The organism is Singulisphaera sp. GP187, assembly GCF_900129635.1.
In the GTDB taxonomy this organism is placed as follows: domain Bacteria; phylum Planctomycetota; class Planctomycetia; order Isosphaerales; family Isosphaeraceae; genus Singulisphaera.
Genome location: NZ_FSRB01000001.1, coordinates 2,730,244 through 2,787,914, shown reverse-complemented (window position 1 = coordinate 2,787,914; position 57,671 = coordinate 2,730,244). Strand labels below are relative to the sequence as shown.

At 63.6% G+C, this 57,671-nt stretch carries 43 protein-coding genes (1 of these 43 running past the window's edge); 19 read left to right on the top strand and 24 right to left on the bottom strand.

From position 1 onward, the window contains the following. Positions 1 to 448 precede the first annotated feature (448 nt). The 4 genes from BUS42_RS10885 (at position 449) to BUS42_RS10870 (ending at position 5,778) form a co-directional block, all read left to right on the top strand. Positions 449 to 721: a WXG100 family type VII secretion target gene (locus BUS42_RS10885; protein WP_074306934.1), complete on the top strand. Its 273-nt coding sequence runs from the start codon at positions 449 to 451 to the stop codon at positions 719 to 721. Positions 722 to 743: 22 nt separating this feature from the next. Continuing rightward, positions 744 to 1,457 (top strand): hypothetical protein, encoded by a 714-nt coding sequence (locus tag BUS42_RS10880; RefSeq protein ID WP_074306933.1) that lies wholly within the window; start codon positions 744 to 746, stop codon positions 1,455 to 1,457. Positions 1,458 to 1,516: 59 nt separating this feature from the next. After that, a complete protein-coding gene (locus BUS42_RS10875; protein ID WP_074306932.1) occupies positions 1,517 to 1,723 on the top strand; it encodes a hypothetical protein in 207 nt (68 codons plus the stop codon). A gap of 80 nt (positions 1,724 to 1,803) precedes the next feature. Beyond that, the gene (locus BUS42_RS10870) at positions 1,804 to 5,778 is read left to right on the top strand and encodes an FtsK/SpoIIIE domain-containing protein (RefSeq protein ID WP_254053434.1); all 3,975 of its coding nucleotides are present in this window, start codon (positions 1,804 to 1,806) and stop codon (positions 5,776 to 5,778) included. Positions 5,779 to 5,906: 128 nt separating this feature from the next. Here the strand turns inward: BUS42_RS10870 and BUS42_RS10865 are convergent, their stop codons facing one another. The 6 genes from BUS42_RS10865 to BUS42_RS10840 all read right to left on the bottom strand — a co-directional run bounded on the left by BUS42_RS10865 (position 5,907) and on the right by BUS42_RS10840 (position 13,712). After that, a complete protein-coding gene (locus BUS42_RS10865) occupies positions 5,907 to 7,163 on the bottom strand; it encodes a DUF1501 domain-containing protein (RefSeq protein ID WP_083670137.1) in 1,257 nt (418 codons plus the stop codon). Between the two features lie 19 nt (positions 7,164 to 7,182). Then, entirely contained in the window at positions 7,183 to 8,565 is a 1,383-nt protein-coding gene (locus BUS42_RS10860) for a DUF1800 domain-containing protein (RefSeq protein WP_074306929.1), read from the bottom strand. 4 nt (positions 8,566 to 8,569) lie between these two features. After that, entirely contained in the window at positions 8,570 to 11,623 is a 3,054-nt protein-coding gene (locus BUS42_RS10855; protein WP_074306928.1) for a M56 family metallopeptidase, read from the bottom strand. Between the two features lie 511 nt (positions 11,624 to 12,134). Continuing rightward, positions 12,135 to 12,305 (bottom strand): hypothetical protein, encoded by a 171-nt coding sequence (locus BUS42_RS43585; RefSeq protein ID WP_159452198.1) that lies wholly within the window; start codon positions 12,303 to 12,305, stop codon positions 12,135 to 12,137. A gap of 2 nt (positions 12,306 to 12,307) precedes the next feature. Further along, positions 12,308 to 12,697 carry a BlaI/MecI/CopY family transcriptional regulator gene (locus tag BUS42_RS10850; protein WP_074306927.1) on the bottom strand — a complete coding sequence of 130 codons (390 nt, stop codon included), beginning with the start codon at positions 12,695 to 12,697 and terminating at the stop codon, positions 12,308 to 12,310. 703 nt (positions 12,698 to 13,400) lie between these two features. Further along, positions 13,401 to 13,712, bottom strand: a complete 312-nt coding sequence (locus BUS42_RS10840; protein ID WP_074306925.1) for an RNA-dependent RNA polymerase family protein — start codon at positions 13,710 to 13,712, stop codon at positions 13,401 to 13,403. A 448-nt stretch (positions 13,713 to 14,160) separates the two neighbouring features. Between BUS42_RS10840 and BUS42_RS10835 the strand changes: the two genes are divergently transcribed. Further along, entirely contained in the window at positions 14,161 to 14,424 is a 264-nt protein-coding gene (locus BUS42_RS10835; RefSeq protein ID WP_074306924.1) for a UPF0175 family protein, read from the top strand. A gap of 123 nt (positions 14,425 to 14,547) precedes the next feature. On the opposite strand, the gene BUS42_RS10830 is transcribed toward BUS42_RS10835, so the two are convergent. Then, entirely contained in the window at positions 14,548 to 15,762 is a 1,215-nt protein-coding gene (locus BUS42_RS10830; RefSeq protein WP_074306923.1) for a class I SAM-dependent methyltransferase, read from the bottom strand. A 152-nt stretch (positions 15,763 to 15,914) separates the two neighbouring features. Here BUS42_RS10830 and dusB point away from each other — a divergent pair, with 152 nt between their 5' ends. Both dusB and BUS42_RS10820 read left to right on the top strand, forming a co-directional pair. Continuing rightward, entirely contained in the window at positions 15,915 to 16,991 is a 1,077-nt protein-coding gene (gene dusB, locus BUS42_RS10825) for a tRNA dihydrouridine synthase DusB (protein ID WP_074306922.1), read from the top strand. Between the two features lie 122 nt (positions 16,992 to 17,113). Continuing rightward, positions 17,114 to 17,596, top strand: a complete 483-nt coding sequence (locus tag BUS42_RS10820) for a hypothetical protein (protein WP_074306921.1) — start codon at positions 17,114 to 17,116, stop codon at positions 17,594 to 17,596. On the opposite strand, the gene BUS42_RS10815 is transcribed toward BUS42_RS10820, so the two are convergent. After that, positions 17,578 to 18,027, bottom strand: a complete 450-nt coding sequence (locus BUS42_RS10815) for a hypothetical protein (protein ID WP_074306920.1) — start codon at positions 18,025 to 18,027, stop codon at positions 17,578 to 17,580. The genes BUS42_RS10820 and BUS42_RS10815 overlap by 19 nt on opposite strands. A gap of 292 nt (positions 18,028 to 18,319) precedes the next feature. Between BUS42_RS10815 and BUS42_RS10810 the strand changes: the two genes are divergently transcribed. Both BUS42_RS10810 and BUS42_RS10805 read left to right on the top strand, forming a co-directional pair. Continuing rightward, positions 18,320 to 18,709, top strand: coding sequence for an MmcQ/YjbR family DNA-binding protein (locus BUS42_RS10810; protein WP_074306919.1), 390 nt, complete (start codon positions 18,320 to 18,322; stop codon positions 18,707 to 18,709). Positions 18,710 to 18,899: 190 nt separating this feature from the next. Next, positions 18,900 to 20,375, top strand: a complete 1,476-nt coding sequence (locus BUS42_RS10805; RefSeq protein WP_074306918.1) for an aldehyde dehydrogenase family protein — start codon at positions 18,900 to 18,902, stop codon at positions 20,373 to 20,375. Between the two features lie 109 nt (positions 20,376 to 20,484). On the opposite strand, the gene serA is transcribed toward BUS42_RS10805, so the two are convergent. The 6 genes from serA to BUS42_RS10775 all read right to left on the bottom strand — a co-directional run bounded on the left by serA (position 20,485) and on the right by BUS42_RS10775 (position 29,174). Further along, positions 20,485 to 22,113, bottom strand: a complete 1,629-nt coding sequence (gene serA / locus BUS42_RS10800) for a phosphoglycerate dehydrogenase (protein WP_074306917.1) — start codon at positions 22,111 to 22,113, stop codon at positions 20,485 to 20,487. A 75-nt stretch (positions 22,114 to 22,188) separates the two neighbouring features. After that, positions 22,189 to 23,346, bottom strand: coding sequence for a pyridoxal-phosphate-dependent aminotransferase family protein (locus BUS42_RS10795; RefSeq protein WP_074306916.1), 1,158 nt, complete (start codon positions 23,344 to 23,346; stop codon positions 22,189 to 22,191). A 108-nt stretch (positions 23,347 to 23,454) separates the two neighbouring features. Further along, entirely contained in the window at positions 23,455 to 23,895 is a 441-nt protein-coding gene (hisI, locus tag BUS42_RS10790; protein ID WP_074306915.1) for a phosphoribosyl-AMP cyclohydrolase, read from the bottom strand. 81 nt (positions 23,896 to 23,976) lie between these two features. Further along, a complete protein-coding gene (locus BUS42_RS10785; RefSeq protein WP_254053433.1) occupies positions 23,977 to 25,764 on the bottom strand; it encodes a tetratricopeptide repeat protein in 1,788 nt (595 codons plus the stop codon). Positions 25,765 to 25,943: 179 nt separating this feature from the next. Continuing rightward, positions 25,944 to 28,181, bottom strand: coding sequence for an SEC-C domain-containing protein (locus BUS42_RS10780; protein WP_074306914.1), 2,238 nt, complete (start codon positions 28,179 to 28,181; stop codon positions 25,944 to 25,946). A gap of 192 nt (positions 28,182 to 28,373) precedes the next feature. Then, positions 28,374 to 29,174, bottom strand: coding sequence for a TerC family protein (locus tag BUS42_RS10775; RefSeq protein WP_074306913.1), 801 nt, complete (start codon positions 29,172 to 29,174; stop codon positions 28,374 to 28,376). A gap of 298 nt (positions 29,175 to 29,472) precedes the next feature. On the opposite strand from BUS42_RS10775, the gene BUS42_RS10770 reads away from it, so the two are divergent. After that, positions 29,473 to 30,210, top strand: a complete 738-nt coding sequence (locus tag BUS42_RS10770) for a vWA domain-containing protein (RefSeq protein WP_074306912.1) — start codon at positions 29,473 to 29,475, stop codon at positions 30,208 to 30,210. Between the two features lie 44 nt (positions 30,211 to 30,254). Here BUS42_RS10770 and BUS42_RS10765 read toward each other — a convergent pair whose 3' ends face one another. Together BUS42_RS10765 and BUS42_RS42660 are read right to left on the bottom strand one after the other, a co-directional pair. After that, positions 30,255 to 31,319: a DUF1559 domain-containing protein gene (locus BUS42_RS10765; RefSeq protein WP_074306911.1), complete on the bottom strand. Its 1,065-nt coding sequence runs from the start codon at positions 31,317 to 31,319 to the stop codon at positions 30,255 to 30,257. Between the two features lie 60 nt (positions 31,320 to 31,379). After that, positions 31,380 to 31,592 carry a hypothetical protein gene (locus BUS42_RS42660; protein WP_143206289.1) on the bottom strand — a complete coding sequence of 71 codons (213 nt, stop codon included), beginning with the start codon at positions 31,590 to 31,592 and terminating at the stop codon, positions 31,380 to 31,382. 1,070 nt (positions 31,593 to 32,662) lie between these two features. Between BUS42_RS42660 and BUS42_RS10760 the strand changes: the two genes are divergently transcribed. Both BUS42_RS10760 and BUS42_RS10755 read left to right on the top strand, forming a co-directional pair. Next, on the top strand, positions 32,663 to 34,027 hold the full coding sequence (locus BUS42_RS10760; RefSeq protein ID WP_074304624.1) for an IS701 family transposase: 1,365 nt from the start codon (positions 32,663 to 32,665) through the stop codon (positions 34,025 to 34,027). 168 nt (positions 34,028 to 34,195) lie between these two features. Next, positions 34,196 to 35,023 (top strand): IS5 family transposase, encoded by an 828-nt coding sequence (locus BUS42_RS10755; protein WP_074305915.1) that lies wholly within the window; start codon positions 34,196 to 34,198, stop codon positions 35,021 to 35,023. Positions 35,024 to 35,868: 845 nt separating this feature from the next. Here the strand turns inward: BUS42_RS10755 and BUS42_RS44325 are convergent. The 3 genes from BUS42_RS44325 to rfaE2 all read right to left on the bottom strand — a co-directional run bounded on the left by BUS42_RS44325 (position 35,869) and on the right by rfaE2 (position 41,098). After that, entirely contained in the window at positions 35,869 to 36,987 is a 1,119-nt protein-coding gene (locus BUS42_RS44325; RefSeq protein ID WP_074306910.1) for a hypothetical protein, read from the bottom strand. Next, positions 36,987 to 39,350, bottom strand: a complete 2,364-nt coding sequence (locus BUS42_RS42645; protein ID WP_143206287.1) for a hypothetical protein — start codon at positions 39,348 to 39,350, stop codon at positions 36,987 to 36,989. The genes BUS42_RS44325 and BUS42_RS42645 overlap by 1 nt, the downstream gene beginning before the upstream one ends. A gap of 191 nt (positions 39,351 to 39,541) precedes the next feature. Then, complete coding sequence (gene rfaE2 / locus BUS42_RS10735; protein ID WP_074310954.1) at positions 39,542 to 41,098, bottom strand: D-glycero-beta-D-manno-heptose 1-phosphate adenylyltransferase; 1,557 nt, start codon at positions 41,096 to 41,098, stop codon at positions 39,542 to 39,544. A gap of 279 nt (positions 41,099 to 41,377) precedes the next feature. Between rfaE2 and BUS42_RS10730 the strand changes: the two genes are divergently transcribed. Together BUS42_RS10730 and BUS42_RS10725 are read left to right on the top strand one after the other, a co-directional pair. Further along, the gene (locus tag BUS42_RS10730; protein WP_074306907.1) at positions 41,378 to 41,611 is read left to right on the top strand and encodes a hypothetical protein; all 234 of its coding nucleotides are present in this window, start codon (positions 41,378 to 41,380) and stop codon (positions 41,609 to 41,611) included. Between the two features lie 86 nt (positions 41,612 to 41,697). Continuing rightward, entirely contained in the window at positions 41,698 to 42,720 is a 1,023-nt protein-coding gene (locus BUS42_RS10725) for a Nal1-like putative serine protease (RefSeq protein WP_074306906.1), read from the top strand. Between the two features lie 702 nt (positions 42,721 to 43,422). Here the strand turns inward: BUS42_RS10725 and BUS42_RS46135 are convergent. The 3 genes from BUS42_RS46135 to BUS42_RS10710 form a co-directional block, all read right to left on the bottom strand. After that, positions 43,423 to 45,261: a tetratricopeptide repeat protein gene (locus BUS42_RS46135; protein ID WP_074306905.1), complete on the bottom strand. Its 1,839-nt coding sequence runs from the start codon at positions 45,259 to 45,261 to the stop codon at positions 43,423 to 43,425. A 68-nt stretch (positions 45,262 to 45,329) separates the two neighbouring features. Further along, on the bottom strand, positions 45,330 to 46,274 hold the full coding sequence (locus tag BUS42_RS10715; RefSeq protein WP_074306904.1) for a YybH family protein: 945 nt from the start codon (positions 46,272 to 46,274) through the stop codon (positions 45,330 to 45,332). A 183-nt stretch (positions 46,275 to 46,457) separates the two neighbouring features. After that, on the bottom strand, positions 46,458 to 47,357 hold the full coding sequence (locus tag BUS42_RS10710; RefSeq protein WP_074306903.1) for a polyphosphate kinase 2 family protein: 900 nt from the start codon (positions 47,355 to 47,357) through the stop codon (positions 46,458 to 46,460). An 893-nt stretch (positions 47,358 to 48,250) separates the two neighbouring features. Here BUS42_RS10710 and BUS42_RS10705 point away from each other — a divergent pair. The 5 genes from BUS42_RS10705 to BUS42_RS10685 all read left to right on the top strand — a co-directional run bounded on the left by BUS42_RS10705 (position 48,251) and on the right by BUS42_RS10685 (position 54,265). Beyond that, complete coding sequence (locus tag BUS42_RS10705) at positions 48,251 to 48,802, top strand: hypothetical protein (protein WP_074310952.1); 552 nt, start codon at positions 48,251 to 48,253, stop codon at positions 48,800 to 48,802. A 19-nt stretch (positions 48,803 to 48,821) separates the two neighbouring features. Continuing rightward, the gene (locus tag BUS42_RS10700; protein WP_074306902.1) at positions 48,822 to 50,159 is read left to right on the top strand and encodes a Dyp-type peroxidase; all 1,338 of its coding nucleotides are present in this window, start codon (positions 48,822 to 48,824) and stop codon (positions 50,157 to 50,159) included. A 27-nt stretch (positions 50,160 to 50,186) separates the two neighbouring features. After that, positions 50,187 to 51,206 carry a hypothetical protein gene (locus BUS42_RS10695; RefSeq protein ID WP_074306901.1) on the top strand — a complete coding sequence of 340 codons (1,020 nt, stop codon included), beginning with the start codon at positions 50,187 to 50,189 and terminating at the stop codon, positions 51,204 to 51,206. 922 nt (positions 51,207 to 52,128) lie between these two features. Continuing rightward, entirely contained in the window at positions 52,129 to 52,581 is a 453-nt protein-coding gene (locus tag BUS42_RS46130; protein ID WP_074306900.1) for a hypothetical protein, read from the top strand. Between the two features lie 571 nt (positions 52,582 to 53,152). Further along, a complete protein-coding gene (locus tag BUS42_RS10685) occupies positions 53,153 to 54,265 on the top strand; it encodes a hypothetical protein (RefSeq protein ID WP_074306899.1) in 1,113 nt (370 codons plus the stop codon). Positions 54,266 to 54,412: 147 nt separating this feature from the next. Here BUS42_RS10685 and BUS42_RS10680 read toward each other — a convergent pair whose 3' ends face one another. Next, the gene (locus BUS42_RS10680; protein ID WP_074306898.1) at positions 54,413 to 55,219 is read right to left on the bottom strand and encodes a hypothetical protein; all 807 of its coding nucleotides are present in this window, start codon (positions 55,217 to 55,219) and stop codon (positions 54,413 to 54,415) included. Positions 55,220 to 55,910: 691 nt separating this feature from the next. Beyond that, a protein-coding gene (locus tag BUS42_RS10675) for a patatin-like phospholipase family protein (RefSeq protein ID WP_159452197.1) crosses the window boundary here: on the bottom strand, positions 55,911 to 57,671 show its 3' portion. It continues 27 nt past the right edge of the window; only the last 1,761 of its 1,788 coding nucleotides appear in the window; its start codon lies beyond the right edge, outside the window; its stop codon occupies positions 55,911 to 55,913.

Here is a 57,671-nt window from a genome sequence, read left to right as displayed (position 1 = left end):
ATTGGGCGAGCGTCTCGCTCGAAAATGGGGGATCCATTGACTCCACTTGATTCTACACGGAAGTCCCAACGGGGTAACGGCCAACTCCTTTCCCGGAGAAACCCGACTCCGGTGGGGTGTGAGTTGAAGCCTCCGCCGAGCGTACCTACTCTCAAGGGGGCGATCACCGTTCCCTTGAGGTTCGGCGATCCCCTCGGCCTTCCTTCCGCTTGCGGCTCCCTGGGATCGGGGTCAATCGAGAACTCTCTCTCCGACATTCGTCTCATCAGGGGGGGCACAGTTGACCGCTGCGCGGGAACCTGGAGCGTGGTCAAGGATCTGAGTGGTTTACAGCATGGGTTGACCGGGCTACCATGAATTTGAACAACCAATTCTTTCACGTTCGCGGCGCGGGGCCGTCCCCAAGAGCGGCCCTCCCGGTTTCGTCCTGCTTACGAAAGGGCATTTCATGGGACAGGCGATCGTCAATCCGGACGAGCTCCGGCGGTTCGCGACGCAGTTGCGGCAGTTCAACAACGACCTGCTCGCACAGATGACCGTGCTCCATGGCCAGCTCGCCGGCCTCGGCCAGTCGTGGCGGGATCGCGAACATGACAAGTTCGTCGAGGAATTCGAACAGACGCTTCAAGTGGTCGCCCGCTTCGTCGATTCGACGAATCAACATGTCCCATTCCTGATGCGCAAGGCCGATCGCGTGGAAGAGTACTTGCAGCAGCGTTAACGCCGACGAGGGGCGATCCCAAATGAGCCAGGCCAACGTCCGCTCCACCGACGCGATCAAGCAATTCAAGGTCGCACTGCTCACGTATGCGGAGGACGCCCGCATCGCGCTCGGTTCGATGGAAATGGAGATTCGCCAGGTCCGCAACTGGCTCGAACGCGACCAGTACACCTACTGGACCGCCCAGATCAAGCGTGCCAAGGAGAAAATCTCCGAGGCGCGAACCGAGCTGAATCGCAAACGCCTTTCTCAGTCGAACAGCGATGCCGTCTCCGACAGCGACCAGAAGGAAGCCCTCCGGATCGCCAAGCTAAGGCTGGAAGAGGCTGAGGATAAGGTTGAACGGATCAAAAGATGGGGACCTATCTTCGAGCATGCCCTGTCCGAGTATCACAGCCAGTCGCAGCCCTTGAGCGATAAACTTTCCGGCGGCCTGGTCGGTTCACTGGCCTTGCTGGAGCGGATGATCGTGGCGCTCGAAGAGTACGCGGCCCTTCAAGCACCTGCGGCGCCCACGCTTCCGCCGACCTCTTCCGTGGACTCGATCGCACCCCCTTCCAGCGTGACGGAACCCGGGCCGAGTACTGTCGCGTCTGGGGACGATCGTCCCGCCGTCGCACCCGGGAGCGCAGGGCAACGGCCGGCAGAAACCGCCGACGGCGCAGGATCTGCAGAAGTGAATTCTCCAACGAGCGTGGAACCGTCTGGGGAAGAGACGACTCGTCCCCCGTCCTGAACCAATTCCGTTCGGCTCGCGTACAATCTAACGGGCCGACTGACGCGAGGGAATCGATCATGAGCGCAGGTTCCGCCAGGCTGGCCTTCACCCAGAAGGCGCTCCGCGAGCGCTGGGATGATGTGAAGCAACAGTGGAGCGACCAGGTCTCGCGAGATTTCGAGAAGAACCATCTCCTTCCGCTCGACCACCAAACGTCGTCGGCGATTCGGGCGATGGATAAGATCGCCGAGGTGCTTCACAAGATACGCCAGGACTGCTCTTGAATCGTCCGGATGTTGGTGATCCCCGCAACTCTTCTCTGACCGTCCCGATTCCGGACGCTCGAACCACAGGTTTGTCCATCATGCCTCATTCGTCCCTGGTCGAACGAGAAGTCGAAGCGCTGCGGACTCTGGAACGGATCGCGGCCGAGCGTGCCCGTAGGGAGCTGGAGACGGAGCAAGGGCATAAGAACCAGGTCGAGATTGAGGAGCATGCCTTCCAGAAGGCCTTGGAGAAAGTGACGAAGGCCGCCAAGTCGGAGATCGAAGCGACCGAGATTCGTTATCAATCGGTTCGCAACGAGCTCCGGACGCGGTTCGAGACGGAGCGGAAAGAGGTTGAGGCGGAGTTCGCCGCGGTCCGTAACAAGACCGCGGCCTGGTATCGCTCGGCCACGAAGGCGGCGAAACGGGAGTACGAAGAAACGCGCTGGCAGGTCCTCGCGGTGTTCGAGGCGGCCAAAGACTCGGCGGTCAAGCTCCACAAGGAACGCGCGGCGGAGCTGAACGCCGAGCTCGGTCTTTTGCAGACGATCAAGGACGAGGCGGAACATCCGCTCGAATCCTGCCGCTCATTCTTCCCACGCGCGGACGCGACGAGCGGCGAGGTCGTGGTGCCTCCCGCGGAAAACCCACTGCCCGAGTTGCAGGAGCGCTTGAAGCGGGCCGAGGAACAGCTCGTTCCACTGATGAAGCTGACGCTGCCCAAGTTTCTCAAGCTCCAGCAGTTCGTCTGGCCGTTTTTGATCCTTGGCTTCGCCGCCGCTTACCCGCTGGGGGTGACGCTCGGCTGGGCGACCGGGCTGGCCGTTGATGCCGGTGCAGTGATCGCGATTGCGGTCACGTTCTGGTTCTGGCTCGCCACCGTGGCCCGACGTCAGGTCGGTCGCTTCTACCCCCCGTTTCGCCAGACCCTGGACGAAGCGGAGGCTTTCGCCCTCCAGGCCCAGAGCTGGGTCAACGCGGCCTTTGAACGGCACAAGGCGGAGGTGGAAGCACGTCGCGAGCACGATACCGTCGCGGCCGACGAGAAATTCGCCAAGTTCACGGCCGAGAGCGAGCAGCGCCGCGAGCGGGAAACCCGTGAGGCTGAGGAGAAATATCCTCCCCTCCTCAAAGATATCGAAGCCCGCCACGCCGAGACGCGTCAGCAGGCTGACGAGCGTTATCCCCGCCGGCTCGCCGACCTCAAGGAACGGCTGGAACGCGATACCGCTCAGCTTCAAGAGAACCATCGCGTCGAGAAAGAGTCGACCCAAGCGGCCTATGTGAACGCCTGGAAGCAGCTTGTCGACCGTTGGAAAGCCGGGCTTGCCGAGGTGCAAGCGACCGTTGCCGAGGTCAATGAGGTCTGCAACCAGCTCTTCCTCGACTGGCACCAGGTTGACCCGACCGGATGGGAACCGCCCAAGGCCGTTCCCCCCGCGCTTCGGTTCGGGGAGTTCGAGTTCGACCTCGCCCAGATCCCCCAAGGGCTTTCCAGTGACCCGCGCCTGAAGCCCGACGGCCCCACCCGTTTCAGTCTGCCCGCCTTGCTCCCGTTCCCGGTGGAAGGGTCGATTCTGCTCAAGGTCCATGACTCCGGCAAGGCCGAGGCCGCGCGGGTGCTGCAGGCGATGATGCTGCGCTACCTGACTTCGCTTCCCGCCGGTAAGGTCCGCTTCACGATCATCGACCCCGTCGGACTCGGTGAAAACTATGCGGCCTTCATGCACCTGGGTGACTATCACGAACTGCTGGTCAATAGCCGGATCTGGACCGAAACGCCTCATATCGAACAGCGCCTGGCCGACCTCCAGGCGCACATGGAAAATGTAATTCAGAAGTACTTGCGCAACGAGTTCAAGACGATTGAGGAATACAACGTTCACGCCGGTGAAGTCGCCGAGCCGTTCCGGGTGCTGGTGGTGGCGAATTTCCCGGCGAACTTCAATGAGTCGGCCGCGCGTCGGCTCATGAGCATCGCCAGCAGCGGTGCGCGTTGCGGCGTCTATACGTTGATCTCGGTCGACATCAAACAGGCGCTCCCTTCCGGCTGCCAGTTGAAGGATCTCGAATCCCTCTGCATGAACCTGAACTGGCGGGAAGGGCGGTTGCAGTGGAAGGATCCCGAGTTCGCGAAGTTCCCGCTGAAGCTCGATGCGCCGCCCGATCCGGAGACGTTCACGAAGCTCTTGCACGTGGTCGGCGACCGCGCCCGCGACGCCAATCGCGTCGAGGTTCCGTTTGAGTTCATCGCTCCGTCCCCCGAAGAATATTGGACCAGCAGCAGCGCCAAGGGGATCGACGTGCCGCTCGGCCGGGCAGGGGCCACCAAGCTGCAACATCTCCGGCTCGGTCGGGGAACATCTCAACACGTTCTGATCGCGGGCAAGACGGGGTCGGGTAAATCCACCTTGCTCCATGCCTTGATCACAAACGCAGCGCTCCGCTACAGCCCCGACGAACTCGAGCTTTACCTGATCGACTTCAAGAAAGGCGTTGAGTTCAAGGTCTATGCCACGCTCCAGTTGCCCCACGCGCGTGTCATCGCCGTGGAGAGCGAGCGTGAATTCGGCCTGAGCGTGCTTCAGCGTCTCGACGGTGAGCTCAAACTGCGAGGCGACCAGTTCCGCGACCTCGGTGTTCAGGACCTCAACGGGTATCGCCAGGTGGCCGGTCAACCTCCGCTTCCGCGGATCTTGTTCATCGTCGACGAGTTCCAGGAATTCTTCGTCGAAGACGACAAGATCGCCCAGGACACGGCCCTCTTGCTCGATCGCCTGGTGCGCCAGGGTCGTGCGTTCGGGATTCACGTTCACCTGGGCTCGCAGACCTTGGGAGGCGCGTTCTCGCTGGCGCGGAGCACCCTGGGCCAGATGGCGGTCCGGATCGCGCTCCAGTGCAGCGAGTCGGACGCCCACCTGATCTTGAGCGACGACAACTCGGCCGCTCGTCTGCTGACCAGGCCGGGCGAGGCGATCTACAACGATGCCAACGGCATGGTGGAAGGGAACAACTTCTTTCAGGTCGTCTGGCTCCCCGACGAGCGCCGCGAGGAGTACCTCAAGACGATCAAGAAACTGGCGGACGATCAGAATCGGCCTCCCGCTGCGCAGATCGTCTTCGAGGGGAACTTACCCGCGGTCGCGGCCCAGAATCACCTGCTCGGCCGACTCTTGCAAGCGCCGGCGTGGCCCGAGCCTCCCAAGGCCGATTTCGCCTGGCTCGGCGACGCGATCGCCATCAAGGACCCGACGGCCGCGGTCTTCCGGCCCCAGAGCGGCAGCAACCTTCTGATCGTCGGGCAGAACGATGCCGCGGCCCTCGGGATGATTTCGACGGCCATGATCAGCCTCGCCGCGCAACATGCGCCGGCCGATGGTGACGGTGGTGGTGGTCAAGGGGTTCAGTTCTACCTCTTCGACGGCACCCCGGCCGACTCGAGGAATGCGGGTCTGCTCGGCCGGCTCGACGGCGTGTTCCCGCACGCCGTGCGCGACGTCGCCTGGCGCGACATGTCCGCCGTGATCGGCGAACTCGCGGCCGAGGTCGAGCGGCGTCAGAAGGAGGCTGGGGAGGCCCCGGGCCTCTACTTGATCGTCAACGACCTCCAGCGGTTTCGCGACCTGCGAAAGGGCGAGGATGATTTCGGCTTCTCACGCTACGGCGAGGAGAAAGCGACCCCGCCCTCGAAGCTCTTCGTCAACATCCTCCGCGACGGCCCCCCGGTCGGGGTCCACACGATCGTCTGGTGCGACAGCCTCAATAACCTCAACCGGACCTTCGACCGCCAGTCGTTGCGTGAGTTCGAGGTCCGCGTCCTCTTCCAGATGAGCGCCAACGATTCGAGCACCTTGATCGACTCTCCCGCGGCCGGAAAGCTCGGTGCCCACCGTGCGCTCTTCTTCAGCGAAGAAGAAGGCCGGCTCGAAAAGTTCCGCCCCTACGGCCTCCCCACCGACGACTGGCTGGCCACGATCCGGCGGCAATTGCACGGGAGACAACTCCCTGTGGAAACGAACTCCCATCCCACGCACGAATTCACATCCGAGAGCACCGAAACCGCTGAGGCCTGAGGCCACGGTGACGGCGCATCTTGACCTTCAGGTCCGTGGTTGTTTCGGCCTGGGATATGAAGTGCTGAACATTTTCCGGCGTTTGGGTGATCAGGGCGCGTTCTGATCATCCAAACGCCGGTCGATCCTCACGAACGGAACAGGGGGAGGGGCTCGAAGGCCTTTCCCAGCGCGGCCTTGGCCGGCAGGTTCAACCAACGCTCCAGCACGGTTGCGTAGACGCGACGGAAGTCGATCGCGTGTTCGGGGTCTCCCGCTTTCAGATGCGCGAGGTCGGGGTACGGTCCATGCAGGCCACCTTGTACGGGCTGGCCGAGGAGGAAGACCGGTGCCGCGGTGCCGTGGTCGGTGCCGGCGCTGGCGTTCTCGCGGAGGCGGCGGCCGAATTCGGAGAAGACGAGCACTGTGATCCGGTCACCGTCGCCGGAGCGGTCGAGGTCGGTCAGAAATGCCTGGACCGAGCCGCTCAGCTCGCGCAGTTGGCCGGAGTGCTGATTGAGCTGCTCGGCGTGGGTATCGAAGCCACCGAGCTGGGCGTAGTAGATCGGTGTCGACAGCCCGGCGCGGATCAGGCGGGCGATCAGGCGCAGACGCTGGGCCAGGCTGTAGGAGTCGGGGTAATTGGCCGCGTCGTCGTTGCGGACGACCTTCTCGAGCCGGGCGCTGCTGGCGTACGAGACCACGGTGCTGCGCGCCACGAACTGGAGCAGCGGGTTCTCCGCCCTCCCGGCCTGACCGGCAATGTGGTCGAGGGCCGCGCGCTGCTCGTCGGCTCCGTCGGTCTTGGATACCCCCAGGCGTCGGCGGAACTGCTCGACCGTCGCTAGGGAGGGAACGTACTGCTGTCCCCCGCTCAGCGCCCGAGGCAGTGCCGACGTAGCGATGTGCAGGGCCGGGGCGTCACCGCCCGAGGCCGCCGGGCCGGCGTCGATGGCCCGGGCGAGCCACCCTGGTTCCTCACGGCCCGGTTCGAGTCGTGCCGTCTGCCAGATGGCCATCGACTCGAAGTGCGACCGGTTCGGGTTGGGATAACCGACCGACTGCACGATCGCCAGCCGGCCGTCTTCATGGAGCTTCGCGAAACCGTCGAGCGACGGGTGCAGCCCGACCTGCGCGTCGATCGGCCTGAGATCCTTGGCCTTCAAGGCGAGCTTCGGCCGGCTCTTGTGGTAGATGTCGTCGCCGTGAGGGACGACTGTATTCAGGCCGTCGTTACCGCCGTCGAGTTGAATGACGACGAGGATCCGGCCGTCGGCGTCGTGCGCTGGGCCGTTGGCCAGCGCGTGCGCAGATCGGGCCAGAAAGGTCGGTACGGTCGTGCCGCAGGCCAGGAGCGTGGAACTTCCCAGGCCCAGGCGGAGCATTTCGCGTCGGGTCGTTGTCACGGTCGAATTCTCCTTGCCGTCAGGCGAGCTGGAATTCCGGGCAATGGAGCAGTCGCTGCAGACACTTTCGCAGGCCGGCGGTGTCACCATCGCGGCCGGCGGCCAGGATCAGGTCCCTGGCATCATGGACGAGGTCTCCCTGAAGCAGCAGGTTGACGAACCGACCGGCCGCCTCACCCGGTTTCACGCGGTGGGCGTCGGCCCAGGCGACCGGGTCGAAAGCGGGCATGCCGTAATCGGGGTTGCCCCAGATGACGTCGGTCGCCCAGTTGAGACGCTCGAGCAGTGTGCTGCTGTTGATCCAGGTCTTTCCCCCTTCCCACCCCTTCACGTTCGGAGGCGCGAAGAGCTCCTGACCCTGCCGGCCGCAGGCCGTGGCCGTGGCCAGCAAGCTGACTTTCGGGCGGGGGACCTCCAGCATCCGCAACAGGCCGATCGTGTAATCCACGGGCGACTTGACCCGACGCCGGTACGCCGCCGCCGAATAGAAATGTCTCGATTGAAGAATGACTTCCAGCACCCGACGGATCGAGAATCCACTCGACCGCAACGTCTCGGCCAGCGGCTCGATCAGCTCCGGCTCGGGATCGGCCTCCTCGGCCACAAACGCGCGATAGAGCTTCCCCGCCAGGTGGCGGGCCGCCTCGGGCCGCTCCAAGGCGATTCGCACTACGTCGTCGGCCATCCAGGTCCCGGTCTGGCCCAGGATGGTCTTGGAGCCACCGTCGTGCACCTCCTCCTCGAACGTGAACCGGGGGTTTGCATTGTCGTGCGTCCTCCGTCCTCCCTCGGGCGCCCAGCCGGTGAAGGCGCGGGCGGCCTCGCGGATGTCGAGCTCGGAATAGGCGCCCTGCCCAAGCGTAAACAGCTCGAGGAACTCGCGGGCGTAGTTCTCGTTCGGCCGTTCGCGCTTGCTGGTCCCGCCGTCGAGCCAGACGAGCATGGCCGGATCGGCGGTCATCGCCCCGAGCAGTCCTGCGAAGTCGCCGAGTGCCCGCTCGCGCAGGGCCTCCACCTGTGTGGCCATGGCGCTGACGCTGTCGACCTTCGTCAGGCTGGTGGCAAAGTGGCCGTGCCAGATGAGAGTCAACCGCTCCCGCAGCGGGTCGGAGCCGAAGAGCATCCGATAGAGCCAGTACGCCCGCAGCCGCCTCGGGTCAGTCGAGCCGACGGCACCCGTGCGCAAGCCCTCGCGGACCGCTCGCTCATCCTCCGACGGGTCGAGTGGATTGAAGAATCGCCCGACGCTCTCGGCCGGCCCCGCCGCCACGTCGCGCTGCAGCTCGGCCCAGTTCGCCCCGAAGCCGGCCGCCCGGTGCAGATGGGCGACCTTGCGCAGGTCCCACGGGTCGTCCGGGCTGGGCTCGAACGGAGCCCACGCATTCTCGCCGATCCTCGTCATGGCCTCACCTCGCTCGGTCGACGTTGCGGATCACCAGGTCGCCGAGGTCCCGCGCCTCGCCTGGCTTTACCGTGAACTCGATCTGCGTCTTCACCGGCTTGTTCTGGACGATGACGCGGTAGGTTGCCCCAGGGATCAGGGTTGGGAACGTCATCCGACCCTCGGCGTCGGTGATCAGCTCACGGTAGCGCTCTCGGTCGAGGTTGGAGACATGGAAAGAGTCGGCCATCAGTGGGCTTTTCCTCTGCTCGTTGACGACGCCGGGAGTGAGATCCGCGAACGAGGCCCCGGGCGTCAGCACGACCTCGAGGTGCGCCGGACTGAGCCCGGGCGGCAGGGGCTTACCCTGCTCGCCAACGAACCGGACGGTGCCCGACCCACAGGGCTGCAGCATGACTTCCAGGTCCGGTCCGGCCTGCTTGCCGGAGAGCTCGACGACCGCGCCCCGCTGGAGCTTGGCATCCAGAAAGAACACCGGAGCGGACGAGTCGGGGTCGCAGCCCGCCAATTCGAAGCGGCCCCCACGTGTCGGCATCACGCGCTGACCGAAATTGATGGTCATCTGGGACAGCGTCAGATACCAGCGACTGAACAATACCGCGTCGCGCACCGGTTGCCCGTCCGTACCGACGAGGTGACCGCGTACGGTCGCACCCCGGCGCAACTTCAGGTCGAGATCGACCGGGCCGTCATCGGGTTTCAGATCGAGCTTCCGCAGGGCATCGGGATAATGCCGTGTGTTCGGCCAGATGAGCTCTCCGTGCAGCTCCGCGGCCGAGATCGCTTCGTGGAGGTAGTCGGTCGTCGGACCTCTGATCAGCAAGTAGCCGGGCCCCGGCATCACGCCCAGTCGGAAGGTGCCGTCGGCGGCCGTGATCGCCTTTTGTTCGTCGCCGTTGAACCAGGCGGCGGCGTCCTTGATGAAATAGGGATTGTTCCGCTCGTGGGCCTGGTACGTGACAATCGCGCCGGCGACCGGCTGGCCGGTGCCGGCCTCGGTCACGCGGCCGCGCACCAGGACCCCGCGCGGTAGAGCGAAATCCGCGTGGGAGCTGACCGAGTCTCCCGGGACCACGAGCTCACTTCTCAGCAGGTACGCCTCGGTCCCCTCGCGAGGTGGGTAGACCTCCAACCGGATTGAGCCGCTGGGCGCTGCCTCGAGTCGGTACAGCCCGTCATCGCCGATTGTCACCTCGGCCTCGCCCATGAATTGTCCCATACCTCGCTTTGCGGACATGCTCCGAGCACGGACATGCGCACCGACCGCCGAGGAGCCCCCTTTGCCGAGCGTCACGCGACCCTCGACGATGTGGGCTCGTCCGAGCGCAAGTGTGGCGGAGCGAACGTCGGCCTTGGTCCGGAGCCACAACCGCTGGTTGCCAAACCCGGCCGCGCGGACTTGAATGGCGACCGAATGGCCGGGGCCGATACCTCGAAGGGTGAACCGACCGTCCGCGTCGGTGATCGATCTGAGGGCCAGGGTGGGTAACGCGTCGGTGGTGAGCGTATCAGGGCTCAGACCCTGGCCACCCGAGGAAGGATAGGCGTCGTGCAGGCGGACCTCCGCGCCAGCGAGCGGCGAGCCCTCCAGGTCGACGATCCTTACCTCCACGGGCTGCTCGGCCTGGAGCCGGGTCGGCTCCCCGATCGGACTGGCCAGGTCGGTCAGCGTTCGTGCCGTGAACCCCGTGCCGCGAGCCGTAGTGACGAGGAGCAAGCCGTCGTCGGTTTTCACCGGGACGTCGGGCAGATGGATTCGATACTGGCCCTGGGCGTCGCTCTGGCCCTGGCCGAGCACCTCGGCCGTCGTCGGGTTCTCCATCGGGCTTCGCGACGATAGCCGTGACAGGAACAGGATCACGGCCGCCCCTTCGACGGGCTTGCCGTCGGGCCCGACTACCAGGCCGGACACGACCGGGCCCGGCACCTCCCGAGCCACCAGCCGCACCGCAGTGAGCGTGGCCGACATTCCCAGCACCGCCAATAGACACGCGGTCATCAGCCACCGCGCCGGCGCCCGCCGGTTACGCCGCCCGTCGAGAATTGCCAGGAGTCGCCGCTCCAGACCCGAGGGCCTCGCCATTGCCATCGCCATCGCCGCCGGGGCCAGCGCCGGCGCGGGCCGGAGCGACCGCGCCACCCCGAGGAGCTGGGCCGCGTAGTCCGACGGCCGCTCGCCCGCCTCCAGCACGAGGTCGTCACACGCCTGTTCGCGTTCGGACATCAGCCGCGAGGCCGCCCACCAGGCCAGCGGGTTGAACCAGTAGACCGCGCAGGCCGCCAGCCCCAGCCATTGCGTCAGGCAATCGCGGCGCAGTACGTGCGCCAGTTCGTGCATCAGGACTGCGCGTCGGCGTTCGGCCGGCCACGCGTCGGCCTCCACCGGTAGGAGCACCACCGGCCGCAGCACGCCGCAAGTCAACGGCATGGCCGCCGGCCCGCCGCGGAGCAGTCTCACGTGCCTGGTCAGTCCCAGCCGCCCGGCTGCCTCCCCGACCTCGTCCATCCAGAGCTGATCGGTGATGCGTTCCGCCCTTCGACCCAGCCGCCAGACGGCCACCCAGCCGATCGCACACCAGGCGAGCACCGCCACCGTCCCGGTGCTCCAGACCGCCAACAGCCACATTGCCAAGCCTTGCGACCGGGTCAATCTGACCGCAGGAGGCTTCATTCGCGAAGTCGGTTCAAGGCGATCCAGGGCCCGCCGCGTCTCCGCACTCAGATCCGTCTCCGCGTCTGAGGCGATCACCGCGACTGCCGCAGGATCAGCCTGTCGCTCCTCGGATGCCGAGTTCGCCTTTGTCGCCGATGCCCCTGCCGGTGTCGACAGGATCGGCAGCCCCCAAGGCGGCAGAGTGAGGGCCAGCGGCAGCAACGCCAAGGCACCGGCCAGGCCGAGGCCCCAGACCATGTGCCGCGTCGCCGCGGCCCGCCTCTTCATTCCGATTGCCAACAGGCCGGTGCCGGCCAGCACGCCTGCGGCTTTCGCCGCGCAGGCCAGCCCTGCCATCAGGCAGTCGGTTCCCCCTGAGCTCAGAAGTCTCAACGGATCGTCCATTGCCTTGGCTCCCCCCACCTTGATCGAGTCCACTCCCGGGCAGGCCGCTCTCCGCGGCTCAGCCACCGTCCGTCTTCACGTGTACATCACCCAGGTCGGTCGTCCGTCCCGCCTTAACCGTGAACTTACGTGTTATTGAAAAATGTGCAGTTGTTGTGGATTTTTATGGATATGGTCGATGGATTGCCCCGGGAACCTGCATGGGTAGTGTGACAAGCCCCGCGCGGTTCGATCTTGGAGTCTCCCCGTAGTTCACCCGGCCCACGTTGGCATAGATCTCCTCGACGGCCGCGAGCATGGTCCGTTCCTCCTCGGTGAGTGACTCACCGTCGTAGTCGGTGCCGGGACACTGCGTGCCATGATGTTGAGGCTCAACAGGCCTTTCGCCACGGGCTTGGCTTGCTCGTCGAAGATCCGCGCGATCGCGGTCCCACAGGGCTGGAGCCGGACGGTCAAGAAACCGCCGGCCGCCATCGCGGCGGTGACCTCGAGCGTGGCTCCCCATCCGGTTTTAGAATCCAGAGATGAAGTTTCGCCTCGACGCGGAGGCACGTCGAAAGGCCGCGTCCACGAGGACCGCGGCGGTCAGGACGAGCGTGGCTCTCAGCAAGATGCCGAGCGCAAGGGCCTGCCAGTATCCGGATCCGGACAGGGTCGGGATGAGGTCGAGGAGCGAGTCCATGGTCAGCGTTCCTCCTTTCGCGCCTGGTCGATCAGACGAGCGAGCCGGTCGAGGTCCTCATCGGTGAGCTTGGAGCCAGGCTCACCGAGCAATGCTGCGACGGCCTGAGCCGTCGAGCCGTCGAAGAACGTCTGCACGAGTTGGCTGAGGGCCGACCGCCGCGCCTTGTCGCGGGGCACCGTCGGCAGAAACACGTAACGCGGGCCGTCCTGCTCGTGCCGCAGGTGTCCCTTCTCCTCCAGGATCCGCAGCAGAGCCCGGACGGAGGAATAGCTGGGCGGGTCGGGAAGCGCCTCCTGGACCTCGGCCGCCGTCGCCCGGCCCCGCCGATAGATGACGTCCATGATCTGCCGCTCCCGGCGACTGAGCGGGTCATTCGCAGGCCTGGCCATCGGTTCCAATCTCCCCTCAAAAGCTGCGAAATCCCCCTCCAGGCCGGTCAACCAGCTCCGGATGGGTTTATGCTAAAAAATCAGCAATCTGCTAAAAGATTAGCAGGCAACGAGGCTCTGTCAAGGACATATTGCTGAATTTCTCGCGTGTTGGGCTTGCGCCTCTGTGTTGCGGCCGGCCCTCATGGGTGAGGCCCGCCGTGGATTGATCGGAGTGTGCGCGGGTGTGTCGATGGGCGGGCAGGTTCGGAAGGTGTTGCAGAGGCCCTGTACATCGAACCTGGAAGACGGTTCGGTACGATCGCGTTCGTTCAAAGACTCCCCAAGCAGGGGACGATGGGTGTTCCCGAGCCGACTGGAGATCGTGGACAGATTAGTTGGCAGTTGCGAATATGACTAATATCGATGTTTGCTTTTTGATTATTTTGTGTCATCCCGTGAGGAATCCTGCACGATTGGAATCGTTTTTTGATCAGGTCGCGCAGTTCCTCCACGATCCCACGCCCAGCACCGAAGAAGGCGTAATGCTAACGCAGGACGGCGCGCTCGGCAGAATCGCGGTGGACATCACCGAGCCGCCCCCCCCCGAGCACCGCCGCATGCAACAGAAACGTGAGGTTTGCGTTGTAGAGCAGCACGAGCGACAGGACCGAGGAGGCGGCTGCCAGTCGGGTGCGGCTCTGCTCCAGGTGGGCCTCGTAGATCACCGCATGGACTGACCAACGCCCAAGCCCGTCCAATTCCAGCATCCCCCATCCAGCAGATCCGCCAGCATCCCCGACAGCGCATGGCCCCTCGAGACTCCACGACGCATCCACGTCGGCCCTCGGTTGTCCGATCGTAGCGGCGGCGCGAGAAAGCGGGCGAAGAAGCTCAAATCGGTCTTGGACGGCCCGAGCCGGTGCTGGATGTTATGAGGCAGGCTGAGGTAATAGTCTTGGAGGTCGACCTTGATGACGTAGAGGGGGCGGTTCGGGTAGGCTGCCCGCGCCAGTTGGACCTCGGCGTGGACCAAGAGAACCGCCTGGTTGATCTCGCCATAGTCCCCTCGTAGTCACTCCCTCTATCCCGTTCGGCCGCGCTATTGTCAATCGCCGTGTGCCGGTGATCAAGTGAGCGATATCATGTCGTCCGGATCCGAGCGTTTGCTCGATTACGGACGCCGGGATTCAGTGTACCCGGCCTTCGAGGCGATCACGGAGGCAGAGTCGAACTCGGAGCTTTGGCTGGCCGTTCCACCTCACCACTCCCAATAATCAAAATTGTTGTTATTTGTGGTTTGAAGTATACTGTCGGTCATTCTTTCGTTTCCCTCGGGAACCTGATCCATGAATGTCTCACTGATGCCGGAGCTTGAACAGTACGTGAACGGCAATGTTCAGAGCGGCTTGTACCACACGGCAAGTGAGGTTTGATTGCACTGGACGCCAGAGTCGTACGGATCGAAATAGGCAGAGGCCCTAATGAACATCAGCTTCGAGATTCCCCACGACATCGAGCAGCAAATTCGCCCCCATGGAAGCGACTTGAACGATAAGGCCCGCGAAGCGTTCTTGGTCGAAATGTACCGCGAGCACGAGATAACCCATCGTCAACTCGGGGAGGCTCTCGGCCTGGAGCGATATGAGACCGACGGCTTGCTCAAGAAGTACGGCGTCGGGCTCGATCTGAGCGTCGAGGAGATGAAAGCCGCGTCGGGAATGCTCCGCGATGCGAGACCCGTATGATCGTCGTCTCCGACACCACGCCGCTCAACTATCTCGTCCTCTACCTCGACAACGCCCGCGGAGGCTCACCCCATCGAGAGCCTTTCCTTCGGGGCGAAGACGCATCATCGAAATCCGCTTCTCTTATGCGATCGGCTGAGCCTGGGAAACGGCGGGACTCCTGCGCCTGGCCAAGATCGCGCGTGAGGTGCCTTTGCCCCCCATGAGGAGCAGCGTCGCTGGATGAGGGCCGCGGGGCTTCCATTGGGCGCGGAGGGCCTCGGGGCGCAGGTCGGTACCCTTGGTCTTGATTTCCAGCGGGCCGAGCTTTCTTGCAGTCACGAGCTTGCCGATGGTTTTGAGGTCGAGGGGGAGGATCTCGAGGACTTCAAAGCACGCGAGAAATGGCGAATCGATCGGTTCGGGCCCGGTCAGAAAGTCGATGCCAGGGGCGCAGCGTGCCAGGCCATTCGCGGCGGCGAAGCTGTCGAGCAGTCCCGAACGGCCGAGGGCGGGGTCGGGATCGTAGACCCAGGCCAAGGGACTTGCGATCGGAACCAGCGGGTTGCGAGGTCCATCCTGGTCGGTCCACGAGACGGCTTCAGGAAGTCGGGTCGCGCGGCGGCGGCAGGTCGCGAGCGCCCCGAACCAGACCGTGGCTTCCTTGCACTCGCCCCCCAAGCTGATCAGTTCCAACTCGCATGGCTGTTCACCGAAATGAGTCACGAAGTCACTCGCCGGGCCGAGCTTGATCGCGCCGCCACGGACGCGCCCCGGTAGCGCTTGGAGAAACTCCAGGCCGGGCGAGTAACCGAGTAATTCACGGGCGCGTTTGGCACTCCCCTGGCGACGGTCGGGGTCGACGTGGACGAGCGATTGACTTCGATACGCGATTCGCTCGACCTGGGCCCGAATCACGTCCACTCGGTCCGCGACGTCATAGACATGAGCGTTCCAGCGGGTCCGTCGGCACATCCCCTGGTCGGCGTCGACGGCAACAACCTGGGCTTCGCTGGCGAGGGCCAGGGTATCGCCACCAATCCCGCAGCAGAGATCGAGCACGTGCGACCCGCGGAACCGTTCGGCCTTGTGCCGCGCGACGGTTTCGGTGGTGGCCTGCTCGAGGCCGACCGGCTCGAACCACATGGCCTCGGCTCGACTGAACTTGGCCTTTCCACGGGACCGGCCCACGGCGAGGCGGACCGCCGCCGCGACGTGCTCGGGCGTGGCCCCCCGACGCCAGCGCTGGAGCTCGGTGGGGCCGTAGGTGGAGGTCATCGCGACCTCCTGAAGGAGCGCACGCCCCGGATCCGTGGTCAGGACCCAGGCCTCAGCGTCCGCGTCGCTCGTCTGCCGCATCGCATTCCCTCTCGTGAAACAAGCCCTCACTGGGTTAGAATAACCGATTCCACAAAGAAGCACGGAGAGAAGAGCTCGGTTTGTAACGCGTTCTTGGATCAGTCCGCCGTTCCCGTCTTTGAAGTTCCCCCGATCTCCTGGAATGATTCGTGATGCAAGATGTCGTGGCGCCCTCGATTGTTCGCGAGCCGTTGATGCTAGGAAACGTTGCCATTCCCTCGCGGTTCTTCCTCGCGCCTCTGGCGGGATACACGAGCATGGCGTTCCGCCTGGCCGTCCGTGAGTGCGGCGGTCTGGGCATGGCGACGACCGACCTGGTCAACGCGCGCTCGATCCTCGAGCGGCGCAGGCGATCCTTTGAGCTTGCCGAGACCTGCCCTCAAGATCAGCCGATGTCGATCCAGATCTACGGCCACGTGATCTCCGAGATGCAGGAGGCCGCGCGCTGGGCCGTGGACCAAGGTGCGTCCCTCGTTGATATTAATATGGGATGCCCGGTCAACAAGGTGGTCAAAACGGGGGGCGGGTCGGCCCTGATGTGTCAGGCCGACTCGGCGACTGCGCTGGTCGCGAGTGTCGTGAACGCGGTGAACGTTCCGGTCACCGTCAAGATGCGCCTGGGCTGGGATGCGGAGACTCTCTCGGCACCCAACCTGGCCCGCGAGTTCGAGAAGGTCGGCGTGGCCGGCGTGATCATCCACGGGCGCACGCGTGAACAAGGCTTCCGGGGGAGCGTCGATCGTTCGGGGATCCGGGCGGTGGTCGAAGCCGTCGAGAAAATGCCGATCGTGGGTAACGGTGATATCCGCACGCTCGCCGACGCCGCCACCACATTCCGTGAGACCGGCTGCGCGGCGATCTCGATCGGTCGCGGGGCGCTCTCGAACCCGTTCCTGTTCCGTCAGCTCGCCCACTGGGCCGAGCATGGCACCCCTGGGCCCGAACCGTCCTTCGAGGATCGAGTCGACCTGATGTCACGTCACTTCCATGGCCTTGTGGATGGCCGTGGTGAGCGGCTCGCCTGCCTCCAGTTCCGCAAGATCATCAAGTGGTACAGCCACTCGATCCGCCCACCAAAGGCCCTCTATCATCGCCTGATCAACCTCGCCAGCGCAGATCTCTTTGACGAGACCGTCGCGGCGATCCGCCAGGCCGGCCCGGCCTCACCGCTCCCGGGACACTTCGAGCCGAAAGTCCCGGTTCCCACGGGACCGATTGATAAGTGGTAATTTATTCCAGAGTTGGTCGGAGTACACGCGACCAGTAGAATTCAAAATTCAATAAGGGGTGACGTCGGCTCCCGATGGCCGGCGTTGATCCGTCGGGGTCTTTTCCTCAGGGGGGACGACCGTTGAGTAGCCTCAAAGAGTTTCTGAAGAAGCAGGCTCAAGAGCAAAGCGCCAGCGCTGATGAGCGCGAAGCAGCCCGTGATGAATGGGTTGAGGCGGTCGATCGACTTGTGACGCGGTTGACCGACTGGCTTCGAGAGGCGGATTCCGATACGGTGCTGAAAATTGAGCCTACGGTCCATCGGATTCGCGAACCAAGGCTTGGGAGTTACGAGGCGAAAGGGCTCCTGATCACACTCGGAGCTCGAGAGATCGGCCTCGTACCGGTTGCCCGATACTCGATTGGCTCAATTGTCGGTGACGCCCACGGCGAAACCATCCGACATGGCCGGCTCGATCTGACGAATATTGAAAAAAAGTACATGCTCTATCGCGGAAAGCGTGAACAGGAAGATTTCTGGGTGATCGTCGACGATCGTGACTATGCGGCGAAACCACTCGACCAAACAAGCTTCGAGGCTGCGATTCAGAGCATGCTGGAATGATCACCCTCAAAGAAGCTTGGGTGTGGTATCTCGAGACGCGGAAGCTCCTGCGACTGATGCGTAGATTCGCCTCTCATTATTGGGACCAGCTCCCTTGGGCCGACGCGTTGGAGAAGGACGAACTGTTCCGTACTCAGGAAGGCCCTCCACTCGTCGATTCCGCGGGCTCGAGTCTCGATCAACTTGATGATCTCGCCATCGTGGTCCTCTTTTCTGCCTTCGAGTCGCAGGTGCGAAGTCGCGTTCTCCTTGATGTCGAGGATGAGATCAAGCAACTGAAACATCCTGCTCTCCAATCCGCCGGAAAAAACGTGGAACATGAGCTGAGCCGGGGCAGTTTTCACCGGGTACTCAGTGCGCTCAGCCCTATCGATCACGATCTCGTGGAACAGGTTTGGCAAGTCAGGCACTACCGAAATTAGGTCTCTCATGGGAAGCGAGGTCCCGCCCCGTTCGCACTTGAGCCAAAGGCTGCATTCGTGCGTCTCAACACCTTCTTGGAGGTCCTTGAACGCGATTCGCTATAGGGTTCGACTTCATTTCTCTCTGCGCCCCCGAAGTTGGGCGTTAGGGATCGCGGTTCGAGGGGAGTTCCCGTCGAGGCGGTCGCTTGTAAGCCCATGGACCCGGCCCTTTAATCGTTCGCGACTTGTGTGACGAATCGAACGCGTAGTCCCTGGGGTTTGGCAGATCCAAGATCATTCCGCCACTGAGGTCCCGCCCATGAGCGTGCCGCTCGCACCCATCCTTCGACTCCGAGAACTCGCCCTGGCGCTTCCCGAAGCGCATGAAGTGGAGGCCTGGGGTGAGCCCACGTTCCGCGTGCGGAACAAAATTTTCGCGATGCACGCCGACCCGGACAACCACCATGGCAAGGGACGCCCCGCCGTCTGGGTGAAGGCCGCGGCGGGGGTTCAGGAGAGTATGGTGGCGGCCGCGCCTGATTGCTTCTTCCGACCCCCGTATCTGGGGCCGAAGGGCTGGGTTGGCGTCTGGCTCGACGGCGTCGTCGACTGGGAGGATGTGGCGGAATTCGTGCAAGACTCGTATCGGCTCATCGCGCCCAAACGGCTGAGCGCCCGACTCAGTTCGGAGGCCGAGTCGGACGACTGAACCCGTGGTTTCGAGCCCCGCGTTGAAGGCGCGATCGATCCGCCGAGCCTTGGTCTCTCCAAAGAGGTCCACGGGTGGCGGTCGCTTGTATGCCCATGGACCCGGCCCTTAAAATGACGGGAGACGACGCGCCCGCGCGCTCACGACGCGTGGGTGTTCCCAATCTCCGCGAGAACAGGGAGTGCGACCAATGGCGACTGCCACGGAAACGCGACGCACCACGCGACGGGCGCTTCAGACGAAGCTTTTGATCGACGGCAAGTGGCGCGACAGTCTGAGCGGCAAGACGTTCGACACGGTCAATCCGGCGACGGAGGAGGTCATCGCCCAGGTCGCCGAGGGCGATGCCGCCGACATTGATCTGGCGGTCAAGGCGGCTCGCAAGGCGTTTGATTCCGGCCCCTGGCGGAAGATGGACGCTCGCGACCGCGGCCGAATCATGAACCGGTTCGCCGACCTGATCGAAGAGAATATCGACGAGCTGGCTGAGCTCGAGACCCTGGACAACGGCAAGCCGATCGGCGAGAGCCGCCATGCCGACCTTCCCTTGGTGATCGACTGCTTCCGTTACTACGCCGGTTGGGCGGATAAGATCGGCGGCCAGACCGTGCCGATCCGAGGGAATTTCTTCTGCTATACCAAGCGCGAGCCGATCGGGGTCGCGGGGCAGATCATCCCTTGGAACTTCCCGATGCTGATGGTCGCCTGGAAGTGGGGCCCCGCCTTGGCCGCGGGCTGTACGGTGGTGCTCAAGCCCGCCGAGCAGACCCCATTGAGCGCGCTTCGGCTGGGTGAACTGGCACTCGAGGCCGGCTTCCCCGCGGGGGTCGTTAACATCGTCCCCGGGTTCGGCGAGACCGCGGGCGCGGCCCTGGTCGCGCACCCGGGGGTGGACAAGATCGCCTTCACCGGTGAGGGACGCACGGCCCAGCTCATCATGCGCTCGGCGGCCGAGACGCTCAAGCGGATCACGTTCGAGCTCGGCGGAAAGAGCCCCAACATCGTGTTTGCCGACGCGGATCTCGACGCCGCCATCGAGGGAGCCGTGCTCGGGCTCTACCTCAACCAGGGCCAGTGCTGCTGCGCGGGGAGCCGGCTGTTCGTCCAGGAGTCGGTCTACGACCAATTCGTCGATCGGCTGGCGGCGAAGGTCAACGACCGCAAGCTCGGTGATCCGTTCGATCCCGCGACCCAGCAGGGGCCGCAAGTGGACAAGGCCCAGTTCGACAAGATCCTGTCGTACATCGCCAAAGGGCGCGAACAAGGAGCGCGTTGCGTCACCGGGGGCGAGCGGCACGGCGACAAGGGCTTCTTCATCAAGCCGACGATCTTCGCCGACGTAAAGGACGACATGGCGATCGCCTGCGACGAGATCTTCGGGCCGGTCTTGTCCGTGATCAAATTCAAGGAAGTCGACGAGGTGATCGAGCGCGCCAACACGACCGACTTCGGCCTGGCCGCCGCCGTCTGGACCCGCGATATCGGCAAGGCGCACGCCATCGCCGACCGGGTTCGTGCCGGCACCGTCTGGGTGAACTGCTACGACGTGTTCGATGCCGCCGCCCCGTTCGGCGGGTTCAAGCGAAGCGGGATCGGCCGCGAGCTCGGCGAGAAGGCGCTCGATAACTACACCGAGGTCAAGACGGTGACCGTCGCGCTTGATTGAAAGAACCAATCAAAACGGGTGAATACGCTTCTTCCGCTCGCCTTGCAAAGGCGAGCGGGGAGCTTTCGCTCCCCGCTCGCCGCTTGGGATATGGGCTCGCCTTGGACGATTATTGGGCGAGCCAAGGAGCGATGGCACCGGCCTCGGGTAGCTTGATCAGGCTGACGCTGAGGATCGCCGGGTTCTTCTTGAGTTCTTCGAGCGCCTCGGCGGGGGGAACGCTATCGAGGTTGACGACACCGATGGCTTCTCCGCCCGGCTGTTCGCGACCCACGTTCATCTGGGCGATGTTCACGTTGTGGCGGCCGAACGTGGTGCCGATGAAGCCGATCAAGCCTGGCACGTCTTTATGGGTAAAGACGAGCAGGTTGCCGTCGAGGTGGGCATCGAGCCGGTACGGGCCGAGGCGGATCAAGCGGACGAATTCCTTGCCGAACAAGGTTCCGGCCGCGATGTACTGCTTCTTCTCGGTGACCACTTCGGTCTGGATCAAGGTGCCGAAATCGCCGGGGTCGGTCGTCTTCTCTTCGACGATCGTAATCCCGCGCTCTTTGGCCAGGATCTCGGCGTTGACGAGGTTGACCTGGTCTTCGAGCGCTGACTCCATCCAGCCGGCCGCGAAGCTCGCGGTGATCAGCCGGGTGTTCTTGCTCGCGACCTCGCCGCGGTAGCGGACGGTCGCGCTCTTGACGGTCCCCCGGTCCATCTGCGAGTGGAGCATGCCCAGGCGGCGGCCGAGGTCGAGATAGAGCCGCATCTCGTCGAGTTCGGCCCGGTCGAGGGTCGGCATGTTGACCGCGAACCGGATCTGGCCGCTCTGGAAGTAGTCGGACAAGAGGCGGGCGGCCTCAACGGCAACCGAAACTTGCGCTTCTTCGGTCGAGGCACCGAGGTGCGGGGTCACGAGGACCTGGGGGTGGGTGACGAGCGGATTGTCGGCCGGCGGGGGCTCGGGGTCAAACGCGTCGATGGCGGCCCCGGCGATCTTACCGGCGGTCAGCGCCTCGGCCAGAGCGGCCTCGTCGATCAATCCACCACGGGCACAGTTGATGATCCGAACATTCGGCTTCATCTTGGCCAGCTCGTTCGGCCCGATCAGGTTGCGGGTCTCGGCCGAGAGGGGGGTGTGGATCGTGATGTAGTCGCAACGGCCCCACAGTTCGTCGAGCGGGGAGATGCTTTCGATCCCGAGCTCGGCGGCCCGCTCGGCGGAGAGGAAGGGGTCGAAACCGACCACCTTCATGTCGAACCCTTGCGCTCGCTTGGCGACGGCCAGGCCGACCCTGCCCAGGCCGACGATGCCGAGCGTCTTGCCGCCGAGCTGCGTGCCGGTGAACTTGTTCCGATCCCAGCGGCCGGCCTTGAGGCTATCGTTCGCCTTGGCCACGTTGCGCGACAGGGCGAGCATCAACGCCATCGTGTGCTCGGCCGTCGAGACCGTGTTGCCGCCCGGGGTGTTCATGACCACGATCCCTTGGCGGGTCGCGGCCGGAACGTCGATGTTGTCAACACCGACCCCCGCGCGGACGATCACCTTGAGCCGGGTCTGATCCTGCAAGACTTCGGCCGTCAGTTGGGTGCCCGACCGGATCACGATTCCGTCGGCTTCCTTCAACGCTTCGCGAAGGCCCTTGGGGTCGAGCTTCGTGTTGACGACCACCTCGAGCCCGGGCTCGGCTCGGAGCAGCTCCAGACCCTCTTCCGCCAGCTTATCAGTCACCAGAACGCGATAAGACACCTTCAAACACTCCGATGGTCGGGCGTGTGAGACACGCAAACAAAGGTTGGCGTGTCACCCACGCCCCTTGGAAAATTATTTGCTGACAGCGGCGGGTTTGTGCCCGAGAATCACCTGCTGCGCGGCCGTCACCGCGGCGCCCGGCGTGAGCTTGTAGCCGAGGTTGTGAAGGACCAACTCGAGGGCCGCGAGCCCGGCGACGACGTCGATTTCGTCGGTGTAGCCCATGTGCCCGATCCGGATGATCTGGCCCTTGATCTTGCCCTGGCCGCCGACGGTCGTCAGGCCGAAGTGGTCCACGAGCCCCTTGCGGATGTCGCCATCCTTGAGCCCGTCCGGAACGCGGAAGGCGGTGAGCCCTTCGGCCGGGGAGGAGCTGTACAACTCGAGACCGAGCGCCTGAACTCCGGCCTGGCAAGCCGCGCTCATGAGCCGATGGCGGGTCCAGACGTTCTCCAGGCCCTCTTCCTTGATCCGCCGCAATGCGGTGCGAAGCGCGAGAATCAGGGTGTGGGCCGGGGTGAACGGCGTGTCGAACTCCTTCATCTTCTTGCGAGCCGACTTCAGGTTGAAGTAGAAGCTCTTCGAGTCGAACGCGTCGATCTTGGCCCAGGCCTTGGGGCTGACCGAGACGAAGGCGAGACCGGGCGGAAGCATGAACGCCTTCTGCGACCCAGCGCAGAGCAGGTCGATGCCCCAGGCGTCGGCGCGGCACTCCATCGCTCCGACCCCGGAGATCCCGTCCACGGCGAACAAGGCGGGCGTCTGGGCGACGATCTTGCCGATCGCCTCGATCGGGTGGCCGGTGCCGGTCGACGTCTCACTGAGCGTGCCCATCACGCAGGCGGTGTCCGGGTGCTGCTTGAGCGCCTCGGCGACCTGCGCCGGGTCGACCGGCTGGCCCCACTCGGTATCGAGCATCACCGCGTTGATCCCGAACGCCTTGCAGATGTCGCCCCAACGCGCGGCGAAGTGGCCGGCGTTGAGCACCAAGGCTTTGCCGCCAGGGGGGACCGAGTTGACCGTGACCGCCTCCATGGCTCCCGTCCCGGAGGCGGTCAGGATCAGAACATCGTTCTGAGTTTGAAAGACCTCCTTCAAGCCGGCGGCCACTTCCACGATCACCTGCTTGGCCTCGGCCGAGCGGTGATGGATCACGGGACGGGCCAACTCGAGCAGCACATCTTCGGGCACCGAGGACGGTCCCGGAGTCATCAAACGCGGCTTCTGCATCGCACCTGGTCCTTCGCTTCAAGCCAGACGGGAACCAAAGAGAACATAGTCTACTGTCCGAAACCCATTCCGGGGAAGACGCTTCGCGCGTGAGACCGACCCGGTCGCTCACTCAACGGGATGAGGCGGCCCGTGGGCATCGGCCCTGTTTCCGTAAACCGCCGTTTTCTCAAACACCGTGGAATCGATAATTTCGAGGCTGCCGTCCGGATTGAGGCGGCGGAAGAAGCAGGAGCGATAGCCTTCGTGGCAGGCGCCCCCGACTTGCCGGGCCTTGACGAGGACCACGTCGGCGTCGCAATCGATCTGAACCGACTCGACGTACTGCACGTGCCCCGAGGTGCCTCCCTTGTGCCACGAGGCGCGTCGCGATCGCGAATAGAAATGGGTCTGGCCGGTCGCGAGGGTTTGCCGGAGCGCCTCGAGGTCCATCCAGGCCATCATGAGGACTTCGTGGTTCTCGGCATCCTGGACGATCGCCGGAATCAGGCCGTCGGCCGTCCATTTGAGAGTCGAGAGCAGGTCGGTTTCGGGGGACTGAGAACTCATGACAAGCGCTCGCGCAATTCGGTCGGGTCCAATGGGGCAGGTGAGAGACCAATCCGAAATCCCAACATTCGGGGTCCGTCATCAGGGAGCCGAGGTGTCCGTCGTTTCTTCCCGGGAGAGGCTCCGGGCTCGTGCGATGTTGAGGGGGTCACCTTCGCGGTCCGCCCGCTCCTTCGCGAGCTCGAGGAGCGGCCCGGCATGCTCGGCATGGCCGTTCAGCAGGAGGTCTTCCACGGCGTCGAGCAGTTGCGACGTTTCGAGGCCCCCCTCACTGAGCAGAGTCCGATACTGAGCGGACGCGGCGTCGGGGTCGCCGGTTCGCGCATGGATCTCCGCATCCCAGATGTCGTAGGTCCGGCGATCGCGGCCGCCGTGGGTCGCTCGACCACGCTCGAGCCATCGCTGGGCCTCCCTCGGGTTGTCGACGCGGATCGCCTCCCGGACCAGGACGGCAAACAGGTCCGGATTCACCACGCGCGAGGAATCCATGCCGGGTGCCTTGAGGAGTTGGGCCGCGATCCGCGCCGTCCGTCGATCGTCGCCGAACGCGGTGGCCGAGAGATAGGCTTCGGCCAGGCTCGGCCCTGTCAACGGCTCGAGAACGAGGCGATCGAGGTCGTCCTCGCTCATGCAGGACGGGTCGTCCAGGTCGACCGAGGCGGGATTGTCGAGTTCGAGTCCGAGCCGGCGACGAAGCCGATCGAAGGGATAGCCCTGGTAGAGGATCGCGGTCCGCGGCCTGGCGCCGAGCTGCTCGCGCATCCGGACCACCGCGGTGAGCCGGACCCGCGCGACCGGGTCACCGGCCTTGGCGGCGCGACTCGCCTGGAGCGGGCTGAGGTCGCCGAGCCCATGACGAGGCAGATGAATCCAGAAATCCTCATAAAACCGTTCCACCGCTTCGCGAGCGAGCCGACCCTCGGTCTCGTCATCGAGCGCCTCGGGGCGGCGAAAGGTCCAGACCGCCGCGTCGGCCAGCGTGAGGGGCAGGGGGGCGGCCTCGCGGACGATTTCACGCTGCAAGTCGCCAATCGCCTGAAGCAAGGGGGCGCGGACCCGTTCGAGGGCCAGGGGATCGGGACTCGAGAGCCTGAGCGATTGCGGTGTGATGATGACCGTGGCCAGGACGCGTGGAACGTCGGAGAGCGTGAGCCACGACACGGGCTCGGGCATCGGCCGATCGAGCCACTCGAAAACCTGGGCGCTGGGGAATTGAGAGACGCCCGTGATCGGGTCGCGCGGCCCCGGCTTTTTCTGAAGCGTCGGACAGCCGTGGATGAGCCGGGGCGTGTCCTGGTCCGACCAGGGGACGACCCAGGCGAACCGAAGGTCGTCGGCCAAGGTCTCCGCGCCTGCGCCCTGACGGAGGACCTCCGCGAGCGTCCAGGCGGCGACCGCTTTTTCGGGGTCGTCGGCGGTCCGGAGCTGCACCACGCGATCGAGGCAAGAGATCGCCTCCCCGTTCCGGCCGATCCAGGCGAGGCAGAGCGCGCGGTTGAACCAGGCGGCCGCGTCGGCCGGGTCATCGATCGAGAGCGAGGCGAAGAGGTCGGCCGCCTTGGCCAGATCCTCCAGGTCGCCGCCCCGGATCAGGGAGTCCCACCGCGACCGTTTCTCGGGATCGTCAGGGGCCTGGAACCGATGCTCGACGCGTGCGGCCACCGGCAGGTCGGATGCCGACTCGAGACAGGCCAGGGCTTCGCGGGCTTGGGGTAACTCGGGGACGATCCGGAGCGCGCGTTGCCAAGCCGCCCAGGCCGCCAGAGGCCGCTGGAGTTGCAGATGGTTCCAGCCTTCGTGAACCAAGGTGAGCGCCCGGTCCGTCTCAATCGAGGACGGGGGCCGATCCTGGCCAGACGTTTCAGACACTTCAGTCGGTTCCCTGAAAACGATGGAAGCTTCTCCCTTCCGCAGAAGGGAGGCGGATCCTCGGACCAAGTTCGCCCGCCCTATGACAGTCGCCCCGCCCCGGCCCGATTGGGCCGAGGACGGGGACGTGTTGCGACGAACGGCGGCGTCGTTAGGATGAGGCGTAGGGCCGGACAGCCTTAGCGACCGGGGATGATCAACTTGGGCCTGTCTCCCCCCTCGGGAGCGCCCCCCGATCCCGATCCGGGCGTCCAGAGTCCCCCTCCGCCGCCCGTGGACTGGTCGGGGGTCCAGATCTCACCCTTGGTCGCCGAGACTCCCAGTCGGCCCGATGCAGTGGTCACCCGCGGCCCGTATTCCGCCATGATCATCTGGAGCGGACGCGAGTCGAGAATGAAGTCGCCCGGTTTGTCGGGGTTGGGCGTGAGCCGAACCAGCCCCATCTCGAGCAAGTTGAGCATGACCGCTTGGGTCGCTTCGGGATTGCCGGCGTACCGCTCCAGGACCACGGCCAGGTCGGGCACCCAGGCTTCGGGAGACTTCTCCCTGGCCTTGATCCGGACCTCGACCATGTCCCACATCGGTGCGTAGGCGGCCCGCTTCGAAACCGGGTCGGCCTGGCGCCCCTTGCGGACCCACTCGAACGCCTCGTCCGGCCGGTCGTTGCCGGCGACGAGCAAGGCAAGGTCGGAGAAGAGGGCGAACGGCTCGACGTTGGCCTGCTCCCAGAGATGGGGACGCTCGATGAGGACGCGAGCGGCCTTTTCGACGACCGCGTCGAGCGCGAACTGTCGGGCACGCCAGTAGAGCTTCGTCAATCGGTCGTCGTCGAGGCGTTCCGCGGGGATCAGGCCGAGCCGGGCCAGGTGGACGGTCTCGATCGTGACCGTCTCCGGATCGAGCTCCGGCTCAGGCGCGAGGCCGAGAGTGGCGCGGAGGGCGGTGAAGTCAACCGAATCGCGCCAGAGGGTGCGGGTGAACTCCAGTTGGCAGAGCGCGGCGCGAAGGGGCACGACCGCGTTACCGGCCTTGGCGGCCTCCAGGGGAGTGCGGCCTTTCAGGTAGGCCATCGGAGTTTTGGGCCAGACGTCGCGGATCAAGGCCGCACCCTGCTCACGCTCGAGCCGGACCCGTTCATCCCGATCGATATCGTCGGGGAGTCGCCACTCCCACGACAGTGCCAGACCGGTTTTCCCCACCTTGTCGAGCACGTTTGTTTTGGGATGCGCGGGGCGAATGCCCCCTTCCGCGAGCGTGGTGAATCGTTCGATCTGGCCGTCGAGCCGGCCATCGTCGTAAGTTTCGATCCCGGCGATTTCCTGGCCCACGAACACGCGGCCGACGAACCGGGGGATCTCCTCGATCTTGAGGCCGCTCTTGGTCTGCAGCTTGGGACGGTCGAGGAAGCCGAAATTCGCGACTTCAGGCGAATCCGGGGCGTCGGGATCGATCGGCCCCACGTCGCCTTCGTCGACGGTCGGATCGTCGCGAAGCGCCTTGAGCAACCGGTTGCGATCGCTCACCGGCCAGATCAATTGGACTTGCTCCACCTGATCGTCCGCGGTCAGCGAGTCGAGCTCCTGGCAAAGGGCTTCGAGATCGACCGCCTCGTCCGTGTTCCCCATCCGCGCGATCGCGCGGCGCAAGCCGTCGACGGCTCCCTCGTCGTCGGCGATCCAGAGGCGGCACAACCCGGCATTCCAGTCGGCTTCGAGACTGGCCCCTTTCTCCTCCGAGAGAATCTCAAAGGCCGAGGCGGCCGCGGCCCAGAGTCCCCCCTCGGCCCAGTCCAACGCCTCGTTGAACCGTGTCTGGGTGGATTCCGGTAGACTTTGCGGGGCCTTCAACTCGTACGACGACTTGAGACAGGGCGAGATCGAGACGTCCCGTTGGATCGCCCCGATGCTCTGAACGATTTCTTCGGTCGGTCCGTTGAGGTCGACCGCCAGGCCGAAGTGCCGGATCGCCGCCGGATACTGGGTGAACCGGACCAGGGTGCTGGCGACGAAACTCACCAGGGAGGCCAGTGATGCGCGCTCGGCGACCGGGAAAGACGACAGGATCTGCTGGAGCTGGAGGCAGCCCTCGGCGGGTCCTTCGGTCGCAATCACCAGACGGGCGAGCAGGGTCAAGGCTCCGAAATGCTTCGGATTCTTGTCGAGCACGAGCCGGAGAGAGGCCTTGGCCGAGTCGGCCTGTCCCAGGCGAATCTGGTAGAGGGCTTTACGGGTCAAGAGCCATGCGTTGTCGGCTTCCTTCCGAAGTCCCTCGTCGAGGACCTGGACTGCGGCCTCGATCTGGCCACTTTCGAAGAGACGCTGGGCCCGCTCGGCCTGGTTCTCGACTTTGTGGCAGCACCACTTGAATTTTTGGCCGCTTCCGCACGGACAAGGGGCATACGGTTCAACCACCGCCATCGCTTGCGTCCCTCGAGATTGAAGTCGCCTTGCTCAACCGATCACAGTAGCAGAGTCTCGATTCGTTCGTCTATCCTGCCCGCAGTTTGCGAGCCGGGATATGACACCGATCGGCTATCGAGTCGGGTTCGTGGCGCCGAGGCGTCCCAACGGGCTCGCTCACTTCGGTCTTGCCATTCCGTATCGATGGATTCAGAGGCCTGGTGACGGGTGGTCGCCACCGGCACCGTCGTTCGCTTCGCCGACCTGGCCGACTTCGACGACGTCCTCAAGCTCAAGTGGATCCGTCCCGATTTTTTTTTGCGAAGGCCGATAGAGCAGGCAGCCGGCGACGATCGTGATCATCCCTCCCCAGAAGAGCCATTCCGGCATCTCCTCACCCAGATACTTGGCGGTGTGGAGGCCACTGACGACGAGCTTCAACCCGATCCAGGCGACGAGATAGTACGCACCGCTCGCCAATCCCTTGAACCGCTCCAAGAGAATGATGAAGTAGCCGGCGACGTAGCGCATCGTGATGATGCCGAGGATCCCGCCCGTGTAGACAATGGTTAATTGGAGCCAAGAGGGATAGTGCTTGGGAGCCATGGCGACCGCCGCAACGATCGAGTCGATCGAAAATGCGATATCGGCGAACTCGACGGCCACCACGGTCGCCCAGAAGCCGCGTCCGAACCGCGACGTCTTTACGAGATGCGGATCGTCCTCGTTGGTCGTGAAATGCGAGATCGCCAGATAGAGGAGATAAAGGCCGCCAGCGACCTTGAAGTGCCAGAACCTGAGCAGAGCCGCGGAGAGCACCACCGCGATCAGGCGGAACACGAAGGCTCCGAGAATCCCGTAGCGGAGGGCACGCTTCTGTTCGTCCTTCGGCAGGTGGCGAACCATCACCGCCAAGACCAAGGCGTTATCCGCGCTCAGCAAGCCTTCGAGGAACACGAGCGCGACAATAGTGCCCGCGATCTGAGGGAGATTCTCCAGGAAGAAATCCATACGCGAGCCTCCGAGAAACGGCGAGGTGAGCGCGGTACCTTCCGACCGCACCCATCGGCTGGGTGGGCGCCGCAGGGCGAGGGCGACGAGTCAGTGGGTCGTGGGGCAGGTCGCTCAAAACAGCTAATCTATCACATCTTACGAGATGGGGCGACCCACCACTGCGAACCAAAAGCTCCGTCACGCCCGTCGTCAATCAGGCCGTCCGAACCGACCGGAGGTGATTCGAGCACATTCGTGTTAAGATTCAGGAGATTTCCGGAGGCCGTTTGGGGAAAGCTCTCGAGGAGCAAGCCTGATGATGCGGCACGCCTGGGTTCGGACCGCGATCGCCTTGATGTTCGCGCTGGCGGGCTGGACCGCGGACGCGGCGGCTCAGAATCCCAAATCGAAGGTCCGTGACGTCGAGCCCAAGGTTCTTCCCGCCGACTCGCCGGCTTCGAACTCCTCGTCTGAGTTCCTTCGCAAGCCGGGAGAAGATCGATACGACCCCAACGGCAACGACTGGCGCGATGTTCCTCCTTGGAAACAGACGTCCTTTTTCGGCATTCGTGCCAAGGGTCAGTTGTTCATCTACGTCGTCGATTGCTCGGGGAGCATGATCGACGAAGACCGCCTCATCCGCGCCAAGCGTGAGCTACGCCGGAGCGTGCTGGCTTTGCAGCATCCCCAGCGGTTCAAGGTTGTCTTCTATAACGACCAGGTCGTGCCGATGCCGGGCGACTTGCCCCGCTCGGCCGACCTCAACTCCAAGAGCCAGTTGGTTCATTGGCTCCGGCTGATCGAACCGGACGGCGAGACCGACCCGCGAGGGGCGATGGGCCTGGCACTCTCACTGCGGCCCGACGCCGTCTTTCTGCTCTCGGACGGCGAGTTTCCCGACGGGACCGTTGAGGCGATCGCCCGCAAGAACGGGCGGAAGATCCCGATCCACTGCGTCGACCTGAGCAGCGGCACCGGGGGCGATCAACTTCAACGGATCGCCCGCGACAGCGGTGGCCAGTATCGCTGGCGGCCCCAAGTCGATGGACCTTGAGAGCGCCGATCTCACGGTCGCCAGCGATTGCCAGGCCTCCCGGTTCAGAACGCGTCGGCGCTGATCACCTCACCGCCCCGCCGTGTTGTCAGGGCCTGGAACACCCCCTGTGGGATCTTCGGGTCGAGCACGTACGCGGTGTTCTGTCCCCCTGAGACCACGGCCAGGACGGCGCCGGTTTGCGGGTTGACCGGCCACGAGTTGATCGAATCCTTGAGAAACCGTACCGAACCGTCGGTGAAGGCGACGTTGACCCCGCCGGGGTGCATGCTCGAGAACGAGTCGGTCAGGGCGTTGCTTGCGGAACCAGTCGACGTCGTCGTTGTGAGCTTTCGCAGGGGGTTGATCGGGTAGAGAGAGGTAATCAAGGCATCGCCGTAGTAGGCGTCGAACCACCAGTGCCATTCCTGACGCCCGATCAGGGGGAGGATCGAGTGCGCCCGCTCACCGACCAGAATGGTGTTGCTCGTGCCATCGGTGATCTCGGCGAGCTTGGTGGCGCTGTTGGTGTAGAAGATCCCGGTCGCGGCGGCGCGAAAGTCCGTGTTGGTATTCGGCGAGGCGGTTCCCCGGGTCCAGTTGAACCATAGTCCGGCGTTGGTGGCGTAGCTCGAAAAGAGGACCCTCACGTTCGTCGTGATGTCCTGGATCGAGCCGTGATAGTCCTGCACCCCGGCTTCCCCATCGCTGGGGCAGATTAATGCGCCAATACCGATCCGGTGGACGGTCAAATGACTTGCACGGTAGATGTTGCGTGAGAAGTTGACGGAGTTGTAGACCGCCTGCTGCTCCAGGAACGGCAAGGCCGCGACGAACGGACTGTGGTTGATGTTAATCAACGTGCTCCGGTCCGTGTAGACCATCGTCGGGGCACCCATTGGGAAGCAACTGTTGGTTCCCTCATAGTTATGCAATGCCAGCGCGAGTTGCTTGAGATTGTTGTTGCACTGCATGCGGCGGGCAGCCTCACGCGCCGCCTGAACCGCGGGGAGCAGCAGGCCAATCAAGACGGCGATGATCGCGATCACCACAAGAAGTTCGATCAACGTGAAGCCGCCGGGTTGTTGCGCGAGCCGGCTGGGACGGGAGCGGTCAACGGGGGGTCTCATGACTGCCTCCAGAGCTGGGGGGATTCGAATTCAATAAGGGTTGGGCGGATTTGGCACCTGTTAGCGGTTCTGGGATGTCTGTGCGGGTGAGGTGTCGTCGAAGCGTTTCTTGGCCAAGTCCTGAGCGGATGACTCCGGACCGCTGCCAGCAGTGGCCGGGTTGGTGGCCGCCTCGTTCGAGCCGCAGCCCAAGAATGTCATGCAGGCGAGCAGGAGTCCCAATAACACCATGACACCGGCTCGGGAAGACGAACGACATACGAACTTGCTCATTTTTACTCCTTTGGAGATGGCAAACCTCCCTGGCGGAAGGACGCGTCGCGGGCACCGGGAGAGACTCCCCGGGCAGGCTGATCTTCCCGTAGCGAGGGGAGCAACGCCGAGAGGCCGACTGGAAGCGGAGATGAGTCCTGTCAAGGCTTGCCGTGGGGAGACGGCTGGCTGGAGTTGAGATGCGCTCGGAATCGAGATAACTTTACCCATTGCGCTGGGGATAAGCAAGAGATTGCATTCAGCGTTTATGGCCGTGGTTTGAAGGCCTTGTCGATCACTGGCATTTCTTTTCGCCGATCCCTGTTGGGAGCTGGTCATTTGTCTGCGAAGGTGAGCGGCTGGGCCAGCAAACCCGGTTCATCGTCGGGGCAAGTCGTCTGCGCCAAGAAATCGAACGAAATCACGGAAATACCTGTTTCATTTGAGGTTGATGAGGTTCCCAAAGAACCATCAGGACGATTGAGCCGATCAAGAAGAGCGGAGTGGGTGATGATCGGGCGTTGAATCGCGATATTTGTGGAATGAAAAGCGTTGAAATCGAGGATCGGTAATAGCTCGCTGGGATCAGGCCAAGGAAATGAGCTAAGGCATGGGCATGCAGAGATGCAAAGTGATGTTTAAATGTAGGTGTTTTCAGCGGTTCATGGGTTATTGAAGGTTGCCCCTGACTGGTCGGGTGTGCCGCCCGCATGCTCTCAGCGACCCTCGGTCAACCTCGCATCGAAGTTCGTTCGTTGGAGTGGGTGGCCCTGATCAATGGTCGGGTCCAACTTGCCTTGTCGTCAGCCCCCTTAGGTCGCTCGCCGTGGAAACAACGGGCCTGGTGCGAGTCGGGCTTGGCGGCCCCGACTAGGGACTTGTCGCCCGCCGCGCACTGAACTTCGAAGTGGCCCTGCTCGGCGACGTGGGCGGCCACCGCCTTAGTTCAAGTTTCGCACTTTTCCCAAATGTCAAATTCCGACTTGTAGATTCAATAGGGCTCCAAAAAAAACGTCGGCGTCTCTGTCAGTTTTTGGCAAATTGTTTGGGCCTTACACCGAACAATTTCCCCTGACACAGGACGCCGACCCATGGAACTTACACCCTCCTTCCTCCTCTTGCTACAGCAATTCACACCCGTCTTCACCAATCCCTCCTTCCACACCTTCACCTTGATCGCCTCCGGCTGGATCCTCTCGAATCGCCACCGCTATATTACCGAACTCATCTTCTCCAGCGGCCAGGTTGGCATCGGACATTGGTCACGCTTCCATCGCTTCTTCAGCCATGCCGCTTGGGACCTCGATCACTTCTCGATGTCCCTGGCCAAGCTTGTCGTCTCCATCCTCGCACCGGGCGCCACTTTTTACTGGGCCGTCGACGACACCCTCTGCCGAAAACGCGGACTCACCCTCTACGGCGCCGGCATGCACTACGACCCACTCATCTCCAGTCGAGCCAAAGCTCTCGTCAGTTGGGGACACGACTGGGTCGTCCTCTGCCTGATCGTCGTCCACCCGTTCTGGGCACCGACCAAAGTCTTTGCCTTGCCCATCGCCATGCGGCTCTATGTCAACCGCCAAGGCTTAACCAAGGGCAAAAAGAACCAGAAAAAGAAAAAGGCAAAGCCCGATCCCAATCATCGCACCCGCCCCGAACTCGCGATGGAATTGATCCACTTGGCGGCGGACTGGTTCCCCGACGACGAGATCGTCATCACCGGCGACAGCGCCTATGGGGGCCAGAGCATCCTCGGCCAACTTCCGCCCACGGTCCATCTCATTAGCCATGTCCATCCCAAGGGGGCCCTCTATGAGCCAGCGCCTCCCAAGGAGGAGAAATCCAAAGGGGCGCCCCGCAAGAAAGGCCAGCGCCTCCCCGGCATGAAGGAGTGGGCCGAGGATGCGAATCAACCCTGGACCCCACACGACTTTGACCAGTTCGGGCTCCATGCCAGCTTGGCGGTCAAGACGATCCAGGCCCTCTACTACAAGGCCGGCAAGGACCGACTCCTGACGATCGTCTTGGTGCGTGACCTCCAGGGGAAACGTCCCGATCAGATGTTCTACTGCACCAAGCTCGATTGGACCGTCCCGCAGATTCTCTCGGCCTACTCGTACCGTTGGGCAATCGAATGTACTTTTGAAAATACCAAGCAACTTCTCGGCCTCGAGGATCCCGCCAATCGCCTCCCCAAGGCCATCGAGCGAACCGCGCCGATGGCGTTGTTTCTCTACAGCTTGGTGGTGGTTTGGTTCCACCAGACCGGTCATCGATTTCTTCGTTTTCCGGTCCGCCCGTGGTATCCGAAGAAGCAAGAGGCCTCGTTTGCCGACCTGCTGACGACCTTGAGGCGGGTCAGCTATGAGGAGAAAACCGAGGGAGCGCTATCCAACCGGTATGACCTAAAAGCCTGGATTGCGCAGCTCACCGAGTTTCTCAGCCGCGCGGGCTGAGCCGACATCGGCCGGAGATTTCGGCCCTCACTCGCACTTGATCAAGGGGTCGCCGGGGTCGATAACAGGCCTCGGGCCGCTCCCGATCCGTCCCTGTTTATGCGAAACTTGAACTTAGAGACTGTCCCATAAGGGGAACAAACGAGCACTGAGCGACGTAGAAGTGGTATGAGAACCCACCATTACCCCAGCGACGTCACCGACGAGCAGTGGGCCTTGATCGAGCCGCATCTCCCGCCTGCGCCCCTCGGCGGACGGCCTCGTAAGACCGACCTGCGGGACGTCGTCGATGCCATCTTCTACATCCTCCGCACCGGTTGCCAGTGGCGATACCTCCCTGTGGACTTCCCGCCCAAGAGCACCGTCTGGCGGTATTTCAATGAGTGGCGGCACGATGGAACTTTCGACAAAATCCACGACCTACTTCGTCGTAAAGTCCGCACGGTAGAGAAGCCTTACCACCCCCGCACCTCGGCGAGTGTCGACAGCCAGTCGGTCGACACCACCTCCGGTGGCGAGGAGCGGGGCCGCGACAACGCCAAGAACGTCGATGGTCGGAAACGCCACATTGTGGTGGACAGTATGGGTTTGCTGCTGGCCGTTCTGGTGACGGCCGCCGATGTCGACGACGCCAAGGGGGCGACCGAACTGTTCACTCGGCTGGACGGCCAACCGATGAGCAAAGTCGTACGGATGTACGCCGACTCGAAGTATCATAACTTCGATCTCTACGCTTGGGTCCAGGAGCACGAGCAATGGGAATTGACCATCGTGCGACGTCCCAAGGATGCCAAGGGTTGGGTGCTCCTGCCAATTCGCTGGACGGTCGAGCGGACGTTCGCGTGGCTCGGCCGATGTCGACGCTTGAGCAAGGACCGTGAAAAGAGCGTCCTGTCGTCGGAGTCGTTTGTCAAATTGGCCATGATCCAATTGATGCTCAATCGACTCAAGCCCTCGACAGCGGACGCCGAGTTCCACTACCGAAAATCGGCCTAACCCTGCTTATGGGACAGTCTCTTAGCCACCAGTAGCGAGATCCAGGCATGCCGCTTGAAGTGTGTGCTCCGAACCGGAAACCGGTTGAGGCCCAAACGAGAGACGAACGTGGTGGCGTGGGCGTGGAGGTAAGGTGGTCAGCCGCTTGGTCACCACTATCATCATCACTGCAAGCGACCTGTTGGGGGATCTCGATGGGGTGGCCGGGACCCCGCGGTGACAGGCCCAACTCACTCTGGCGGCGGATTGAGATAGTGAGTTTAATCAGGTCGCGGAGCGGGGGGAAGGAAGCGGCGAACGGCGTGGTCGGATGAGCCACGGACTGAGCCTCGTGCGGGTTGCAAGACACGTGGCTTCCAGTCTTTGCAAACGAATCGTGGTCCAGACCATGTGCATCGGCGAATCTTCAGAAGGCCTCAATGGGTGATTCGTCTTCGCGCAGCCTCAAGGCCTCAAGGCCTCAAGCGGCCCTGCGCGAGACCGAATCATCAAGCAATAAGTTTGGGCCAAGGCGTTCGCGCACAGGTATCGAGTACGGAAGCGCGTTGCACCCGGACCTTGCTTCCTCGTTCCCAGGGCTTGTGTCTCTGGCCACCTACGGTCGCTCCCTCAAGATGAAGAGGAGTGACGAATCTGGGGATCGGCAGGTCTTCGGATGTGAATGGATGTGAGGGCCAGGACGCTCGCGCTGGGTCAGGCGATACGGACGGTAAGGGTTGGCGAACCCGCGGCGGCAACACGTCGAGTCGATGGATCGTTGGCGGGCTCCGTACCGGAGTCCGCGTTATCGACGTGCCGCCGCTGCGTTTGCATGTTCGGGGGCTTATGTTCTGAGATGCGGTGGACTACTGGCCCGCGGAGACGGATCCGGCCGGACTCCCACGGATCGCCATGCCTTCGGGTAAGGGCCGAGCGGCCACCGTGTAGCCGCGGGAGTGGAGGTCGTCACGGAGCTTGCGGTAGAGGGCGAAACCGTCGGGATAGACCCACATCGTGATCGTGGCCCGCGACGGGGTCAGGCGATTGATGGTGAGGGCATACTGCGAGATGGGCTGGCGGGTTCGCTCGTAGGTTTCGCCGCGTCCCTCGAACTCAGGGACGATCTCCCAGCCGCGAAGGTCGAAGTTGAGGCCGTGCCGTTCCATCAACTCCTCGATACCGTTGGGCATGGCTCGCCCGAGGACGTACTCGAGTGAGAATGCGCCTACGGGTCCGACCCTCGAGTCCACGACCCGCGAACTCTCGGACAAGCGGATCCGGAGTTGGGCGTCGGCCTTGACGAGTTCCATGAGCCGATCGAGGTCGATGAAGGCCACCCGGTCGCGGCGGACCTCAAAATGATATTCGTTGCCTCCGCTCGGCTTGGCAACCGGATTCTTCTCGATCAACGACTTCGCTTTGGGACGGGGAGCCTGGGCCACCTTCCCCAACTCTGCTTTCAGGCGGTCACGCTCGGCCTGGAGGAATCCGCCTCGAGCGGTGACGCTGGCGAGCTGGGCACTCGGATCGCGGACTCGGAGCGCTAGCTTCCGGTTTTTCGAAGCCTCGAGGGCGGCCTGGGTGGTGGCCTCGGCAAGACGCTTTGCCGCGTCCTCCGCGCGGGCCTCGGCGCGAGCCCGGTCGCGGCTCGTGGCGTCGATCTGCTCCTCCGCGCGGGCCACCGCCGCTCGATCCAGCGGCTTCGATGCGGGGACAGGCGCGGGAGCGGCGACAGGGGCCGGTTTTGGCTTTGGCTTTGGCTTTGGCTTGGGGGCTGCCACTTGCGCCGGGGGAGGAGCGATGGCGGTCGCGACCGCAACCGAGGCCTCGATTCGCGCCGGCGGGGCCGCCGGCTTGGTTCCGGTTCGGACGAGGACCAGAAGCATGATGACCGTGCCCAATAGGCCGACGAGGTTGACCATGATCCCGCGATAGGACTCGGTCTCGACCACCACTCTCTCGTTGCTCTTCGTGCGGTCTCCCATCAGAACCGCTCCCTTGGCAAGAAGTCGAGCACCCGGGTATCGGCCACCTGGAGGATGGTCGGCCACTGAATGCCGGAGATGACCGTCACGCGGCGGGCGTCGCGGTAGGTTTCGCCGCCGCCGGGTTCGACCAGGAACCGGATCGTGGGCTTGGGTCGAATCATCGGGTCCACCTGTTGACGGAGCCGGACGATCGTCTTCAACGACGTGGTGAAGATCGGCTCCTTCCCTTTGAGCGCTTTAAGCGAGACGGTGTATCCGCCCGGATGAATGACCACCCCAGTCGGTCCGCAGGCGACGACGATTTCCATCGGCACCTCGATCCTCAATGGGGCGCGGGAGCCCGGCGAGGGCTCGCCCGCTCCCTGGGAGCGGCCGCCGGCCACTCCTCCCGACGACCCGCTTGTGGCCGTTCCGGACGCGGTCCCTGACCCGGACGAGCCGGACGAGGACCCGCCGCTTTGGCCGCCACTCTGGCCACCGCCTGGCCGTTGTCCCGCGCCTTGCCCGCCGCCCTGTCCTCCGCCTTGGTGGTCGGCGAAACCCGATGCGTTCTCGCTCTCCTCGGGCGGAGCGCCCGGTTCTCCCGGCAAGAGGCCGCGCGGGCGAAACGGTGCCCCTTCACCGGGTTGCCGACCCATCAACGAGACACCATCCAGCTTCGAGACGTCGTCCGGATGGGGCGGGGCCGACGCGGTCCGTTCCCCTTGCCCAACAGTTCCTCCCGGGGTGGGCACATTCACTCCGAATGGGAGCTCCGACTGGGGACCCGTATTGTTCGCGCCGGTCCGTCCGGATCCGGCGAACGATCCCGCCGTGTTTTCCGCCTGGGGACCGTTGTTGTTCGAGCGAGAACGTCTGGACCCGGCGAACGATCCGGTCGGGCTTTCCGCCTGGGGACCACCGGTATGGTTCGAGCCAGCCCGTCCGGAGCCATCGAAGGATCCCGAGGGAGCGCCTGGGCTGCCACGATCAACCGGCCCCCCCGTCGCCGGCATCATGCCCGGTCGATCGATCGAACCGCCGAGTGGCGGCAGCATTCCTGGAGTGGCCGCCGATCCTGCCGCTTGGTTTCGCGCCTGTCCGATCCCGCGTCCAAACTCGCCGGCGCGGTCGGGGTCGGCGAACCCTCGGCTTCGAGAAGAAGAGGATGTTCCCCGATCGCCGGGCATACCGAGGTCGCCGAGTGAGACGCCGGAGCCCGAGAGACGACCCCCGCCCGAGGTTCGTCGGCCGCCTCCTTCCGACGGGACCCCGTCCCCTTCACTCGAGCCGGCGGAACCGGTCGGCCAGCGGTAATCATCGATGTTGTGCCCCTGCCTGCCCCCTTCACCCGAACCCGATCGAGACGAGGAGCGTGCCCCCGAGTTTCCGGCCATGGCGAGTGCGGGGAATGGGCTCAGCTTGGGCGATCCATCCCACTCGTCCGGATGATCGAGGTTCGGATAGTCAATCTCCATGTCTTGATCGACAAGCTCGTAACCGAATGCGATTCCCAGCGATTCGAGGCGGGCGCGAGCATCGTAGAAGGGGCGGATGCCATCGGGGCGGACGACGAAGAAGATGTAAGGGACGGTTGGGGCCCCGTCGGGACCGGTCACGCCCTGGATCCGGGTGAGTTCGCGAACGACCGCGATCAAGAGCGGGCTGGAGCGGGCGCCGAGCAGTGCGGAGAGATCGAGCAGGTTGAAGGTTGGTCCTCCCGGCTGGATCGTGGCGTTGCCGTTGTGGCACTCGATCACGATCGGCCGCCGCCAGGTGCCGTTTGGTGCTCGGTTGGGGAGTACCGCATAGCTGGACCGGGTTTGCGCCTTCATCAAGGCGGCCTTGGAGGAATCGAGCTCTTGGGCGAGGACGTCACGCTCCATCGCCAGTGCGTCGGCTTCCTGCTCGAGGGAGCGAACCCGACCGGCGATCGAGTCGATCTGGCCGCGAATCAGTTGCTCGCGACGCTTCCAGCGCTGCGATTCCGCCAACGCCGCCTTGATCGAACGTTCGAGGGCCTCCGCCTTGCGATCGGCGGCCTGGGCCGCGAGCAATTGCTTGGCCTCTTCGGCACCCAATCGGGCCAGGGCGGTTCGGGTCGGATCTTCCAGCGGAGCTGCCGGCAGTGCAATTGGCACCGGTGCCGGCGTTGGCTCCGGCTCCGGCTCGGGTGGCGCGGGCGACGGCGGAACCAGGACCGGAGATCGGATGGTTGTGTTCGCGGCCAGTGGAGGCGCCGCATGGGTCGGCGCTCTTTTCCTCAGGCTCGTTGCACGGCGGTGCATCGAGATGATGAGGAACGATGTGCCGGCCAGGCTAGCCAGGATCAGGCACACCGGGAGTAGCTCGGACCCAATCCTCAGGCGAGGGCGAGTCATCAGAACTGGCCTCCCGTACCCCTTTTTTGTTCTCCAGGGTCCCCGGCTGGGCTAACCCGGAGCTGACTTCGGGTCCAGAGCTCCGTCTGGACCCGCAGCGCATCCTGCGCAAGCAGTAGGATTGATCGGCTCGACAGGCCGCGCGGCTTGAACGAGTCGTCAACGATGAGCGCTGGTCGCCCCGCTCCGGATCAGGACGACGCGGGATGAACCACGCCGCTGGGCCGAATTGCGGGGGAGGGGGGAGTCTTCTCGGGGGGGTGGGAAACGACTGTGCGATCGGCCACCCGATGGATGATCCGAGTCGTGGAATGTCCTTGAACGAGGGGGATCAGAACGAGTGTTCCTCCCGCCGCCTCAACTTCTGCCCGGCCAACCACCTGGTCGGGGCGGTAGTCACCCCCTTTGACGAGCACGTCGGGCTGGATCGCCTCGATCAAGGCGAGCGGGGTATCCTCGTCGAACACCACCACGGCATCCACGCATTCGAGTGCGGCCAGCAGCTCGGCCCGGGCGTCCTCGGGGTTGATCGGCCGTTCTTGGCCCTTCAGCCGGCGCACGCTTGCGTCGGAATTGATCCCGACCACGAGGAAATCGCCCAGCGTGGCCGCCTCTCTGAGCAAGCGGGCATGGCCGATGTGGAGCAAGTCGAAGCAGCCGTTCGTGAAGACGACCCGCTGCCCGGCCTGTCGCCGCCTGCGAACGTCGGCTACGAGCGATTCGAGTCCGAGCCGCTTATCTCCCTCGGCGCGATGGTGATCGATCAGGTCCCCCAGGATCTCTTCGCGGGAGAGCAGGGCGACCCCAATCTTCTCGACCTCGAGTCCTCCGGCCACGTTACCGAGCGCGGCCGCTTCATCGTAGTCGGCCCGGCTGGCGAGGCAGAGTCCGACGACCGAGAGGACCATGTCCCCCGCGCCGGTGATATCGTAGACCTGGCGGGGGCGGGTGGGCACGATTTCCGAGCGTCCGTCCGCGCGAACCAGGGCCATCCCGTCCCGGTCGAGGGTGACGAGCACCGCCTCCATATCGAGCGTTTCCACCAGTCGCCGGCCCACCTCAATCGCGTCCTCGGGGCTGGTGATCGTCATCCCGGTGGCGAGCTGCGCCTCGAGGCGGTTCGGGGTCATGCAGTGGACCCAGTGGTATTTCGAATAATCCGACGAGCGGATCGGGTCGGCGATCACGCGGACCCCGAGGCTCCGGCAGGCTGCGATCAGCCTGCGAAGCAAGGAGGGCGTACAGACCCCTTTGTCGTAATCGGAGATCAGGACGATGTCGGAATTCTTGACGGCTTCCGGAATACTGGTGTCGAGCGCGGCTTCGATTGACGGGGGGATCGGGTCGCGGGTCTCGTAGTCGACCCGGATCATCTGCTGGGGATGCCGATCCTGGGCCCGCCCGATATAGCGTTCCTTGAGGGTCGTCGGTCGGTCGTCGAGCTCGAGGACCAGCCGATCGTCGATCCCGCGGTCGGCGAGCAGCCGTCGGACCAAGCTGGCCTCAAGGTCACGTCCGACCACCCCCATCAAGCAGACGTCGGCCCCGAGTGCGCTGAGCATGGTCGCCACGCTGGCCGCGCCGCCGAGTCTGTGCTCGCGGTAGTCCGCACGGAGCAGGGGGACGGGCGCTTCCTGGCTGATGCGTTCGGCATCGCCCCAGATATAACGGTCGAGGATCAGGTCGCCGACGACGAGGATACGCGGGTGGCCGAGCGTTTCGACTCGCCTGATCAGATCAAACGCCATCGCGTGGTCCTCCATGACCGTCGCTTTCCGTTTCCGTCTCGGGCATCCCGCTCGCACGTGCCGAAGCGCGTTGCCAATCCCTTTGCGGCAAGGCGGGTGCCGTCAGCCCACAGCGTATCGCGCCCGAGAATCGCGTCAAGCCGGCTTTCACCAAGGCGATGCGGCCGATGCGGCCGCGGCCGATCTCCGGCGATCCCTCGCACCCCGAGGGTGAAGTTCTAAGATGACGTCAGGCGGAGGAATCGTTAGAATTGATTTTATGAAAAGGAGGGATTTGCCATGGACACGCAGCAATTGCTCCGTTGGGTCGATCAGCCGGAGACCCACCAGAAGGTCGTCGGCGAATACGAGGGGAGCTATGCCCTGGGGGTGACGAGTGATCCGCCCGCCTTCCTCTTGCGGGTGGAGCCGAAGGATATTGGCCGATTCCCCAAAAGCGTGACGCTGGATGGGGTGAATGTGCCGGTGATCGTGCACGGCGGCTTTGTCCAGCCTCGCCATTTAAAGGGTTGAGCACGGGGGTGACCTCTGGATTCGACACTCGGTAAGAGATATACCAGGTCCTCGTTCTGTTACAACCACGAACGAGGACTCGCGAAATGGGTGTGCCTTTTCACGTCTGCAAGGAATCGCTCGATCTGGCCGTGGATGACCTGTTCGATGCCGATCCCCAGATCCAGGCTGTAGGAATCGCACGGCACGAGAACGCCTTCGGATTCAAAGCCGTTAAGAACACCGCCAAGATTGTCGCCAACGCGGCGGCGAGTCACGCCAAAAGGATACCCAAGACCATAAAAAAGGTCCCGGTAGTCATCGATAGCGTGACGTCGGATATCGAACCACACCTGATGACGCCGCATCCTCTGGCGGCGAGCTTCATCCCGGAACAGCAACAGCACCGCCCGCTCGCTTGCGGCCTCCAGGTCCAGAATGTCGATGACGACGATCGTCAACGTCAGGCGGGGGCCTTGGGGCAAAACTTGATCATTATAGGAACTTTGGGCTGCTTTGTTCGACGCGTCAGCGGGCAAGTCGCGGTTTTGTCAAACAATCATGTGCTGGCCGGTGAAAATCGAGGGCAGAAGGGAACGGACAGGATTCTCCAACCGGGCAACCTGACGTTCGCCGCCAATCAACATATCGCGACCCTGACCGATTTCGTCGTCCTTCAACCGAGCCCCGCTAACGCTCGGCCGGCGAAGGGAAACGTGGTATATAACTCTGTGGATGCGGCGGTTGCCGATGTGGAGCAATCGATCCCGTTTACGCAGGCCTTCCTGCCGACCCGTTCTCTACCGGGACCGCACGGGACCGCTTCGCCGAAGGTGGGAGACCGTGTGTTCAAGGTAGGGCGCACCACCGGTTTGACCCATGGCACGATCACGGCAGTTGGCATTGTGGTCGGACCGATCGCCTACGACCCTGGAAATTGCTGGTTTAACCAGCAATTCGAAATTGTCGGCGATAACGGCATCCTCTTCTCCGACCACGGCGATTCCGGCTCCGTGATCGTGAGCACCACCGGCGAAGTGATCGGGCTGCTCTACGCGGGTAACGGAACGCAAACCTATGCCTGTCCTATCGACAAGGTCCTGATTGATTTGAATTGCTCGCTGGTTTGATTCACTCCGCTGAGAGAAGAGCATCGGTCTGGTTCGCCCGCCGCGATTGAGGGGCAGAAAAGCCATGCGCCTGAAGTCCTCCGGGCGTGCGTTTTTGTTTTTGCAGTCCCGAAGCGACTGTGTTGAATACCGGGGTTCTCGTTCTTGAACGGTCTTCGGCGACGGAAACCCCCGGTTTTCAACACGATCGCTTTGGGTTCTGAGAACCTCATCGGGGCGACCGTTCATCGCCCGTGATGCAAGTCCCTGGAATTCATGAGAGATGGTGAATTGGGTTTGGTTTATGAAAATATGCGTGCTGCAGCTGACCTCCCGGGAACTTCTCGGGGCTGGCTTGGAACATCCCGAAGGGACTGGATTTAAACAAGCGACTCCGCGGTGTGTTCAGAATTGGCGTCTCGGATAGCATGATCGGTGCGCCATCCGACGATAAATGATTGTAGGCTCGTGTCCTGAGTGAGAACTCCGCCGTCGGATGGAATGGTCGGCGCTGGTTCCACGGGTTTTCCACGGCGGGTAGGAGTCAGAAGTTGCCCTCATGGTCCCGGACGGATCCACCACTGGGATAACCTGTCCGCGAAGAGCGTCAACGATTGTTTCGGTGCTGTGACCATCGCTCGCTCTTTCTTTGATGGATCCATTTGTCAAGTTCAGGGTCGGAAGCCTCCTGTCCTGGGCGACGTGGGCCGTAGGCTGCAGGGATCAGCGGGTAAAGGTTAGCCCTGGGTCTCCCGCCCCGGTCCCGACCATGCGGAAGTTCCACTTGTCGTCGGCCTGCCACGCGATGCGACCGACCAGGGCTCCCCCCTCCCCCGACTGTGCGAGCGTAAGCACGTTGTCACCCAGTGTCCACTTACCGGCAAGCGGGTGAGATTTGCCCTTGGAGTCCACCGTCCAGGTGAAATCCCCGTCGTCCGCGACGTTCAGCCGGATGGTCGTGTCATTGTTCGGTCGCGCGGTCCAGTTGCCGGGCAGCCTGCCTGGCTTGACCGGGGTCTCCGCCGTTGTCGTGGGAGGCGTCGGCGCCGACATGCCGGGCTTCGTGCCGGGCTTGGAGAACTGCCGGACGAGCTGTGCGGAGAGCGTGTCCTGGGGCGCCAAGGCCACGACCTCCTTGAGCCGGGCCACGGCGGCGTCGATGTGCCCCTGGGTCAGGTAGTGATAGGCCAGGACGAACTGACCGGCCGTCGAGGTTGTGTTGGTTCTGACGAAGGTCTCCAGGGCGCGGAGCTGCGCCGTGTAGACGTCGATGCTCGGGTAGAGGCCGGCCATGGTCGTCCAGTCCCAGCCGGGGCCGACGGCCAGGACCGCGTAGAGCGGCCCCGCGGCGAGGTCATACTTCCCGACCGCGAACAGGACCAGGGCCCGGAACTCGTGGAGGGTCGCGTCGTTCGGGAGGACCTTCAGCGCCTCGTCGGTCAGCCGCAGTGCGCCGGCGTAGTCGCCGGAGCGGAACGCCTCGCGGGCGGCGTCGAACTTGGCGACGGCGGGGTCGGCAACCTGCGCGGGGGGCGGGGCCGTCTGGGTGTCGATCGGCTGGCTGTAGTCGTAGGCCAGTGCGGGGACGCTGACGGTCTGAGGTTCGCCGCCGGCGACCGTCTGCTCGATGACGATCGGCTGCGCGATGGCGGTTTCCGTGTAGTAGGGGTTCCCGTAGCTGGCATAGCCCCAGTCGTAGAACGACGAGCCGAGGGCCCAGGCGGTTACGCCGACCGCGGCGCCGGCGGCGAACCGGCCCCAACCCCAGGAGTTGTTGTCGTGGTAGCCGTGCCAGTAACCGTTGGCCCATCCCTGATGGTATCCCCAGTAGGCGCCCCGCCAGTTGTTGTAGGCGGGCGGTCGGACCCCGTAGCCCGGGTCGACACCCATTCCAGCCAGGTTGTCCTGGCGGATTCCCCCGACGTTGACATCGCCCCGATTGATCGTGTTGCCGCTGCCGACGATCGGGCGGTTATCGATGCCCGGGCGGTTCCCGATGCCGCCGATCCCACCGGGGCGGTTATCGATGCCCGGGCGGTTCCCGATGCCGCCGACCCCACCGGGGCGGTTATCGATGCCCGGGCGGTTCCCGATGCCGCCGATCCCACCGGGGCGGTTATCGATGCCCGGGCGGTTCCCGATGCCGCCGACCCCACCGGGGCGGTTGTCGATGCCCGGGCGGTTCCCGATGCCGCCGATCCCACCGGGGCGGTTATCGATGCCCGGTCGGTTTCCGAGCTGTGGGCCTCCAGGTCGGCCGCCGCCGACCTGCGGGCCTCCAGGCCGGCCGCCGCCGACCTGCGGGCCTCCAGGCCGGCCTACGCCAGGCGACGGACGTGGGGTTGGCCTCGGGGCGCTAACGGCAGGGCTGCGGCTGAAGCCACCCCCACCGCGCGGCATCCCCCCGCCAAAACCGCCTCCGCCTCCGCCGCCGCGAAATCCTCCACCCCCGCCGCCGCGGCCACCTCCTCCACGTCCTCCGCGGGCGAAGACCACCGGGAGACTGGATGCGAGCAGGAGCATGATGATAATCAGGAATCCTCGACCGACTCGGGATGCCATGGGCCACCTCCGGGGAGATCGTGTCGTGTCTCGGTGACTCGGACGTACGGACGAAGTTGCATGTTTACTTACTTGCCGGGGTTCGGCGGACGGCGGACTACGGTGAAGCGGTCCGTGTCGGGGATCACCTCTCCGCCGATCGTCCGGTCGAACGTCTCCCAGAGGAGCCGGTCCTTGCCGAGGATGGTGATCGCGGTCGTGGCCGAGACGGCCTGCCCGTCCGAACGCACACCCGTCACCTTGATGACCCAGCGGTCGCCGTCGCGTGACATCAGCCCCTCGGCGAACCCGCCCCTGTCGTCGAAGACCCACGTGCGGAACTGCCTGCGCTGGGCGTCCCAACCGATGCGCTGGGTGCCGCTCAGGGCGATGCGCCCCTCGATCTTGATGTCGAAGTCGCGGAGCAGGAAGTTGCCGTCCTTCGACCACGTGCAAGTGGTCTGAACGACCGCGTCATCGCTCTCGTTGACCCACTCGCCGAGCATCCACTCGAGCTCCAGGAGTTGGTCGTGTGGGTCCTCGTCGGGGGGCTCGTCGCGGATCCGCGCGTGGAGCCAGCGGCCGCCCTGGCGGGCGTAGATCACGCTGTACCGGTTGGTGACCGGCGGTGCGTCGGCCCCGGTCGACAGCGACGCCGTGCCCTCCTCGATCGCGAGGTCCGTCCCGAGGAATCGCAGCGAGTCGGAGTCGAAGGTGAGCTCGTCGCCCTTGCTCTGCTCGAAGATGCCTGCGAACCGCTTGACGATCGCGTCGCGTCCCCGCGTGACGGTGCCGTCCCCGTCCTCGATTTCGGCGTCCGCGGTGAAAAGCGCACCGAAGGCCTTCGCGTCCTTCTCGTTGTAAGCCTGGATGAACGAGGCGAGCAGGTCGCCAATCGCACGGACGTCGGCCTCCCTCTCCTGGGGGGCCGCATCAGGCGATGCCGGCGCCGGGGCCGGCCGGTCCTGGGCCGCGACCAGGCCCAGCGTTGCCGAGAGTGCCAAGACCACCAAGAACGTCGCATACGCTTTCATGGTTGATGACTCCAGCGGGTCGGTCTGCGCTGTCAGCGACGGTGACGATGCATGAGCCCGAACGATTCGCGGTCCGGGGTCGGGTTGCGAAAGGAGCGGAACACTGCGGTCTCTTGTAAGCGAGCATCGCGAAGAACGTTCGTTCGGTCGGTCATCTCAAGGCATCATTTGCTTGAAACTAAACTATTCAGAAGTGAGCTGACGTCTCGCCTCGGCCAGTTGCTCCCGCTTTTCGTTGGTCACCTCGGGATACTTCAGGTCCAGCGATCGGATCGTGGTCGTGACGACGTCGGCGACGATGGCCCGGGTGACCCACTTGTGGTCGGCCGGGACGACGTACCACGGGGCCCATTTGGTGCTGGTCGCCGCCAGGCAGTCCGAATACGCCCGCATGTACTGACCCCAATGGGCCCGCTCGGCCAGGTCGGACGCGGAGAACTTCCAGTGCTTGTCCGGGCGGTCGAGCCGCTCGAGGAACCGCCGCTTCTGCTCCTCCTTCGACACGTTCAGGAAAAATTTGAGCACGACCGTCCCATTACGGACCAAGTGCCGCTCGAAGGCATTGATGTCCTTGTAGCGTTGGCTCCAGAACTTCGCGCCAAACGACTTGGCGGAAAGGTGCTGGGCCGTCAACAACTCGGGGTGGACCTTCACGACGAGGACGTCCTCGTAGTAGGACCGATTGAAGATCCCGATCCGCCCGCGCTCGGGCAGGCACTTCATGTAGCGCCAGAGGAAGGTGTGATCCAGTTCCTCGGCCGACGGCTTCTTGAAGCTGAACACCTGGCAGCCCTGGGGATTGACCCCGGACATGACGTGCTTGATCGTCCCGTCCTTGCCGGCCGCGTCCATCGCCTGGAGGACGATCAGCACCGCATACCGGTCGTCGGCGTACAGCAGGTCCTGCGCCTGATTCAGGTCCGCGAGGTTCTGGTCGAGGGTCTGCCGGGCCCGCTCCTTCAGGGCCTCTTTGCCGAGCTCCTCCATCTCCTCGCTCTGGGCCCATCCGGGGTTGTGATCCTTGAGCCGGACGGTCGAGCCGGCAGGCACGCGAAACAGGTCGATGATGTCTTTTCGAATCACGGGCGGCCTCCATGGAGGACCTCCCCGACGCGACGGAATGGGTCACCAACCGGGGTCAGGTCCGCGTCGACGAGAATCTCCACCTCGCTTGGTTCTAGAACGCGATCACCCGAGTGGAGCAGTCCAACAACTGGGCGGTGTCGGCCCGTTGAAAACACCAAGAGACGAGTTGGTCCCCCCCCGAGGGGTGCTGGCCTTGGCCGCCCTGGCAGCCGCTCGCCGCGATGGCGAGCTCAGTGCGTAGCAGCGCAATCGTACGATACCGGAGCGACCGATGCCAGATCCGAGGCAGAATGCCGTGTGACCGCGAAATCAGCGCACCAACCGGCGAGCGACAGGGGAAAAATGGATACGAGGAGGGCCTGGCAGAAATCGAAAAATTTTCGTATCTTATTGATTTACAGGCATGGACTTTATTGATTTTACGGATCCGTTAAGGCCGCGTTCTACTGTCAGTAACGTTGCACCGGGCGAGTTGGCTGGACAGGGGCATTCGGCCCGACTCCAATACGAGTTCAGGAGACCCGAGCAAGGTCGCCGATTGCGAAGTCAAGGCCCATCTGGGTGCACGGGAAGGCCAGCCATCCATCTTGTGGGCCATTTTTCTCGAATCCAGGCCGCCGGCACGAGTTGTTGCGACCGGCGTGGAACGATGTGGGGAACGTCTTCATCGTCACGCTCGTTCTGGGTGTGATCGTCAATATCAATACATATTTGTGTATTTTGGTTTCTTCTCGAGGCAACGATTCTGGCTCTCCTCCCGTTTGTAATCGTTCGTGGCCTTGTCACCCGCCTCGCACGACGACAATCGGCCGTGAGCTGTGCCGATGGACGACCCAGAAATCAAGCAACACTGGGCGAAGTCCCGCGATAAGAAAGGCAGGAAGGCTGACATGCAGCACGACTGGGCGAAGCCCGCCGCCAAGGCAATCCCGAAGGACGGCTTCTTCGAGGAGGAACAGGGACGATACGGCCCGATCTTCCCCAAGACTCCCGCGTGCTATGGCTTCACGATCATCGCGAAGATCAAGCCCGGCACGGAGCAGACCATTCGCGATTATGGAAAGAAGATCGAGGAGACCATCGCGGGTCTGCCCGACGCCCTCGAGGTGCTCAAGCTGCACTACCTGCGCTGGGTGCTCTTCGACATCGGTACGGAGACATACTTCATGTATCAGGGCATCTTCGACACCGACTTCGATAAGTACACCGAGGATGCCGTGGCCCTCTTCTCGATATACGGCATCAACACGATCTTCGAGAACCTCGAAGGGTTCCCCGAAGATTGGAAGTCGAACCCTGCGGCTTTCGTCAAATTCGTCCGAGAGCACCAATGCCCGAGCTTCCTCGAATACGCGGAGTATCCCTACGTGAGCGCCGACGAGATCAAGAAGGCGCTCAAGCTCAAGGCGGCGTTCTCCACGATGCTCGACCAGATGCAGTAATCCACCAGGACGATGCACCATGCTGGAGTTTGACGACATTCAGCACATCCTGCTCACCCGTGCGCCGGCGCTCGCGGCACGTTATGAGTTTCTGTCTTTTCACAACCCCTCTGCTGGGAGGAAGTGGCTCGCCGGAATCCTGCCGACGGTGCAGTCGACCGCCGAAGCTCGCTCCTCGGTCGAGGAGGACAAGCGTTGGGTGACCGTGGCCTTCACCTGGAACGGTTTGCGGGGGCTGGGGTTGGATGCGGCATCGCTGGACTCGTTCCCCGACGAGTTCAAGCAGGGCATGGTTGCCCGGGCAGAGATCCTCGGCGACACGGGCGCGAATCACCCCGATAATTGGGTGGGACGTCTGGCCAGCCCGGACCTCCACGCCATCGTCATCCTCTTCGCCCGCGATCGCACGGAACGCGAGCGTTGCCAGTCAGAGCACCAAGCACTCATCGCGCGATGTGAGGCGGTGGAAGTGCTCTCGTCGCTCGACCTCGAAGCCACCCCGCCGTTTGACTACGCGCACGACCACTTCGGTTACCGTGACCGGCTCTCGCAACCGGTCATCGAGGGGTCGGGCGAGGAACCGATGCCCGGCTCGGGCGGGCCACTGAAGGCGGGCGAATTCATTCTCGGCTATGCCGACGAGGACGGGAACGTAGCCAGCCAACCTCAGCCGGAAACCCTTCGCCGTAACGGCAGCTACATGGCCTACCGCCGCCTGCAAGAGCACGTGGGAGCGTTTCGAGATTTCCTACGCCGGAACGCCCAGACCCCGGAGGAACAGGAACTGGTCGCCGCCAAGCTCATGGGCCGCTGGCGAAGCGGCGCCCCGCTCGTGTTGGCGCCGGACAAGGACGATCCTGCCCTCGGGGCTGATCCGCAGCGGAACAACGACTTCAACTTCAAGGAATCGGACCCTCACGGGTACGCCGTGCCGCTGGGGGCGCACATACGCCGCATGAACCCGCGCGACACGGCCGCAAACATGAACCGGCGGCGTCTGATTCGACGCGGCGCCACCTATGGGCCGCATCTGCCGGAAGATGCACCGGAGGATGGCCAGGAGCGGGGGATCGCGGCCTTCGTGATCTGCGGGAGCCTGATCCGCCAGTTCGAGTTTGCGCAAAACGTGTGGGCCAATGACAAGAACTTCCACGAACTCGCCAATGAACGCGATCCGATCATCGGCAACCAGGACGGCACGCTGGAATTCAAGATCCCCAAGCGACCGATCCGGAAGAAAATCACCGGGCTACCGGCCTTTACCAACGTCCGAGGCGGGGCTTATTTCTTCCTGCCTGGCCTCAACGCGCTTCGAGACCTCGCGGCGCTGTCCGATGTCCGCCCGAATCCGCACTGAAAACTTGAGCTGTGGAAGGACTTGGGAATGGGAGCGACGAACCAAACCGGTCGAACTTATAACCAGAACCACGTGCCGCGGCCGTACACGCCAGGTCGACGACGTTTCAGCATCTACTGGACCTGGAGCTATCCGTGGGAAGCAAACCGGGATCCGACCGACCTGGACAATCGATTCTCGACCATGACCGAGGTTCGCCGGGTCGCCTGGCCGAGCTTCGAGGGGGCCGAGTGGGATAAGATGAACTTCCTTCAGGGGATCGCTGGTACCCTGGAGTTATTCCACCGCTCCACTCTCGCGTTCCAGCAGATCGTGGGGGAGACGACCGATCATCCCGTGGCTGTTTACCAACGCATCGACCAGGCAGGGTACAAGCTCCCGATCGATGAAAGAGTGCTTGCGGACACGGATACGTTGATGGTTTTCGGCCTCGACCACCTCGTCTCCGAGCAGGAAGCCGAGCAGGGGGAAATCGACGCCATCCGAGAGTGGCTCGATCGGGAAGGCACGTGCCTGCTCCTGGCACCACATCACGATGTCGGCTTTACCAGCGACATGCAGCAGCGCCAGATGGAGTACAAGCATCACGGCGACGAGCTCGTGCCGCGCCAGCAGCGCTTCGGCCAGTACACGCGGTCGCTGATGAAAGGACTCGAAGTGCCCGTACTCAATCAGTTCGGGCTCCGGCCTGCCGTCGTGCAGGGAACCGATCAGATTGCGCCTCTTAGCATCAACCAGGATCTCGACACGCTGGGTTTGCTGAATGGAGTGGCCACGTTCAACTTCCATTTGCATCTGCCGCACTATGCGCTGACCACCGAGGATCCGAAGTCCATTCATGTTCTGGCCAGGCAGCCCATCGACCTATCCCGGCCGCATCCATTCACCGCTGCGGGGAATCGAGAGTTTAATTCGTTCATCTGGATGCCGCCGACAGGTACACGCGGCGGCGATATCCTGCTCGCCGACTCGACAATCTTCACCACCTTATTCGGAGGTACGGAGAGCCTAGAGCATTTTTGGCGGAACATGGCGAAGTTGCGTTGAAGATATCCTTCGTAAACTGACGCCGCATGAGAAGCGACTGCTCATTGAGCGGAAAAACGATGCGAAAGCCGGCACCCTGTTTGCAATCGCCTTCCTCATGCCGGGTGATCATCTTCGGCGGCAAGTGGGCAATCGCCGGAACGCGCTTGGTTGCAAGGAGTGACAAGTCGGTCGGGGAAGCTCACCCAATGATCGTAGCTGGATAGCGAGTACTTAGAGAGCCGGGGCGGCTTCAGCGGAAATGATCGTCCCCGAAAGAAGGACGGTAACATGGATCATCTCAAATAAAATCGGTAATGAACAATGATTATGCTGTTACGGCGAGCGGCTCTCTAGCTCTGACGTGCCTCCATGGAGGTAACCACTGATGATATTAGCCTTGTCGCGTCCCCAGCCGCCATCGGCGGGCGGAGTGCGTAAACCAGCCCGGGGCCCACTTAATTAGTGGTGGGGAGGACGCCGCGCCCACCCCACCCGGCCGAGCCTGGGCCGACGGGTCGCCCCGGGCTCGGCCGCGGTACGGCGAGTTTGACGCGGTGATGTCGGCGCCCTCCCGACTGGGGGCCCCACGAAGCTAGCCGTGATCCGGGCCCTTGTCATCGGCATCCCCCTTCGGGCCCTATCTTGATTCTCCGCTTCATGAAAGGGTGGTGGGCGGAACCGTAGCCTGGCTTAAGCCGCCGAGCCCCAGGGGACCGTTCCCCCCCCCGAGACTCTCGATGCTGGCAACGAATCACAAGAATCGTGAAATCTGATGGGTTTACGACTTGTAAAGGTTGTGGATTTTTTGTCTGGTGAGATTGCCTACATACCAAAAGTGGGGCGCGTCGACTAGACGCGCGAGGGGCAGACGCGACGTCGCGCTGCACCGCGAACGTGCCGATTCATCGTGAACGCACCGAGTCCCAAGGGAGAACTGACCATGACACGCAACTTGAAGTTGAGTCTGCTGGTCGCCTTGATGCTGGTCGTCTCGTGGGCGACGACGTCGGAGGCGTGCCACTGGCGTAGGGCCAACGCGACCGCCACGTACGGCTATGCGGGGTCGGGCTACGTGGGTACGACGGGCTACTACGGTGCCGGGGGCGGCTACGGCATGGCTGGCGGGGGTTACTACGACGTCGGGTATGCCGGCGGCACGGCCGGCTATCCCGCCGGGTATGCCGGCGGCACGGCCGGATATCCCGGCGCGTACGGGTACGACCGGCCCGGCTACGGCTTGGGTGGTATCGGCGGGCCGGCGTCCGGGCTGGGCGTACAGCCCGGTCTGGGCTTTGGCGCACCGGGTATGGGCGGGGGCGGTATCGGCGGGCCGGCGTCCGGATTGGGGGTGCGGCCCGGCCTGGGCGTCGGCGGCTTGGGTCGGGGACGCTGACCGTCCATAGGTTCTCCGTTCACCGTGCGGGGGCACGCGGTCTGGACCTACGGGTAAACGCGGGACGGTGTCGGCGGCGGCTCGCTGACGGCCGCCGCGACCGGTGAGCCGTTTCGCATGTCGACTGATGCGGCCGGGCATCACTCAGGTGACGGCCCGGCCATCCGTTCCAGTCGAGACGATGACATTAAGTGTTGGTTACGCAGGAAACGTGATATTGGAATGGGTGTGCAATGCCTCACGGCCGTTAGACCGTGAGGAAACTCGGTTGTTCGGTTTGTCAGAAATCGTTGCTTTACCTCCACCAGAATCTCTGGGTAGCGGCAGGGGGACGTTGATACAACCCGGCGACAACATCGAGCGCTGGCCGTCCTAAACCCAGAAATGGATCATGATTCCACCGCCTTAAGCGAATTTGGTCGAAGTCGGAACTGGTTCTCGTCGATGAATAAAGCGTTCATCGGATCGCACCAATACCGCCGTGAAAGACGTCGGGGCAGGGCCGGCTTGCGATCATCCCGCCTTTTCGAAGGACCGGGATGATCGTTGCCTATACTTCAGGAGTTCAGCAATGGCAGGAAGCCAGGCGCTCCGTCTGCAAGGCGCCGCGTTCGCGGCCGCGTTCGCCTTCTCTCTCGTGACCTTCACAAATCCCGCGCGGGCGCAATACTCGTCCAAGCCTTTCGCGACGCCCGCGCAGCGGTTCGCAGATATCGGCGAGACCGAAGCGTCACCGGTGGCGCTGTCCGATCCGACGGCCGTCCCCCGACCCTCGTACTACCCCGGTGTGGCACCGGCAGCATCCCGGGTCGAGATGGGCCTCTTCGACACGATGACCGAGTCGATCTTCGGCAAGCCTGACCCGAACACCTGGCGGCCCTTGCCGCTCTCGACGCTTTTCAGCGAGGGTTGGAACGAGGCCTGGGTACCGTCGCCCAACGGTTCCGGCGGCGCGCCCCGGCAGGGCTGGATCAACGCCGCGGACGGCAACCTTTACCGACTCTCGTTCTTCACGTTCGCTCAGGGGTTCAACCGAGGCTCGAAAGGCGACGGCTACCTCGGCGCCTACACGATCTTCGCTCCGTTGAGCCGTCGTCTGGACCTGATCATCAACGTCCCGTTCGTGCTCCGCAACAACGCCGTCACCGGCTTGCCCGTCATCGCCCCGAACCGGCCGGGGGCGGCGACGCCCCAGAGCCACACGGGGTTCGGCGATCTCTCGTTCACTCCCCGCGTGTTACTGCACGAGACAAAAGACTTCTCGCTCACGGGTGAACTGGCGATATTGACCCCGACCGGCACCCGGCCCCTCGCGGGAAAAACGACCGTTCTGACCCCGTCCGTCGGTTTCTGGAACAACTTCGCCGGCGGCTGGGTGCTCCGGGGCGGGCTCGGTCTCGCGGTCCCGATGGATGGTAGCGGGGATAACCTGATCAGCCAGCTCGCCATCGGTCAGACCTTGACCGAGCATGATGTGCCCTGGTTCGGCGACTTCACCTACTACCTCTCGGTGGTGGCGAACACCCCCCTTGCCGACGGTGACCGGACGAGCGTGACGCTGACCCCCGGGCTGCGCACTCACGTGGGCAACGACTGGTATTTCCTGGCCGGCTTGCCCACGCCGGTGACCCATGATCGCGTCGCCGACCTCGGCATGATCTTCTGGTTCATGAAGGCCTGGTGAGCCGAGTCGCAACCTATCGCACGCCGCCCGTCATGACGCTGCAGAGCGTGGCGAGTTGCGGGCGCATAGGCTCTGACGCCTGCCCCGTTCCCTGCTGCCCGGGTGCCTCGGGCCGAACGGGCGCAGTGGGTGGTGCCCACCCTCCGACTACTTCTTCGCTGCGAAATCGTCCCCGATGCGAACCGTTTGGCAGATCTGGCGGATCGTTTCTTTGTAGTAATCTTCGATCCGGGAATCGATGATGAATGCGGCCCCGACGATTTGCCCTGAGCCGGCATCCATGACCCCGACCGCGAACACCACATCGACGCCAGCCTTCTTCCCTTTTGCTGTGCCGGTGACCACGAGGGCACCCCGTTTCGTCTCGGTCTGTTCGTCGTACTTGATGTCTTGAAGGTATCGAAGGAGCCCTTGCTTGACCTTGTTGATCCCTGCTGGTTTGTCCGCGACCCCGTCCAGGGTGGCGATCATCGCATAAGCCTGTCCGTCCGCACTAACGCCGGAGATATAGTTGGTTCCCGTGACCTGCTTCCAATCGGAAGGGAGCGTGACCGCGACGACGGGCTTTCCATTCTTCTGAACGACAGCCTCTCCCCTGGGAGCGGTTGCCGCCGGCGGGACCGTTGCCGTCGGGGGTGCCGTTGCCGCCGGCGGGGCCGTGCCCAGAACCGCCGGGGGTGCTTGATTGAAATCCGAGCGGGGGGCGCTCTGGTATGCCGCAGTGGCCTGGTATTGGGCGCGTGCCTGGGCCTCCTGGCCAACGGATCGGGCCGCGCCCGTCACGACACCAATCTTGGCACCGGTTGCCGCTCCGGACTCCCCACCCACGAGTCCGCCGACCACCGCTCCGCGCGCGCCGGTACGGACCGCACCACCCCCACGTTGGGCCGTGGCGTCGCGGGCCAGCGTCAGGAGAGCCAGCGCAGCCACTCCCAGAACCTTGAACTTGGTCATTGTTCTTTCTCCTGCATCGCATGTTTCCCGGGGGCTGACGAGTCCGGTACTGCACCAAGCTCACCTGGGTGTCGCCCTCCGGGGCGTCCGAGCACTCAGACGTCATCGACAACCGACACGGGCAGTCGTGGTCCCCCGCAGGAGGCCGGGGCCTTCACCCCGAATCGGAACGGCGTCCGATCGCTACTCCCGCCAACTGGTATGACTCTTGATATGTCACCGCAACAATCGCTGGAGCACATCCTGACCGGATTGCCCTGTGGGCCGCCTGGACCTTCACCACGCGACCATCGTACTCCGTTACCGATTTCATGCATCCAATAATATGCAATAAAAATCTCTATGGAATTCTTGGTTTTTCCGCGAGAAAGACTTGAGAAAATAGGCGCCTTACGATTGCCGGAAATCGTCCGAATTGCCCTTCGCGATATGACAGTTGGATCTGGGTCCAGTCGGGGTCCCGACCGACGGCGGAATGGCTCGCCCCAGACGTGCAGGATCACCCCTTGATCTTTCAGTGAATGAGTTGCGCAGTTCAAATCCGGTTGCCATGATCTCTGCCCGCTGAAAGGATGGATCGAGTCCACATCGCGGTCCCGCCGGGCGACCTGTCCAGGCACCGTGACGCCGGTGGCCTAGGTCGTTTGGAGTTCGTTACTTCCGGCACTGATGTTCGGCCGGGCACTGCCGGTCACGCCGGCGCGGACTCATGTGCGTCAGAGGTTGGCCTGAATAGTTGAGGATCGAGCCGATTCAATAGCCGATGGATCTTCGGGACTTGTTCGAGCGCGGCTGCCTCGCCGATCACGGCGAGTTCCTTTGCCCTCATGAACTCCGAGGCGTCGATGCCCGTCACGTCCGGCTCGATCACCACATCCGCCGGTTGAACGCCGAAAGCGTTCAGGTTGTAATTCTGAACGAGCAGGCTGCGCAGGATTGTTGGTACGATGCCCGGGTTTTTCCTGGACAGAGTTGGTTTCTCAGGTTTGATGTTGCAGAAGCTCGACTCGAGCTTTGCCGTCACGCTGACGGCGATTACGAAATTACAACCCATCGATACGAGTACATTCGCTGGGATGTTGTTGACCAGCCCGCCGTCGATCAGTGCCTGGCCGTTGCGGACGATCGGCGCGGAGAGCACGGGCAAGTTGATGCTCTCGAGGATCGCATGAACGGCATCGCCGCGTTCGCGCACGACCGAGTTGCCGCTCACCAGGTCGACGGTGACGGAAAGACAAGGGACGGCCAGTTGCTCGAGCTTCCAGTCATGCAGGTACTTGCGCAGCATCGAGTCGAATGTTCCGCGGCGATACTTGTACAGGAGGTGCCAGTAGCTGCCTTGCGGCAGGTGGCGAAAAATCCAGGAGGGGCGAAGGTCGGTGGCGAACGCATCGGCGTTGTAGTCGGGATCCAGGCCGGCGGAGTACAGGATGCCGGTCATGGCGCCGGCGCTGGTGCCGGCGATCATGTCGACGACGACGCCGCTGCGCTCGAGGGCCTTGAGCACGCCGAGGTGCGACAAGCCTCGGGCGGCCCCGCCGCCGAGAGCCACGCCCACGCGCACGCCGCGGAGGTCGTGTACCAGTCGCTCCAGCCCGTTCGCCAGCGACCGGCCCGAGGGCAATTTTGGCGGCGTTTCGTAGATTTTGAAATCGCGGGAGGCAAGCTCGGGGAGGTTCGGAACGGCGGAGACCACGGAACTGTCGCCCCCAAGCAACCAGGCGATAGAGATCTTGTCACGCCAGCCCCGGGCCGTCACGTCAATCGCCTGCAGGCGGCGGATTGCGGCATCTGCCGCTTCTGCAGGGATGAAATAGACGGCGCGGTCGACGAGTTCCATTAGCTGCGCCGCCCGTTCCGGCGTCAGGTAGGTATGGACGTCGAAAACGATTCGATTGGTGTCCTGCCAGCCAGTGACCTGCTCCCGAATTTCCTGGGCTGTGAGATCTCGGCCGTCCTCTCGGAGCGACCGAAACCGCACATTTGGCGAATCCGACCGCCGGTCCGAATCGCTCAAGACACCGAGTTGCTCACCGACATCGCCCAGACGCTTGATGAGTCGTTCGGCCGCCGGGCGCGTCGCGGGAGAATGGTGAATTAGCGCCAGCATTGTCGTCGACCGCTTGGGAGCGGAGCCGAGGAAGATTTTTCGCAGGCTTCCTGCGTAGGTCTTTAGCCACAAACGGCGCAGTTCCGGCCTGGCGAATGTCAGTTCGAGCGCTTCTTCGTAGTCCAACCTGAGGATCGTCGTGGGCTCGAGCGCGACGACGCGGATCGGCACAGGTTCGTTTAATGCGCCGACCATGAGACCGAACTGTTCGCCTCGCTCAATCATGCGAAACAGCGACTCCGTTCCGCTGGTGCTGACCCGGACGGCCTTGAGCCGCCCGCGCAGCACGAAGCCCACCGTGGTGAGCACGACGTCCGCCTCGTGGACGACGCTCCCCGCTGG

Coding starts and splice junctions, on each gene's coding strand:
- BUS42_RS10885 (WP_074306934.1), top strand. CDS start 449: ATGGGACAGGCGATCGTCAATCCGGACGAGCTCCGGCGGTTCGCGACG.
- BUS42_RS10880 (WP_074306933.1), top strand. CDS start 744: ATGAGCCAGGCCAACGTCCGCTCCACCGACGCGATCAAGCAATTCAAG.
- BUS42_RS10875 (WP_074306932.1), top strand. CDS start 1,517: ATGAGCGCAGGTTCCGCCAGGCTGGCCTTCACCCAGAAGGCGCTCCGC.
- BUS42_RS10870 (WP_254053434.1), top strand. CDS start 1,804: ATGCCTCATTCGTCCCTGGTCGAACGAGAAGTCGAAGCGCTGCGGACT.
- BUS42_RS10860 (WP_074306929.1), bottom strand. CDS start 8,565: ATGACGAGGATCGGCGAGAATGCGTGGGCTCCGTTCGAGCCCAGCCCG.
- BUS42_RS10855 (WP_074306928.1), bottom strand. CDS start 11,623: ATGGACGATCCGTTGAGACTTCTGAGCTCAGGGGGAACCGACTGCCTG.
- BUS42_RS43585 (WP_159452198.1), bottom strand. CDS start 12,305: ATGGACTCGCTCCTCGACCTCATCCCGACCCTGTCCGGATCCGGATAC.
- BUS42_RS10850 (WP_074306927.1), bottom strand. CDS start 12,697: ATGGCCAGGCCTGCGAATGACCCGCTCAGTCGCCGGGAGCGGCAGATC.
- BUS42_RS10835 (WP_074306924.1), top strand. CDS start 14,161: ATGAACATCAGCTTCGAGATTCCCCACGACATCGAGCAGCAAATTCGC.
- BUS42_RS10830 (WP_074306923.1), bottom strand. CDS start 15,762: ATGCGGCAGACGAGCGACGCGGACGCTGAGGCCTGGGTCCTGACCACG.
- dusB (WP_074306922.1), top strand. CDS start 15,915: ATGCAAGATGTCGTGGCGCCCTCGATTGTTCGCGAGCCGTTGATGCTA.
- BUS42_RS10815 (WP_074306920.1), bottom strand. CDS start 18,027: ATGAGAGACCTAATTTCGGTAGTGCCTGACTTGCCAAACCTGTTCCAC.
- BUS42_RS10810 (WP_074306919.1), top strand. CDS start 18,320: ATGAGCGTGCCGCTCGCACCCATCCTTCGACTCCGAGAACTCGCCCTG.
- BUS42_RS10805 (WP_074306918.1), top strand. CDS start 18,900: ATGGCGACTGCCACGGAAACGCGACGCACCACGCGACGGGCGCTTCAG.
- BUS42_RS10795 (WP_074306916.1), bottom strand. CDS start 23,346: ATGCAGAAGCCGCGTTTGATGACTCCGGGACCGTCCTCGGTGCCCGAA.
- hisI (WP_074306915.1), bottom strand. CDS start 23,895: ATGAGTTCTCAGTCCCCCGAAACCGACCTGCTCTCGACTCTCAAATGG.
- BUS42_RS10780 (WP_074306914.1), bottom strand. CDS start 28,181: ATGGCGGTGGTTGAACCGTATGCCCCTTGTCCGTGCGGAAGCGGCCAA.
- BUS42_RS10775 (WP_074306913.1), bottom strand. CDS start 29,174: ATGGATTTCTTCCTGGAGAATCTCCCTCAGATCGCGGGCACTATTGTC.
- BUS42_RS10770 (WP_074306912.1), top strand. CDS start 29,473: ATGATGCGGCACGCCTGGGTTCGGACCGCGATCGCCTTGATGTTCGCG.
- BUS42_RS10765 (WP_074306911.1), bottom strand. CDS start 31,319: ATGAGACCCCCCGTTGACCGCTCCCGTCCCAGCCGGCTCGCGCAACAA.
- BUS42_RS42660 (WP_143206289.1), bottom strand. CDS start 31,592: ATGAGCAAGTTCGTATGTCGTTCGTCTTCCCGAGCCGGTGTCATGGTG.
- BUS42_RS10760 (WP_074304624.1), top strand. CDS start 32,663: ATGGAACTTACACCCTCCTTCCTCCTCTTGCTACAGCAATTCACACCC.
- BUS42_RS10755 (WP_074305915.1), top strand. CDS start 34,196: ATGAGAACCCACCATTACCCCAGCGACGTCACCGACGAGCAGTGGGCC.
- BUS42_RS44325 (WP_074306910.1), bottom strand. CDS start 36,987: ATGGGAGACCGCACGAAGAGCAACGAGAGAGTGGTGGTCGAGACCGAG.
- BUS42_RS42645 (WP_143206287.1), bottom strand. CDS start 39,350: ATGACTCGCCCTCGCCTGAGGATTGGGTCCGAGCTACTCCCGGTGTGC.
- rfaE2 (WP_074310954.1), bottom strand. CDS start 41,098: ATGGCGTTTGATCTGATCAGGCGAGTCGAAACGCTCGGCCACCCGCGT.
- BUS42_RS10730 (WP_074306907.1), top strand. CDS start 41,378: ATGGACACGCAGCAATTGCTCCGTTGGGTCGATCAGCCGGAGACCCAC.
- BUS42_RS10725 (WP_074306906.1), top strand. CDS start 41,698: ATGGGTGTGCCTTTTCACGTCTGCAAGGAATCGCTCGATCTGGCCGTG.
- BUS42_RS46135 (WP_074306905.1), bottom strand. CDS start 45,261: ATGGCATCCCGAGTCGGTCGAGGATTCCTGATTATCATCATGCTCCTG.
- BUS42_RS10715 (WP_074306904.1), bottom strand. CDS start 46,274: ATGAAAGCGTATGCGACGTTCTTGGTGGTCTTGGCACTCTCGGCAACG.
- BUS42_RS10705 (WP_074310952.1), top strand. CDS start 48,251: ATGCAGCACGACTGGGCGAAGCCCGCCGCCAAGGCAATCCCGAAGGAC.
- BUS42_RS10700 (WP_074306902.1), top strand. CDS start 48,822: ATGCTGGAGTTTGACGACATTCAGCACATCCTGCTCACCCGTGCGCCG.
- BUS42_RS10695 (WP_074306901.1), top strand. CDS start 50,187: ATGGGAGCGACGAACCAAACCGGTCGAACTTATAACCAGAACCACGTG.
- BUS42_RS46130 (WP_074306900.1), top strand. CDS start 52,129: ATGACACGCAACTTGAAGTTGAGTCTGCTGGTCGCCTTGATGCTGGTC.
- BUS42_RS10685 (WP_074306899.1), top strand. CDS start 53,153: ATGGCAGGAAGCCAGGCGCTCCGTCTGCAAGGCGCCGCGTTCGCGGCC.
- BUS42_RS10680 (WP_074306898.1), bottom strand. CDS start 55,219: ATGACCAAGTTCAAGGTTCTGGGAGTGGCTGCGCTGGCTCTCCTGACG.